We start from the raw sequence: 43,409 nt of genomic DNA, 5'->3' as shown, positions 1-43,409 counted from the left end.
GACGGCCTGCCATTCGGCCGCGTCGAAGACGACATCGCAGGGCAACTCGGGGCAGGCGCGCCCGAGGTGGGTGAGCAACAGAACGCGCCAGGCGATGATCATGTAGAAGGTGATGGCGGGCTCCAGGTGCTTGCGTTCCTCCAACTGCAAGCGCTCGATCTTGCAGCCACTTTTGAGAATCTTGAAGAAGACCTCCACTTGCCAGCGACACAGATACCAGGCGATCTTCTCGAGCGCTTGTTCGGGCCTCTCGACGGGGAGATTGGTCAGCAGCAGCCACTCGAGCGGGTCATCGTTGCTGGGAGGGTCGATCTCCGTGGCCAAGAGCGCGGTGACAGTGACCTTGCTGAGCCGACGGTCGCGACGGTACGGGGCCTTCAAGGTCACACGCACCGCCTTGAGGTGTCAAGTCCCCGAAGATTGTATATACGCTTTTTGAATAGTTCGGGGCGCTTTTCGGCCCAATCCTTGAGGGCTTGAATCGGGGCGATGTGCCCGAGTGCTTTTTGCGGAATGTGTTGGTTGTAGACCTGGACGTAGCGGGTGATGGTTTGCTCCAGACTTTGCGACGAGTCGAAGCGTGTGGTGGCCAGCACCTCGGCGATGCGCCCATTGAAACGCTCGACCATGCCATTGGTCTGTGGAGTTCTGGGTTTGGTCAGGCGATGCTCGATGGTGTGCTGGGCGCAGACCTGATCGAAGCGATGCTGCCCCGTCGGCGAGCGCTCGCCCGTGGCGCAGAAACGGTCGGTGAACTCTTTGCCGTTATCGGTGAGGATCTTGGTGAGGGTGAATGGCGCCTTGGCGATCAGGCGCTCGAGAAAACCACTGGCCGAGGCCGCCGACTTGTCGTCGAGGATCTCGACATAGACCCAGCGGGTGGCACGGTCGATCGCCGCGAAGAGGTATTTTCGGCGGTCTTCATCGGGCATCTGGGGCAGGTACTTGACGTCGACGTGGACGAACCCAGGCGCATAGTCCTTGAAGGTCTTCACCGGACGCTTCGCGGTGTCCGCCTCCTGCGGGATCAGGGACTTGAGGTTGGAGATCCCGTGGCGCCGCAAGCACCGATCGAGTGCCGAACGCGAGGCCTCGGGGTGGATGAATTCGCGGGTAACCGCCAACAGATCGTCGAACGGCAGCAACAGCGTTTCACGCAGGGCCACCACGAGGACTTCCTGCTCGGGCGAGAGCGTCGTTGAGAGCCGGTGTGGGCGGTGCGAAGCATCTTCGACCACCGTGCGTCGCCGCCACTTTCTCACCGTCTGCACCGAGAGGTTGTACTGGGCGGCGAGGACCTTGTTCGGCAACGTGGATGCTTGCAAATCGCGACGAATCGCTGGGGTGGTGCGGGCATTCTTGTGCAGGCGGATTTCCATCGGTAATCAGGCTCCCGGGCTGTGGGCTGTTCCGCGAGCGCTGGCTTTGTGGACCACGTGCTCTAGCACCTCGCGGGCTCGGAACAAAGGATAGCTCCGTCGAGGCAGATAATCACACGGGACGTAACACCGGCTTTTAGCCGGTGGTTGTTTAGTCTTTCAGCGTTTGGTTGTCGTTATTTCTTCCCTTTTTCTTTTCTTTGCAAGCGCTGGTATGGAGTGGTGCGAACTAGGGTGAGGCGTATGTTCTGCAACATCGGTCGCGTTATCGCTCAGTTTTCGAGTGATTACGGCGAGAGCAATGAGATAATAGGGGAAATCCCAGTAAGAGAGCCCTAGAAAGGCTCCACTTGTTCCGTAACCAATCAACGAAACCTGAACCATCTGCGCGAGATTTGCAGCCCATTGTCGTTCGGGATCATCACGGTACTGATTGACGATGGTTGCGCAGCGAAACCATGTGAGTAGTCCGAGCGTCACGAATAGGCCAAAGCCAATCCAACCTTGCTCGCCGAGCATCTCAAAGTAGATGCTGTGGAAGTCGACGCAGACGTTCGGATTATCGGCATACTGAGCACAGGTCAATCCAGTGGCGGCTCGCGCGCCTCCCCCAACAAGGCGATCGTTAGCGATTTTGATTGCCATTCCCCAGGCATTCAATCGGCCTTGCGCCGAGCCATCTTCCTCGTAATTGCCGATCGTATCCATTTTATCCCACCAGGTTTGGGGCATGAAGGTTAGGATCAGCGTGGCGACGACTGCGACAATGAGACTGCTTCCGAGTTTTCCAGGCGACTTCCACCAAGAAAAGAGCCCTATGGCGAGGATGCCGAGGAAGGCGCCGCGTGACTGGCTCCCAAGGACAGCCGCCGCTGTGAGCAGCATTGCCGCGAGCAATCCAAGACGAATCCAGCGGTTGCTTTCCTGGAGGTGAAGGTAACGCATCAAAGGGATAACCATCAGGTTGGCGAGGGCCATGGTGTTGTTGTCGCCGATAAAGGTTCCTGCCGGGCCGAGGACTTGGTGATGGCCGCCTGTCAGGATTGTGAAGAGGCCGCCCTTGGCGCCGTAGAAGCCGATTGAGAGCACGATGACCCACACGAGCCCGTACAGCTTTTGGCGGTCTGACATCGCGGCGATGGTGATGAAGATGAAGAGCTGTATCTTGATGAATCGCTCGAGTTCCTCCTGAGCGCCAAGGGGATTCAACGCAAAGATGGTGGTGATGCAGGTCCAGATGACGAGCAGCAAGAGAAGGGTCGTCTCGGGCGACATCACATTCAGTTTGCGCTGCTTCCCCAGGAGCAGGGAGACCAGTCCCACCACGGCGGTGAGTTGAGAGAAAGGAATGGAGGTGGCAAATGACCAGACTTGGCGCTGAGGGCTCATGAGACCGAGCCACGCCCAGATGTAGGCGGCGAGATAGGGGCGCGTCAAGGCGGGGATGATGGCTGCGCCGAAGATGGCGACAAGGAGCAGATCACGCATTGTCGGCCTTGCTGTAGTTGCTGACAGGACTACAAATACGGCGGTCCGTGCGCGGGACGGTGCGTGAATTCATCCTGAGATTATCGGGCGGATTTAGGTATCGACGAAAAAGGGATCTACAACTGCACACTGGGGCGGTTGTCTCGCTGCTTGGATGGGGTTTAACCCGGTGCGTGCGATCACGTCAAGCGCGGCTGCGATCCGCAGGCCGGCCTTCCCGTCCCATTTCTCCGGGATCTGGCCGGGTGGCCAGTCGCTGGAGAAGACGTTTGTCAGCGCTTGAGCAAGCCTGGCGGGGTCTCTTCCGATGAGGCGAGTGGTGCCTAGGCTGACCGTTTCTGGGCGCTCGGTGGTTTCACGCAGATTGAGGCAAGGGATGCCAAGCACTGTGGCTTCTTCGGTGATGCCGCCGGAGTCGGTGATGATGGCCTTTGCATGCTTGACGAGGTAGTTGAATTCTAGGTACGGCTGTGGGGGGATGGGATGCAGACCCTCGGGGAGGGCGCCTGCATGTGCAAGCCGACGTGCGGTGCGAGGGTGTACGGGAAAGACAAGGGGTAGGCCGCGGGTGCCTTCGAGAATCGCGTGGAGGGTGCCCGCCAGCACACCGGTGTCATCGACGCTCGCGGGGCGGTGCATTGTGAGAATGAAGTAGTGTCCAGGCTGCAGTCCAAGCTCACGCCAACAGTTCGGTGGGCGGAGGCGCGCTTGGTTGGCGAGCAGGGTGTCGATCATGGTATTGCCGACGAAGAAGATGCGCTCCTCTGGCACACCGGAGCGGCGGAGGTTGGCATTGGCAAACGCGCTGGTCGTGAAATGCCAGTTGGTGATGGCATCGGTTGCCAGGCGGTTGATCTCCTCGGGCATCCGCCAGTCTGCGGAGCGGAGTCCGGATTCGACGTGGCCGACAGGGATGCCGCATTTTTGGGCCGTGATGGCGCAGGCGAGCGTGGAGTTGACATCGCCCACGACCAGGCAGAGGTCGGTTGGCGCCTGTTGCAGGAGTTGCTCGTAGCGGATCATGATGGCGCCGGTCTGCTCGGCGTGGGTGCCGGAGCCGACGGCAAGATTCACATGGGGCGCGGGGATATCCAGCTGCTCGAAGAAGGTGCTGGAGAGGCTGTCGGAGTAATGCTGGCCGGTGTGTACCAGACGATAGCTAAGGTCGGAGCCAGCGGATTGTCGAGCCTCTATGGCGTGAATAATGGGGGCGATCTTCACGAAATTGGGCCGAGCCCCGGCGATGATGTCGATGCGCATGGTTGTGATCGTTCGTTTGGGATATCCAGGGCTGGAGGAATTCGGTGGACTTCGCGCTCGCTCGTCCACCTTCAGGCAAAGCGACGTGGGAGCGGCGCCCCGCCGCGATCGCGCGACCGTTGCGGCGGGGCGCCGCTCCCACCGGTCGTGCGCTTGGACCAGAGGATGATCGAGGCAGGGTTATTGCCTTGAGTCGGTACAGCGTCGCGTTATGTTAGCCTATGGAAAATGTCGATTCGAGGAGTCGGAACTCATGATGAACGACAGGTGGCTTTCGGCCAAAATCTTGACCCTCATGGTTGCTCTCCCGCTGGTGGCCGCGCCTGCTTGGGCGGTGGACGCGGCGTCGATCATCCCCGCATACGATGCGCACTTGGATGCGGTGCAGGCACCTGAGGGCTTCGGCACCGGGCAGGTCTGGAGGGTGGGGCCGAGCCAGCGCTATAAGAAACCGAGCGAGGTGGCGAGTCTCGTTCAGGACGGCGACGTCGTCGAGATCGAGGCCGCCACCTATGCCTGCGATACGGGCGTGAAATGGAGCGCGAATTTCCTGACGCTCGTTGGGGTCGGCGGCCGTCCGGTCTTGGACGCGACCGATTGCAGTATTCCCGGTGGCAAGGGCATTTGGAATCCGACTAAGGCCGCGCAGAACCTGATCGTGGATAACATCGCCTTTGTCGGCGCTTCAGTCTCGGATCGGAATGGCGCCGGTATCCGGTTCGACGGCGGCGGATACCTCTATATCACCAATTCGTATTTTTCAGACAACGAGAACGGCGTTCTCATCACCCCTGCGTCGCCGAACATGGCCGACGTTGTTATCGACCGCAGTGAGTTCTCGCATAACGGTGTGTCAGGTGGTCGCACCCATAATATGTACATCTCCGGGAATGTGAGTAGTTTTGTACTGCGCTTTAGCTACTCTCATGACAGTCACATCGGGCACCTGGTGAAGACTCGCGCGCTTAAGAGCTACATCCTCTATAACCGCCTTGCCGACGAGGTGGACGGAGACTCTAGCTACAATATCGACGTTCCACAGGGTGGCCTGACCTACATCATCGGAAACATCATTCAGCAGGGACCGAATTCCCCGAACTACGGGATGGTCTCGTATTCCGCTGAATCGAATCCGCATCCCGAGCAGCGCCTTTTCGTCTCTGGCAACACCTTCGTCAACGACGGCAAGGCGACAGCCACGGCGCTAAAACTTTACGACAAGGGTCTGTCCGACGCCTTGCTGGTGAATAATCTTTTTGTCGATATTGCAGCGGATCGTGTTGTTTCTGGAGCCTTTTCTCTCGCGACGCTCGATAACAACCTAGTGACGGATGCGCCGGGATTCTTCGATCGGAGCAACCGGGTTTACGTGCTGACGGCGTCTTCCGGCGCTATGGATGCCGGCGTTGACGCCGGCGATTATGGTGGATTCTCCTTGAGTCCGGTCTACCAGTACCAGTTCCCCCGGTCGGGGCGAGCGCGCCCAGTCTTGGGTGCGCTGGACATCGGGGCAAAGGAATATGATCCCTCAGAAATCCCTCCGCTTGTGCCGACGCTCTCCTTTTACGCAGACTCGGAGCTGATCGACTACGAGACTTCGGCCGTGCTGAATTGGTCGGCGGCCTATGTCGACGAATGCCAGGCGTCCGCAGGCTGGTCAGGGGCGCTTGAGGCGTCCGGGACCTTTACCTCGGAGCCATTGACCTCTAATGACCGCTTTGAGATCACCTGCATCGGCCCGGGGGGCAGTGTCAGCCAATCCATCTCCATCACCGTGAACGACTCGGACGCTGCCGAGGCGCTCGGCCTTTACATCTGGGAGGCCGTTCCGGATTCGCGAATCAATGATGTGTGCGCTGCAAGGCTCAAAGGGGCGGATGGCTCCTACGTCTATAAAGACAATTTCGGCACGGGACCCTATTGTGAATCCAAAGGAGGGTATGCGTCGGGCGTTTACGTGCCGGAACTTGGGAAGTGGTATCTGATGGGCGGCGGCGGTGGGCGCAACTATTATGGAAACGAAGTCTATGCATTCGACTTCGAAACGCAACAGGCCGAGCGTATCACGGATCCCACGCATATCAGCGAGACGAAGGAGTATACCCCGGACGACATCTACGGCAGTAAGATCCATACCGACGGATGTCATGGCATTCTCCACTTGAAGCGTGGCGGGATCGCGCCTGCTCCGCGCGGCATATCCGGTACGGCGAGCTACAATCCTGTGACTAAGACCATTATCGTCGGTCCGTCGGGTATTGTCCGGGGGCATGGGGATTGCTCGTCGAAGCCCGCGCACTCGCAGTACGGTCAGAACGTAACCGATATCTGGAGCTTCGATCCCTTTACAAAGCGCTGGACGCTGTTGGCAGGTGAAAACGACCAGTACGGCAGTGTGACGATTGCCACCTGGCTCTTGGACCCTGCGACCGGCATTGGATACACCGCGAGCAATCGAAACGGTTCGAGCCGCGGCGGCTATCTGATCGATTTCAGCCATTCGAGCCCGCGAAATGCGCTCGTCGACAATGTCTGGCCCTTTCAGGTTTCAAGAGGGCCGGTGTCGATCGACACTGTGAACGGCTTCGCGCTTCAACTCGGCGTGTCTGGCGCTCGTACGGCTGTTTTTGACTTGAACGGGCTTTCGCTGGAGGCGTATGGAACCTCTGGAGCAAAGGGGTCGACGGGTGTCGTTGGCGGAGCGGGTCCCCTGTTCGAGCCCGATACGTCCTGGACGTTCACCGGGAACACATCGCTTCTTTCGGTTAGCGATCTAGCCTTGACCTACAACCCGAATCTCAACAAATTCGTCGCCTGGACCGGCGATGACGCGCTCTATTTCATTACGCCGGATTATTCGAGCAAAGTGCTGGAGATTGTGTCGAAGCACGTTTCGGGCAATCCGCCAAAGCCTGGAAACCTGAGGGGTAAGTTCACCTATATCCCAGACCGCGATCTCTACATCGCCTTCAGCGGTACCGACAAGGATTTCTATTATCTCAGGCCCACTTCGAAGATACCTGTACCAGAGTCTGGCTCATCGGTTGTTCCAAGAGCGAGATCGCTGAACAGATAGGGCGATTTTTGTTTCTCGAAGTCAGCGCTTTGCTTGGTCGGCCGAAGTTGCATCGCGGCAGGTGGACCGAACGATGATCAATGCCCCTGTTGGCCTCGATCATCGTGTGTTCCGGCCTAAGCCATCTCATTACACACATCTTCATAAGTCATGAGATTCTTTGGCGTATTTGATCCCGGCTGCCACGTCTCTGATGCGCTGCAGTCCGAGCCAAATGGTCTTCACACCAGGCTCGCCATCGCCCTTGCGTCCGAGAAATCCGCCCTGGCGGGCGATCAAGCGCAACACCTCGTTGAGTCGCGGAGACTGCTTGGGCACGGGCTTCTTGGCCAGAATGTAGGCCGCTTGCCACTCCTCAGGTTCGAGCAGCAGCGAGGCATCCAGGTCTGGCACGGTGCGTCCCAGTCGCATCAGTCGGGCGATGCGCCATCCCACCACCAGAAACAGCGCGAAGGCGCGCTGCAGGCGCTCGACAGTGCCCAGTTGCAGGGCCTCGACACGACAGGCTTCCTTGAGGACCAAGAACAGCAGCTCGATTTCCCAGCGCGCCCGATACCATTCGATCAGTTCGACAGCGGCCTCGAGCGTCTCGGCGCTGCGGTTGGTCAACAGACGCCATTCAATCGGTTTGACGCACTTGGGCGCGTCCACTTCACGGGCGATCACGCAGGTGACCTCAAGGAAACCTTGGCGCCGATCCGAAAGGCTCACCCGCTGGGCATAGAGTTCCTGACGCACCGTTCGGGCGGTGCGCCCGCGTCCTGGCGGCAGGTTGAAGCGCACCTCCCCGAGTGGTTCGCTCTCCAGCACACTCCCCCACAGCTTCTTGCCCTCGCCACCGGGCAACGCACGGTTATGCTTAGCGCGCAACAGCCAATCGGCCGGGGTGCCCAAATCACGGGCGCGCACCATCAGCTCCAGCATGTCGGCCTCACGATCCGCCACATAGACCAGGCGGGTGTCGGGCAACTCTCCGGCCAGGTCCGCGACCCGTTCATAGCCCTCTTTCCAGCGCAGACTCTCGGGGGCACCTGGGCGGTGCCCGTCGGCGTCTTTTGGCTCGCGCGCCCACATCCAGGCATCCAGCACACCCAGCGGTTCGCGCTCGGGCGTCACCGCGTAGGTTGGGTGCAGATACATCCCGCGCTGGGCCTCATAGCTCAAGGGACCAAGTCCTTTGATCGTCTGGCCGTTGAAGTCCAGCTCCGTGGTGTCCTGCAGACACAGCACCACCGGATGGGCCGCCATGCGCGTCTGCGTGCACTGACGATGCGGCTCAAGGATGTCGAGCCAGTCGTAGGTTTCACTGCCGAGAAACCGATAGCCCGCCTGCGTCTCCGACCAGCCGTTGCAGGCCCCCGGAATACTCGCCGTCGGATGCTCAGCCAAGCGCTCGATCAACTGAATCGCGCGCCGGTTGCGGCGCGTGTCGCCCAGATCAATCGAGGCCAATTCTTCCGACGCCCAGCCCATCGTGTGCTCCAACATGTCTCAGAAAAAATAGTTCGCTATCGTACACTCAGAGTTCTGTGTAATGGGATGGGGTCAAGGCACATTGGCGGATCACCGCCACCTCACCCGCACGCTCGATCCATCCGCGACGGGTGCTCACAGGCTCAACCCGGACTTTTTTTCAACCAGTCCAGTTCCATCTTCAGGCGCCCGATCTCGCTGTAGAGGCGCTCCGGCGCACTCTGATCATCCGCAGGTTTGCGCCCCCGTTTGGTCTCGAACAGCGTGCCGGCGTGCTCCAAGATCTCCTTCTTCCATTGCCCAACTTGAACCGGGTGCACACCGTGCTCCTGGCCAATCTCGTTGACGGTTTTCACCCCACGGATGGCCTCCAAGGCCACTTTGGCTTTGAACGCGGCGGCGTAGGTTTTGCGCTTTGCTTCACCCATTGTGATCAACCCTTTCGTGCCGGCCTGACAACTTAAATGACTGTCCGATTTTTAGGGTCCACTTTACCCACCGGGCAGCATCGCTTCGATCAGGTCTGCTCCAAACATGCCATCGAGCATCGCCTGACCAAACCCCGAACCCCACAGACCAATGGCATGGTCGAGCGTTTCAATGGGCGCATCGCCGAGGTGCTGGCCACCACACGCTTCGACTCTTCTCAGAGTCTGGAGCAGACCATCACCCGCTACGTCCAGGTCTACAACCAACACATTCCGCAAAAAGCACTCGGGCACATCGCTCCGATTCAAGCCCTCAAGGATTGGGCTGAGAAGCGCCCCGAACTATTCAAAAAGCGCGTATATAATCTTAGGGGACTTGACACCCCGGCAAAGCCGGGGGATTACTCATTTTATTTAAAAGACTGTTCTTATTATATTTTAGTGGGGGATACATCAGGCACTGACCCCATTTTCCCTCATAACAGGGAATGCTTGGCAATGAACCAGACGCGCGACGGGGATGCCGCCGCGCGTGTGCTCAAACCATTAGTGCAGTTGCTCCGGCGCGACGAACACTGGATTCAGGTGCCTGTAGAGTACCTCAGGCTGTCCGGGGGTCCATTCGGTGGGCATCCACCAGAGTTCGCGTCCACCCTCGCGGAATTCGAGTCGAACCGCTTCAAGGTTGGAGCTGACACTAGCCGGCCAGTCCATGAGTGCGTCACGCCAACTAGCCTGATCTAGCAGGCGTAGCCTCATGACACCTAGCGCATCAGTCTCATGCCAAGCGAGATAACGGCCGTCCGTGCTAATGCGTGCGCAGCAGGCTGTTACAGTCGCGTCATTGAGCGGAGTTTCTTGACGTTCAATGCCGGTGGCGAGATCCAGGGTATGAATCTGGCGCTGGCCCTCGGTGTCCAGACGATCGTAGACGAGTAGATTGGCCCCGGCATCGACCGCTGGACGCTCGGCAACCCTGGCGATGTGGTCAATCTCCTCCGCTTTGACAAGAAGCTCGCGTACCCCTGTATCGAGCGACTGGCTGTAAAGTCCCGGTCCGGACTCGAAATTGGTCGCCTCGGAACGAAACACGACCTGGCCAGCCTCGGACGCTAGTTCAAGCTGGCTGATGTCGCCGTTAGCGGGTTGACCATCCAGGGTCTCGGATAGGCGGCGGATCAAGCCGGTGTCGAGATCAACCTGATAGAGCTGCTGTGCAGCGTTTTGCTCGCCGAGCACTAGATTGGTGGCGCGGGAGAGGAAGAGTACGCGGTTGTTGGTTACGTCAAAGCGCGGGCTGTGGCTGTCGGCATTGCTGGCGACGTAGTCAGGTGAGCAGGTTAGGAGTGTGGGGCGAGTGGTGAAGACATTGTAATAGTAGAGATCGCGGTGCGCATTGGTGTCTTCAAAGACTAAGGCATTATCGGTGGCAACAACATATTGCCGAGCTACAGACGTCGAATCGTAGATATTATTAAATTCAACGCCCATATTTTCTCTTATTCCAATTTGATTCGCATTAGCAACTACCATTTCTTCCTTAGAGCTGCTTTCCGCAGCTACGCCACCACGTACAAATAGTAAAAGATTTTCAGTTTCTGTTACTGAGTCGAATGTAGTGGGCTGCTGAACGTCACACCCAAACGAGCTAAACAAGCAATTCCAAAAACTAGCGTAAACCGCAGTCTCTATATCGAACACATCCACACCAAGATAGTCTGCTGTCCATATATAATATGGATATTGGAAAGATGGAAAAACAATAGGGTCAATCGCTGGTTCATATCTGATATCAAATAGGCCAATAACTTCGCTTGAAGTGGGAAGTCTCCAGTCTGAATAGCCAGCGTAATTTATTCTCATTGCATTAGCTGCGTGCCATGAATATAGATTCACGAACATCCCATCAGAATTAATCTGAGCGTCTTCGCAGGTATTTCCAGTCCAAGTACTTCCGTATACGCATCTCATCCACGTCAGCCCAGTGCGCGTATCTGTCACTGTCCCATTACCGTTATCCATAAAATGACCAAGATCAGTCGGATCAGTCGGATCAGTCGGCAACGTCCCGGCGGTTATCGTCGCATTTTCAGTGACGCAATAACTGCTGCCATTGCATACCCTCACCGCAATGACATAAGTGCCAGCGGCTGGCAAACTCAAGCGAACCGTCTTCGTGGTATTGCCGCTAACGGAGGTGGGAGCGGCTGGACCCTGGATCTTATTCCAGGTGATTGAGGTGTAGTCGCCGCTGATGGTCGCTGTCAGGGAAATGGGGGTACTGAGTTCAGTCTGCAAACTTGCCGGCGAGACCGCTACATCGATCCGGGTCATCCCCGCTGGAACAACCTGGACTTCAGGCGCGCTGGCAGTACTTTCAACGCCATTGATACTGACCTTGAGCGCGGGCTTAAAGACGCCACCAACAGGATAGTTAACCGAATATGTATAAATGCCCGCTTGGGTGCTTGAGGCGGAAACGGTCGCCTCGGGTTTGCTGCCAAAAGCACCATCACCATTGAGATCATAGGCAAGAATGGTGCTGCCCGGCGGCAGGTAAAAAACATAACTAATCGTGTCGCCGGTACTGGCCTCCTGCTCCTGGCGCAACTTGGCTACCTTGACGCCACCGACCTTATAGATCCCCATAACGGCACGATCAGTCGGCACCTCAGTGGCATTGGCGATTTGGAGTGCTGCTTTGAGATCCAACTTAAAAGTCGACTCCAGTATTTCATCTTCATCGCTGTCCGTGCCAACGCCAACGACTTTGACCGTGCAATTAGACAATGCGGATTGTCCGGCTTCGCTGGCGGGGACGACTAAAGCGCTATTCGAGCCGACCTGATAGTGGTAGCTGCCACAGGTCAGGTAGAGACTGTAGTCGGCTTTCGGCCAGACGACTGTGCTCAAAGATGCAGCCACAAATTGATTTTCGGTGACCGCGCGGACAGCGTTTATCTGCGCAGTATCTTTCACGGTGAAACTTGGAACGATACAGCTTTTTATCTGTTTGCCGCTTGCGTCAAGAGTTGGCGTACAAGTGCCGCCACCATTGGCACTGAATTGCTTTTTCGTGGAAGCGGATTTTCTATAAATTTTAAATTTTCTTTCTGATTTTTTTGTTATAACCTGCGCCTCTCCTTGATTATCATATTCTTTATATTGAACATTGGCCCTGATGCGAAAATAATTATAACCTGGCTTCAAATATTTGGTTCCGCTCTCGAAATCAGAGAACGCACCTAAAACAGCAACTCCATCAGCATCTAATATTTCATACCCAATCGATTCTAGGTAAATATTTGATCCAGAACCTGATGTTAAAAGCTCAGCTTTAATATCAATCTTGTCAACTTCGCTATTTACGGCAAAAAAGAAATCGCTTAAAGGATCAAGATCAACGCTTAATTTGTCAGCATATGGCGACGGCAAAACAAACCTGTAATTAGCCGTTACGATCACATCTTGAGATGCAGACAAAATAACTTTTTTTAATGCTTTTTCAGCATTATAACCATCTTCCCCAACAGCCTTTGATGCTTCATAATTTGCTATAAGCTGCCAAAAGTTGTAGAGAGGCTCCCAGTAAGAATTCAGCATGGTTTCCCGAGTTATACTTGTAGGATCCTGTGTTAGACTGCACTCTTGTACTCCTGAGGCACCCGGGCGATAAAATTCGTCAAAAATACCTGCGTCTTCAAGAGTTTTTTCTAGCGCCTTATTATCAAGAGCGCCATTTTTTACTTTAAGCATACTGTTGCCAACGCATGTATCCTCAAATCCTTGCATCGTTCTTGCCAATAGATCCGTATTTGCGGATAAAAATTTAATCATGCTACCAACATAGCTTTTATTAATCGCTCCCTGAAAAACTTTTTTTGCCAAGAAGGCTATTGCAAAATTTTCGGCAAATGCACTTCCACCGACAAAATGCCTGAGTGATTCATAAATATTAAGCGTTGCACTATAAGCGTTGAATCCGGGGTAATGCTGACGAAATAATCTGCCTAAACCCCTGGGGTTGTAAGACATCGCTTTGTCATAAACACCATCAAAACGTTCTTTGTTGTTTTTGAAATCATTGTATAGAGTATAAGGAGTAAGCGTCGAATCGAGCCAGCGATAGCTATCGAAAGATAAATCGCGATTGAGAATTTGAGCAATTTCATCTGTTGTCAACTGATCATTCCAGGTAACTGGTTTAATAACTGGTTTGTTGGATTCCCATAATATTAAATTATCGGTATAACCACGCATAAATAACTGAATTTCCTGAATAAAATCTTCGCTTTCTGTCTCTTGAAAATAAGGAAGTCCTTTATGCAAGCGAAAACGCGAAAAATGATCAGTTTCAAAAATAACCTCCTTGTTTTCATAATCAATACGGGTTGGCGTCAGATAGTCGAGTTCACCGTCCGAAAGCCGCGCAATCCGCAACTCATCGCCTATCGACAACTGCGCGGGATCGAATGGAATCCGGATCTGCACCGGTTGCTCGAAGGTCAATCCTGTCGGCTGCATTTCAAGCACCGGCGAGAGCGCCACCGCCCCCGTCACGGGCAATACATCCAAGGTCGAGCGGGCCAGCGTGATTTGAGTATTCGTCGAGACCGCTCCCGCCGGAACCACGATCCGCGCACCATCGAGTCCGCTGTCGCTGTCAAGCACGATCACACTAGCGCCGTCAGGACCAGCTTGTAGGGTGGTGAGTTCGGTGGAGCTATCGACGATTAGCAGCCGGCTGCTGCGGGCAATGACGGCCCCTGTCGCGTCATGGACGTCAGCGGCCAGTTGGTACTGACCCACCTGATCAGGTACCCAACTTTCACCCTCGAACGCTTTCCCGTCAATCGACCACGTCACGGGATAGGCATCGCTGGCAACAGCCAGGCGCCAATTGAGTGTATCCCCAAGCGTGAAATAATCGGCGTCCTCTGCAAGCAAGATATGCGGTGGAATTAATGTAAAAAGCGCCGTATCCAGGTCGGGTCTGAGGGCTGCATCCTGGATGAAGAAAGCACTCAAGTAACCGTGGTGCGCTTGCGTAAAGTCGAAGGTCAACTGGAAGCGATGGTCGGCTAACATCTCATCAAAATGAGCGACGTCGCCGAGGTCGACGATTTCATCGCCATTGAGATCGCGCAAAATGTTTGGCAGCAATTCAGCAATGGATGTGCTAAGTATCTCTGGTGTTTTAGTGGCCCATTGCGGACCCAGCAAGCGAACGAGCATGTCGCTGACCAGATTGATCGTGACATCCTCAGTATCCAGGAGCTGCCTCCCCGTGTAAATAGCGCGAACCGTCCCTATGAGCGCCGTAGGTGTCTCATCCAGTTCATCATTGAAATCAGCGTCGAACAACGCACCGCCGCTGACAGTAAGCTGATAATAGTCGTTTGGATCCAGAGAAGAGCTGTCAATGGTAAAGTGGCCCACACTCTCCAGCGAATCACCGCGAGTGGTCTTGCCAGAGCCGAGCAGGCGACCCGCACGGTCGTAGAGTTTGACCGTGCCGTCACCGATACGGCCAACTTGTACCAATCCATTGATTTTAATCGCTTGGCCCGCCAGCCGATCCAGCAGTCCCGGAATCCGCTCAACGCCAACGAGATAGTCATCCGTGGCAGATCCAATATCGACCAGCACATCGCGCCCCGCTTGATGCAGATAGACTTGATCCTCAGCTGAGAGCCGGCTGTAGACGATGCCATGATCCGTCTGGTAACGCGCAAACGCCAGTGCAACATTGACGCGATTACCAAAACGGGCCATATCCGTGGCGGCCTCGGGATTATCCCAGCCGCCATTGATCAGAGCGATGATCATCTGGTTGCGCAACACTCGACCGGCTTCCAACTCACCCAGCCAGTAGTTGTAGCCCTCAGTGTCGGCAGCACGGCCAAAGATGTTTTGGTACAGGGCCTCGATCAGCGGACCATAGCCCATTGAGTCAGGATATTGCGCCTGAACCAGCGGCTGATCGAAGAAGCTCTGTGCAACAGTGGTTGGGGTCCATTGAGAATCGGTTTGAATATTGCCGACCCAGTAATTGAAGCCCTCGGCATCCGGGGCATAGCCCATGGTCGCCAGATAGATCTCCACCACCTGCCATTCGGTATCCCGATCCCAAGCCCGTGCTACATGGCCGTATGCCAACAGCCCGACCATCACGACCAGCCACACAAAGCTGGGCAGACTCCACAACGAACATTTGGGTGCGAGGACTCGGGAGGCGAACATGGGCGGCTTTCCTTGGTTTGGACAGAAGACTCCCCCGCACGGCGGGGATTGGCACTCACATCCCGACGAATACGATTGCTCTGCGCCTGGACCGACTGCAAGGGTTCAACTACCACACAAATAGTATGGCTGTATAGTGCTCGCGAAAGCTGCCGATCGCCCCTGAACGCGGCAAGGCAGGATTTCCGTGATCTATGCCACAGTTTGAACGGCTGAGAGCAGGGCTTTGAAGGTCACAGATCGTGATCATGAGCGTCTTCTCCGATCGATCCCCTCAGGTTCGCAGGGTCTTTCGACGTTTCTCAAGAAGGCGCGCGACGGAGACATGCTGTTTGGTCGGATCATGGGTCCGCGCCGGAACCGGGTTCTTGGGGCCGCGTGAATGCTTGCGGTACTTGCGCAGCTGTACGTGCTGGGCGGTGGCGAGCAGCCAAGCCGCCATTGCTGCTGGGGTGAGGGTATGAAACGCGGCCCATTCCTCGGGCGTCACCAGCGTCTCGAGGCTGTCGCTGACCCGGGCCATTTCGTTGACCAGATAGTCGCCCGAGATCTGCGTGTCGATGGTCTCGGCGCCGTGGACCTGACGCAACGCGGTCTTGATCACGGCCAAGGCATTGTAGGCGACGATGGCCATGGTCAACCCGAACAGGGCCGCGGGCGGATAGGCCAGGGTGTCGATCTCGCAGCGCAACTGCGTGGTGAGGTGCAGGAAGGCCTTTTCCAGGGTCCAGCGCTCGCGATAGAGCGCGGCGATCTGTGCGGCATCGGCATGTGTTTCGGGCACGCTCGTCAACAGATACAGTCGGGTTTCGCCGTCACGTGTCGGCGTCTCCAGTTCGAGCCGGATGCGACGCAGCTCGAGCGTCTGCTGGCCGTCAGGGGCGGTGATCGTCACGCGCTGCTCGCTCCGCACGCCCTGGTCGCTGCGCCCCACTTGGCGCATCGGCTCGAGCGGGTGCAGTGGGATCTGCTGGTGCTCGCGCACCAGCACGCACGCTCCGCGCTGATGCAGGGTCCAGATCCAGGAGGCGACACAGAAGTTGCGGTCGGCGATCCACAGATCCCCCGCCTCGATCCTGCGCTCGAGTTGCGGCAGCAAGGCGTGCTCCTGGGTATAGGCGTCCACCTCGGGAATCAGCTGCGTGATCACCTCCAGCGCCGGCTCGAAGACCACCAGCGCCTTGCCCGGCAAGGGGGCGGCGCTCCGCGTCCGGGTGTCGGCCAGACGGTGCTCGCGTCCGGCCAAGGCATTGCCATCGAGGATCTTGACCCGGTAGTTGGCCAACAACGAGGCTCTGGCACCCTCGAGAGCGCCGACGACCTCGCTGACTTGCTCGGCGCTGTAATCGACCAACGCCGCCAAGACCTCGGGCTCGAGCCCGCTGAGCGTGTCGTAGACCGCCTTCAGGGAGACCGGGATCGGCTCACGGGCGCTTTGATAGGCCGCATGCACCGAGGGTTGCTGGCGGGTGACGACCTGTCGCATCAGATCGAACAAACAGCAGCTGGCGGGTGTACTGGTCTTGAGCCGTGGTTTCGAACCAGCGATCGAGCTGCTGCGGATGGAAGCTGCGCTCGAGCACCGCGCGGACCATGGTCGGGATGGGGCAGTGCGCCGCGAAGCGCTCAAGCAGTGGGGTCAGCAAAACGATCGGTGTCCCGTCATCGGAAAAGGGCGCCGATTGTACCGGGCTGGCCAACCGTGCAGACGGACGATTCGACAGCGTGGCAAGCCCGAAGACGGCAGGGGCCAGAATGTTCACCTTACGTGACCTTCAAAGCCCTGGACTTGGAGTGTTACACTATCCGGCTCCCAGTTTGAGTCTTCCACGGTGGAATAGGATAGAGGTCATGGACAATGCGCGGGCGCGGTAGCAACGATCCAGTGATGGCTCGAAAGCGCTCCCAGTTGAGCGAGCGCTTTTGACTGCGCCGGTTCAGCCATTTGAACAGCAGCCCTATCGCCTGGTAGTGATACCCAGCCACAGCGCGGGTATTACCGCTGACGCCGTAGTACTGGATCAGGTGTCGGATGAGATAGGCCAGCATGGCCGCAACGCCTTGAGTGCGCAGGGCACGCAGTCGCTCATTGAGCTGCTTGAGCTTCTTGCTCATGCGTTTGCCGTCGGTTTTGCGTCCGATGACGAACCGCCCTCGACGGCTCCGGCCCACGTAGTGGGTGAAGCCGAGGAAGCTGAAGGTGCGCGGTTCGTCACCCCGGTCGTGTGGTTGACCGAGCGCCTGCGAGCCAAACCGCAACAGGGCGGTCTTACTCGGCTCGACTTCCAGGTCGAACTGCGCCAGCCGCTCAGGCATGGCCTCCATGAAGGCGCGCGCATCCGCTTCTTGCTCGAAGCAGGCCACATAGTCGTCGGCGTAGCGGATCAGAAAGGCTTTGCCCGCACAGTGCTTGGCAAAACGCTGCTCGAACCAGAGGTCGAGGACGTAGTGCAGGTAGATGTTGCTGAGCACGGGCGAGACCAATCCGCCTTGCGGTGTCCCCTCAATGCTGGATGTGAAGATGCCGTCTTCCATGATGCCGGCCTTCAGGAACCGCTGGATGATCCGCAGCAGCCTGGGGTCGCCGATGCGGTGCTCCAGAAAGCGCAGCACGTGGGCATGGGACACGTGATCGAAGAAGCCCTTGATGTCGGCTTCGACGACCCATTGCGTCCGCTCGTTGGTGATGACCTCCGCCAGGCGGCGCAGCGCATCGTGCGCGCTGCGTCCCGGACGGAAGCCATAGGAGCCGTCTCGGAACTCCGGCTCCCAAATGGCTTGCAGGATCACGCTGAGGCGATCTTGCACCAGCCGGTCTTCGAACGCGGGCACCCCCAGAGGCCGATAACGGCCGTCCCCTTTCGGGATGTAGGTGCGCCGCACCGGCTGTGGCCGATAGCCCAGTCGGCGCAACCGTGCCGACAACTCCTCCAGGTGCTGATCCAGATCGACGCCATAGTCGTCTTTCCTCATCCCATCGACTCCGGGCGCCTTGCGTCCGTCCTGACGCTCGAAGCTTTCACGCAACCCTTCAGGATCGCTGAGCAGACCCATCAGGGCATTGAACCGCATCGGCGGCTCTTCACGTGCCATTCGTGTGAAACGCTCGAGTTTGGTTGTCACGGTCAGAGTCCTCTCGGCGTAGGGCCGTGTATCGCTCTCGCGTTGTCTCAAACCGCCACCCCTTTGCTCGGCCCGCGTTACCGGGCGTCATCGCTCGTATGGATGGCTCCGACTTCCCAGCATCGCCGCCCGCGTCCTCGTTGCTTACACTTGTTCGCGGGTGCCCGCTTCCGGCGGACCGATGCTCGGATCTCCCTGGTGACCACGTGTTCTCGATGTCAGGCTCGACACGGCCTCGGACCCCGGGGAGTACCCATGCCGCTCGCCAGAGCGCGGCATGGATTGTGGCCTGCCGGGGGACAAACCCGTCGGCACTCCCAACGCAAAAATTTTCGGGGCTCAACACCTTCAAGGGCGGCTTCACCCGCTTCCTTTGCACCTCGCCTGCTTTCGTGCCTACGCATCGACACGGCTGTTACCAGCCACGCCGCAAGGCTCGATACTGGGCTCGCGGCTCACGATTACCCAGGCGGGATTCCCACCCGCTAGATCACGCGGCCTTGCCAGGCCGCACTGGCCCCTTTTCCTCCCATTTGGCATCTCCACAGGTCGTCAGACAGGGCGAAAGCAACAACTCTTTCCCCTTATGCCAGGATGAGGAACGCCCCCGCCAATAGAACCACACCCCCTTGGATGCCCCGTTCAATCACCAGAGCTACAAGGCAAATCGCTCCAGACATGTTTTCATAATACGAAAATCATTCTGGAAAATTCCTCATGACTCAAAACAGCCCCTCCGGCATCCAAGTCATCGATCGCGCGGCTGCTCTACTCGATGCCATCGCCCGTTACCCCGATCCGGTCAGCCTCAAGATCCTCGCCGCCGAGACCGGCCTGAACGTCTCGACCGCGCACCGTATCCTCGCCTCGCTGATCCACAACCGCTTCGTCGAGAAGGATTCGGCCGGACACTACCGGCTCGGTCTGCGTCTGCTGCAGCTCGGCGTGCGGTTGCACGGCAATGTCGACGTGCGCGCCATCGCTCGACCGATCATGGAGGATCTGCGCGACCGCTTCGGTGAAACGGTCAACCTGACCATCCGCGAGGGGGACGCCGTGGTCTATATCGAAAAGGCGACCCCGAACCGCATGATCCATGTCCAGCAGCTGATCGGCTCGCGCGCACCGCTGCATGTCACCGCCGTCGGCAAGCTGATGCTGGGCGCAGCCGGCGAGGCCGCCATCCGCGCCTATGCCGAGCGCACCAACCTGCCCGCCTATACCCGCAACAGCATCACCGACCTCCCGCGCCTGATCGCCGCCTGCGCCCAGTCGCTCGCGCTCGGCTACGCCCTGGACGACGAGGAGGCCGAGATGGACGTCGGCTGCATCGGGGTTCTGGTCTACGACGGCACCGGGAATGTCAGCGCTGGACTCTCGGTTTCGGCGCCGATCCTGCGGCGACGGGCGGAATGGATCGAGGATCTGATGGAGGCTGGAAAGCGGCTTTCGCTCGATCTGGGGTACCGACCCCACCCCGGACCGAGCGCGACCTGACGCCGGTTTCGGGACGGGGCGAACATCGGAGACGCGGTTAGAGACGACTCAGCAGCTCGGCCTTTTTCTGGGAGAACTCGTCGTCGGAGAGGATGCCCCTGGAGCGCAGATCGGCCAGCCGCTCGATCGCGGAAAAGATGTCCGACTCGGCGCCGGAGGCGGCCCCCGCAGCCGGTGCAGAGGAGCCAACCGGCTCGGCCTGGGGCGGCGCGGCTGGACGTCCGTCGATGGATACGACCGGCAGGCTGGCCAGATTCACGGTGCCGTACTGGCTGGAGAAGAGGATCGAGCCGCCCATGCCCTGCTGCTGGGAAAAACCGCCGATCTGATGATCGAGGGTGTCATAGACCCAAACCTGCCCACAGGATTGAACTGCGAGCCTGCGTGCGTTGGCAAAATAGGCATAACGCATCTCGTTCTGTGAGCCGGTCGCGTTGGGTGCGCCGAGTTCGCTCGGCCACCAATTGGCCGATGGATCGGGCACGAACAGGCTGGACTCGCCCATGGGCGCACCCGAACCCTGATGCTGCTGACCACTGCCGCTCTGACTCTGGGACTGGAAGCTGCCGCTACGCAAGAGACCGGGCTGATTGGCGAGAATCGCAGAAAGCTCGCCGCACAAGGCATCGACGCGCCCCTTGAGCGAATGGTTGAACATATCGCCCAGCATCAGCATGCCACCCTGCATCCACTGACCGGAACCACCGAACTCGGGATGGCTGAACTGCGCCATGGAGCCGTTGCCATTGACCACGGCGAACAGCATGTGGGTGACCGCGTCGGGGCTGAAGCCGTAGCGCTGGGACAGGCCGGCGACGATTACCTGACCTTCTGGAGTGAGTTGTTGCATGGAAATGGCGCTCTAAATGAAAGGATGTGCCGCACAGAGGCGCTGGCGGATCGAATTCCCTCGATCGGGGCGGGACACAACGAAGAAACCCCGGCGCCCCGTGGTCGGGATGAATGGCGAAACGAGACGATCGAAACGATCTGAGCGACCCCCGTCATCGTCGGCGAATGCGGCGACCGACGAGGCCGAAGCCGGCTAAGTTAGCTCTAAACCGGACGCTGGACAACGGCAAACCGAACGTTTGACAACAGGTCCGCAACCAGGGCGTAGCGACACCGAACGGCCGCAAAATTAGTAATCGATGAATTACTGACAATTGCCGTTCGCCTCGTCGCGATACCGGCGTAAACTCAAAGACTCAAGTATTCCGTACGAAGCTCACACCGGGGGATCCGATGCTGCTCCGCCATTCACACACCTCACCCTACGTCCGCAAGGTGATGGTCCTGTTACAGGAAACGGGACTGATCGATCAGGTTACGATCGAAACGATCGACGGCTGGTCCGAGCCCGACGCACTGACTGCCGAGAATCCGCTTTCGATGGTCCCGACGCTCGTCCTGTACGACGGCCAAACGCTGTTCGACAGCCCGGTGATCTGCGAATACCTGGACCGCCAGCATGTGGGCCGCCCCATGATTCCCCCGACCGGCGAGATGCACTGGCAGGTGCTGCGCGAACAGGCCCTGGCCGACGGCATCCTGGACGCCGCCATCCTCATTTTCATGGAACTGGGCAAACGTCCCGAGGAAAAACGCTGGGACTGGTGGCTGGACCTCAAGCGACGCGCAATCGAGCGCGCGCTCGACCGACTCGAAACCGACCTGGACACCCTTGGCGACCGGATCGATTTGGGCGTCATCTCAATCGCGGTGGCACTCGGCTATCTGGATCTGCGCGGCGCCGTCGGGGACTGGCGAACCGGCCATCCCGGACTCGCGGATTGGTTCGATGCCTTCGAGCAACGGCCATCCATGATCGCGACTCGACCACCCGTCTGAGCACCGATTCGCGCGCGCCGCGAAGGCGCGGCTCAGACTCCGCTCAAAACGCCTGATCTCGGTCAAAAGGGTCGCCATGCGTACCGTGTAATCCCAGATGACCGCCATGTTAAGGTTGCGCCGCTCTCCAATAACGACAAAAAAGGCGCAACCATGCGAATCTCCAGCTCGTACGTCTTGGCCGCAGCATTGGGACTGGCCGCGACCCAATCTGCGCTCGCCTATGACCTTCCCGCCGTCAATCTGGGTTTCACTAGCTTTCTCGACGGAGCCCCGCCGGCCGGTCCAGGCTGGTACGTCCAGCAATACGTCCAGATCTACCGCGACGGTCGGCTCAAGGATGTGGACGGCGACGACATGCGGGTCCCCACGCCGCGCGGACTGGAGAAGGCAGAGGTCGATGCCAACATCAGCATCACCCAGATCGCCTACCAGTCGGACCAGGAGCTGTTATGGGGCGGCAAATGGGGCATGAACCTGATGCAGCCGATCGCTGGCTTCGACTTGGATCCCGAGGACAATTTCGCCCTCTCGGACAACAGCGCCAACCTCGGCGACCTGCTGATCGGTCCCTTCCTGCAGTGGGACCCCATCATGGGTCCCAACGGTCCGCGCTTCATGCACCGCGTCGAGTTCCAAATGATCTTCCCGACTGGCGCCTATGACGCCGACCATGCGCTCAATCCAGGCAGCAACACCTTCTCCTTCAATCCCTATTGGGCAGCCACCGCCTTCATCAGCCCCAAGTGGACGGTTTCATGGCGTCTGCATTACCTCTGGAACGCCGAGAACTCGGACCCCCACACCTGGCTCGGCGCCGATGACAGCCAGGCTGGACAGGCGATCCATCTGAACTTCGCGAGTGCCTACGAGGTGCTGCCGAACCGGCTGCGCATCGGCATCAACGGCTACTATCTCAAGCAGATCACCGAGAACAAGCTCGACGGGCACGATCTCTCCGACACCAAGGAACAGGTGCTCGGCATCGGTCCGGGCATGGTTTACCACGTCTCCCAGCACGACCATGTCTTCATCAACGCCTATTGGGAGACTGCGGCGGAGAACCGCACCGAAGGGTCGCGACTGAACCTGCGCTACGTCCACCATTTCCAGTAGCCGAACCCGATCGCTCAGACGCCCTCATGGATGAGCGGCACGCGCCGACCGATCCCGGTGAAGAGCTCGTAGGCAATGGTCCCGGCGGCCTGGGCGACTTCGGCGGCCGGGACCCGATCGCCCCAAAGCTGCACCGGCGCCCCCAACCCCACATCCTCCATCCCCGTCAAATCCAGCATGATCATGTCCATGGAGACACGACCGATGAGACGGGTCGGACGTCCCGCGACCGCGAGCGGTGTACCGTCCGGAGCGTGACGCGGATAGCCGTCGGCATAGCCGACCGCCGCGACCCCGACCCGCGTCGGTCGATCGCAGACGAAACGACCGCCGTATCCCAGCGGCTCCCCCGGCGCGAGATCGCGCACCGCGATGATGGCGGATTCCAGCGTCATGGCGGGCCGCAGTTCGGCCGCCGCCGGATGGGACGCCACGAATGGAGAGATGCCGTAGAGCATGATGCCGGGCCGCGTCCAATCCCGGTGCGCTCTGGGCAGCGACAGCACCGCCGCCGAGTTGGACAGACTCGACATGACCGCCTTACCGCCGAGCGCCCGGTCGAAATCGGCGAGCTGGCGCTGGATGAATGGATGGCCCGGCTCATCGGCGCGGGCGAAATGGGTGATGGCGCCCAACTCGCCGACGTGGGCGCAGGCGCCAAGCGCGGCATGGATCGCGCCGAAGTCTCCCGGCGCGAAACCGACCCGATGCATCCCCGAATCCACCTTGATCCAGCAGCGCAGCGGACGCTCGGGGCGGGCCGCGAGCACCCAGTCCAGCTGCTCGCGGCAATGCACCACCATGGTCAGTTCGGCCGCGTCGACCTGGGCGAGCTCATCCGGTGCGAAGACCCCCTCCAACAGCAGGATTCGATCGCGAATGCCGGATTCACGTAGCTCCAAGGCCTCCTCCAGACAGGCCACCGCGAAGCCGTCCGCCTCCGGTGCCAAGGCGCGCGCCACCTCAATCGCCCCATGACCATAGGCGTTCGCCTTCACCACGGCGAGCGCGCGGCTCGACGGCGCGCTCGCCTTGGCGATGCGATAGTTGTGACGGATCGCATCCAGATGGATGCGTGCATGCAAGGGGCGGGATGAGGCGTTCATGCGCACAACTTTGCCACGCCGACCGTTTTTTGTCGCGCCCATCCTCCAGCCTGTCCCACATGACAGAGGGGCTCCAGCCCCACCGAGTTCAGAATTTAATGTAATGATTAAATTGAACTTTTACCCACGAAACTTGCTCGAAACCGTTCTTTCCTGTTTATATTGCGGTGCATCATCCAACGACGGCCGAATCGCCGAGCGAGAATGGCCATCGACATCCGGTCCGAATCGAATCGACGCTTGATCATCGGATCCGATCAGAGAGCCCTCGCGCACACCCCGATAAACAACCGCATCCCATCGCATTGGTAGCCTTCGCATGTCACGGATCAAAATCGAATTCCCGAACGCCGAGGGGCATACGCTCGTCGGTCTCCTGGAGATGCCGCCGGACCGCACCCCCGTCGCCCGCTACGCGCTCTTCGCCCACTGCTTCACCTGTAGCAAGGACGTGGCGGCGGCCAGCCGTATCAGTCGCGCCCTGGCGACGCGCGGAATCGCCGCACTACGTTTCGACTTCACCGGACTGGGCAACAGCGACGGGGACTTCGCCAACACCAATTTCTCATCGAACGTTCAGGATCTGCTCGCGGCTGCACGCAAGCTGGAGCAGGATTTCGAGGCCCCTGCCCTGCTGATCGGGCACAGCCTGGGCGGCGCGGCGGTGCTCGCGGCCGCCCCGCAGCTACCCTCGGTCGAGGCCGTGGTGACCATAGGCGCCCCGGCGACCGCCTCCCATGTCCAGCATCTCTTCAGCGGCGCGCGCGGTCAGTTGGAGGAAGAAGGCGAGGCGGAGGTCAAGATCGGTCTGCGCCGATTCCGCATCCGCAAGCAGTTGCTCAATGACCTGGAGCAATACGGCTCGGCCGAGCACATCCGGCACCTGGATCGACCATTGCTGGTCTTCCATTCGCCGCTCGACACCATCGTCGACATCAAGGAAGCGGCCAAGATCTACCAGGCGGCCCGCCACCCCAAGAGCTTCATCTCGCTCGACAACGCCGACCACATGCTGAGCAACCGCGAAGATGCCGAGTATGTCGCCGAAACGCTGGTCGCCTGGGCCAGCCGCTACCTGGGGATCGGTCGACACAGCTTCGAGCCCAGCACCGGAACCGCGCCCAAGGTCGAGCCGAAAGAGGTGCTGGTCACCGAAATCGACACCAACTTCCTGCACGGGCTCTACACCGCACACCATCAATGGCTGGCGGACGCGCCCAAGCCGAACGGCGGATCGGACCTCGGCCCGGAGCCCTACGACTTGCTGCTGATGGCGCTCGGCGCCTGCACCTCAATGACCCTGCGGATGTACGCCAAACGTCACGGTATCCCGCTCGACGACATCGAGGTGAGCCTCCGGCACGAGCGTGTCTATGCCGAGGACCGCGAGAGCTGCGAGATCAAGAACGGCCGTCTCGACCGCATCGTCCAGCGCCTCAACATCCACGGCTCGCTCGACGCCACCCAGCGCAGACGCCTACTGGAAATCACCGAGCGTGGCCCCGTCCACCGCACCCTCGACGCCAGCCCAGTCATCGAAACCCGCTACGTCGAGGACGACCGAACATGACCGCCACAGACCAGATTCCGAACAGCCCCATTCGGGCTAAGGGTTCGGTCGATAACGGTACAGATGCCAGGTATGCAGCGGCCGTCGACAAGGCTTGGTCTCGGCCTCTCGAAGCGGCTCACCGGCACAATCGTAGAATGTGCGATCACGCTCGACGCCAAATCCCTCGATCGCCGGCGGTGCCCCGAAACGGGTAACCAGCCAGAAGGGGCCAGACCGCGCCAAGGGCTCATCCATCCGTCGACGCACGAACTCGGACGGCCGGGTCAGCCCCGGCCACTGATCGGCCCCCAAGTCCGGGCGATAGAAACGCAGCATGGCCGTGGTCTGATAACGATCCACATAAACGGGCGCGTCCAGCTCGGCCGCCCGCTGGGCCAGCTCGGCGAACCCATGGGTCTCGCGCAGGATGCGGTTCTGACTGTCCGGGAGCGGCAGAGCGGCCGTTGCCGAATGATAGGCATAGAGCGTCACTAGCAGCAGATTGACGCCGACCGCCGCATAGACCCAGACCCGCACCCGACGCAGCCAGATCGCCGCAAGCGGCGCGGCGCTCAGCAGATACATCAGCGGCCAGTTCGCCTGCACCTGACTGAAGGTCGCGATCGCCGCGAAGAAGCCGAGCGGAAAGAGCGTCGCGGCGACCAGCAGCGCGCGCCCATGCGCAGACAGGACCGGCGCCGTGTCCGCCGAATCGACCGATCTCCTCGACCAGCCCGCCCACAGCAAGGGCACCGCGATCAGTCCCCAGAACCCGAGCTGCACCCCGAGATAGCCGAAGAGGCTCCCCAACCGCTCACCGAGCGACTGGAACCCTGTGCGCTCGACCACCTCGGCAGGCACGGAGGCCAACGCACCGACCTCCGTCGAAAAGCCATGACCGAACTGGAAGCGCATGGTCACCCAATCGTGATGGGCATTCCAAAGGATATTGGGCATGAAGACCAGCAGCGCGACGAGCCCGCCCAGATAAGGCCAGGGCGTCCGCAACGCCCGCCAGTCGGCGCGCAGGATGGCCCAGAGCAGGACGGGACCGATGAGCACCATGGTGTACTTACCGAGCAGCCCGAGCCCGACCGCCAATCCCGCCGTAACCCAGCGCCGCCGATCCACCGCCAGCGCCCGCTCCGCCTCGTGCAACGCCAAGGCCCAGGCCAGGGCCAGCGGTGTATCGGGCGTGGTGAGCACACCGCCCGCGAGTCCAGGGAGGGTGCCACCGACGAGTACCAGTGCCAGCGCCAGATCGACCGGATTTGTAAGCCCGCAACGACGATAGAAAACGGCCAGCACGACCAGGGTCGCTGTCCCGGCGAGAAGTCCGCCGAACCGCGCCGCGAACGCCGATCCAGGCTCGAACAAGGCCCCGAGCCCCAGCAATGCGACGCCGGGCGGATGATCGAAATAGCCCCAGGCGAGATGACGCGCCCAATCGAAGTAATAGGCCTCGTCGAGCGTCACCGGCATGAGCGCCGCGATCGCGAAGCGCCATGCGATAAGACCGGCAATCACGCTCGCCAACAAAACCCAGGAACCTGTCGGCGCGAATGGCGCCCGATGATGATGCATGCCGTCTTCCACTCCGACTCGACCTGGGCCGACGCCCGAGATACGCGCGCCAGCCGCCAACAGAAGGAATACTCCAAGGGCATCGGCCCCGAAGACACCGCTCGCCCTATCCGGGTTAGAATGCGCGCCGCAATCGAAGCGAAACCCGCGCCCGAAATGCTACAGGCGGCGGCATTCTAGCCGATCGACCCTTCATTGCCGCGAATCCAGGCCGAGCGCCGATCCTCAGGTTGAATCCATGTCACAACAGACGCCCGCCCAACCGTCTTGCGCCCCACCCATGCTGACCGTCGTCGTGCCCACCTACAAAGAGGCCGAATCGGTCGCCGAACTGGCGCGCCGGGTGAGCCTGGCCCTGGAGGGCATCGACTGGGAACTCATCTTCGTCGACGACGATTCGCCGGACGGAACGCCCGAACGGGTACGCGAACTCGCGCGCCAGGATCCACGCATCCGCCTGATCCAGCGCATCGGACGCCGAGGGCTCTCCTCGGCCTGTATCGAGGGCATGCTCGCCACCAGCGCGCCCTTCCTCGCCGTCATGGACGGCGATCTGCAGCACGACGAGACACTGCTTCCGCGCATGCTACAGACCATCGAGACAGAGAATCTCGACATCGTCATAGGCAGCCGCTACGTCGAGGGCGGCGGTGTCGGTGAATGGAACGCCAAGCGCCACTCGATGAGCCGGCTGGCAACCCGTATCGGCCAGTATCTGATCCATGCCGAGCTGCAGGACCCCATGAGCGGCTTCTTCATGGTGCGCGCCGAGGTGCTGCGATCCTGCGTGCGCCGTCTAAGCGGCGTCGGCTTCAAGATTCTGCTCGACATCTTCTCCGCCGCCGAACCGCCGCTGCGCTTCCGCGAGCTGCCGTTTACCTTCCGCCAGCGCGAAGCGGGCAGCAGCAAGCTCGAACAGGCGGTGCTTTGGGAGTATCTGCTGATGCTGGCGCAGAAGGTGATCGGACCGGTGATTCCGGTCCGTTTCATCGCCTTCTCGCTGATCGGAGGACTGGGCGTGTTCGTGCACATGGCGGTGCTCTGGCCAGTCCTGAATCTGTTCGGAACCGGCGCCTTCCTGTTGGGCCAGAGCGCGGCGACCCTGGTCGCCATGACCAGCAATTTCTTCCTCAACAACCTGCTGACCTACCGCGACATGCGCCTGCGCGGCAAACAACTGCTGTGGGGCTGGTTCACCTTCGTCATGGCCTGCAGCGTCGGCGCGCTGGCCAACGTCGGAATCGCCGACTACCTGTTCAATCAAAGCCACTCGGGCTGGTTCTTCTCGGCTCTGGCCGGCATCCTGGTCGGAGCGGTATGGAATTACGCGGTAACGGCGGTCTATACCTGGAAGCGCCCACGGTCGACTTGATACGGCACCCGCTGCCTGGATGAAGCGCGCAAGCCCTCAGGACAGAACCGATTCGATACAGTTGCGCCCGTGGCGCTTGGCGTCGTACAGCGCCCGGTCGGCGGCGCGTACCAGTTGGAGCGGGTCCTGGATGTGGTGTTCGCCGTCCATGTGCGAGGCGAGCCCGATCGAGGTGGTGATGAAGAAGGACTCGCCAGTTTCGCTCATGTGGCGTGTCGCCTCGACCGCCGTGCGCAGTCGTTCGAAAACCTTGAGTGCGGCCTTCTTGCTGTGGCCAGGCAGCAGTACCACGAACTCCTCGCCGCCGTAGCGCATGATGTAGTCGCGTTCGCGCAGATTGCGCTTGAGCACGGCGGCGATCTTGACCAGCACCGCATCACCGACCACGTGGCCATGGGTGTCGTTGACCTGCTTGAAGCGATCCAGGTCGAGGAATCCCAAGGTCAACGGCCAGCCGTTGTCGGTCGCCTGGGCGAATTCGTTTTCGAGAACCTCGTCGAAATGGCGGCGGTTGTGCAGCCCGGTCAGGGCATCATGAATCGCGGCCTTCTGCAGGATCTCGGCCGCCTGCTCCATCTCCACCACCTTCTGATGGTGGTCGGTGACCTGATGGATGAGACGGAGATTGCGGGTGGCGAGGATGTCGCGCGCCTGGTCGACCAGCCCCTGCGCCATGTTCGGCGAGATGATCTCGATCTCGAACAGCCTTCCCAGCTCCGGCAGCCCCTCGACCACCTCCTCGATCAGCACCTGCAGGATCTGCTCGTCCAGACCCAGCAGCGTCGCGGCACCCGCCGCTGCCGCATCCAGGGCCGGCTGGGGCTGTTCGTCCAAAAGGCCATCGGCGATATGCCCGGCCACGGACACGCAATAGACGAAGGCCCGTGCATCCTCGAGGATATCGGCCTGATTAGGATCGTGCACCGAGGCGGCGGTGACGGCGAGACGCTCCGGCAAGCCCCAATGACGCATCAGCCAGGCACCGACCTCGCCATGATCGAACCCCAGGGTCTCGCGCTCGATCTCGACGAAACGGTCGTGCGTCTGGTAGCCGGCCAAGAGGTCCAGATAACGATTCGGAACCGCAGCGCTCAAGGCAAGTACACCTAGATCCTGAAGCAACCCGGCCAAATAGAGTTCGTCCAGTGCGTTCTGCTTGAGGGTCTCGCCGAGCATCCGGCTCGCCAGACCTGAGATGAGGGCCCGCCGCCAGACCCGATCCACCGCCGCCCGGTTGGTATTGCTGGACCGGTAGACCTCGGAGAGCGAAAAGCTCAGTGCCAGCGTCATGGTCGCATTGAGACCCAGCAACATCACCGCCTGATGGAGATTGGTGGTACTGCGACGCTTTGCGTAGAGCGGTGAGTTGCACACGCGTAAAAGACGGCTTGCGAGCGCGGGATCCTTGGACAGCACACCGGCGAGCGCGCCGATGTTGACGTCGGGATCGCGGCCCATCTCGATGATCCGGATGGCCACGCCCGGCAGGGTCGGCAGGTTGGGACAGAATTGAAGGGCTTCGCGAATCGCAGGGGTCATCGGATTTTTCGAGGTACCTGGAGCCGGTCTGTTAGAGACGACGAGGGCCGGGATCCGCCCATGCCACTCCTATGGCGCACCCCCCGCAGAAATCCATTCACCCAATGAGTTCCAGATGATACCCGCTAAGACCACACCCCGACAGCATTTTACCCCTTGCACACCGAAGCCCGAGACGCAAGGAACGGCCAGTCAGCGCCATTCGGACGAATGCGCCGACCTCAGAGGGTCGGCGCACGATCAAGGGTATGAGATCAGTTGGCCGCTGCCGGCGGGGTCACAAAGGTCATGACGAAGGTCACTGGCACCGCCTCGCTGATACTCTCCAGACCGGCGATCTCACGCAGCTTCTCGACGCCCGCGCCGAGCCCGAATTTGGCGGCGTCCACGATCACCGGCTTGAGGCTGGCCACCATCACCGTGCCCGCATCCACCTTCACCGCCTGCATGCTCAGTGTCATGGGCTGGGTCTCGCCGTGCAGCGAAAGATTGCCCTCGGCCGAAAGCTGTTTGATCTCGCCCACCGCCATGCCGGAGACCAGATCGGGATCCACCTTGGCCTTGAGCACGGCCTCCTTGTAGTCGGTGGTATCGAACAGGAACGTGCGCATCCGCTCGTTACGAATCGGAACCAGGGTGTCCACGCTGTCGAGCATCAGCGTGACGACAACCTGCCCCTGATCGTCGATGACGCCATTGATCTCGTCGAATGTATTGACCTCCGCAACATCCTTGGCCTTGATGGTGACGAAGGAGAGATGCGAGCGGCCTGGATCCAGACTCCAGTCGGCCAGCGCCGGTGACGCGGCCAGGATTCCAGAGAGCATGAAGGGCAGGATGAGCTGACGCATGATGATTCCTCCTGATGCGTTTCGAGAGTCGATCGATTGACAAAAGGTCGGTCCCACAAGACACACTGACCGGCGCATTGAACAACCGGACCGGAACCTTGACCGACTCAACGAACGTGGACTCGAATCTCAGAGAAACAACCGCATCCCAAGCGGGGGCGATCCGCATCGACCTTCCAGACTGGATCCCGCGCTTTCTCGCCAGCGTGACGACACCGCTCGCCGACGACCGCGAGCGCATGGCATGGGTGCTGGACCTGGCCCGCGAGAACATCCGCGCCGGAACCGGCGGTCCATTCGGCGCCGCGCTCTTCGCTGCGGACAGCGGACGGCTCATCGCCGTCGGGGTGAATCGCGTAGTGCCGGCGCATTGCTCGATCGCCCACGCCGAGATGGTCGCCATCGCCACGGCCCAGCAGCGCCTCGGACACTACGACCTACGCCAGGCGCTGCCCGGCGGCAGCATCCTCTACAGCAGCGCCGAGCCCTGCGCCATGTGCCTGGGCGCCCTACCCTGGTCCGGTATCGACCGCCTGGTCTACGCCGCGAGCGACGCCGACGTGCGCGCCATCGGATTCGACGAGGGAGACAAACCGAGCGATTGGATCTCGGGCTATGCCCGCCGAGGCATCCAGGTCACCGCCGAGCTACTGCGCGAGGAAGCGGCCGATCTGCTGCGCGGCTATGCCGCCAACGGCGGCGAGATCTACGATCCGACAGCGACCGACCATGGGGATTCTTGAGGCTACCAGCCGCCAGCCGCCAGCCATCAGCGTCCAGCTAGAAATGACCTTAATCCCCGGGCGATGCGGGCAGGATGATCATCCGCTCGACATCGGCGAGTCGGATCTCGCGCCCGTCGAGCGTGGTGAGACGGCGCCCCTGGATATCGCCCCGATGGGCCTGATAGCGCGCGATCGCGCCGGTGTTGGCGTTGATCACCTGAACCTCGACCCGTTGGCGGTCGTCGAGCCAGCCCTGCACCAGATAGACAGCGCTGCCGATCAGCATGAACGCGATCAGGCCCCAGGCGATCCGGCGCATCAGCCCCGGCGGCACCAGCGGAGGCCCGACCTCCTGCCCGTGCGCGATCAACTCGGCACGACGACGCGAGCGCAAGGAACCGTAGACGGCGGCAATAACGCCGAGCGTGAGCAGGAGTTTCCAGAACATCGGGGGAGCATCGCTTCGCAATAGAATGAGGGGACATGGTATCCCAAGGCATGCGGCGAGTTGCGATGGTCGGAGTGCTCGCCGTACCATCGCGAGGTTCGACGAGGTCTGGAAACCCGAGGCGCCCATCAACGTAACCCCGTGACCGAGGCCCATGCATCCACTGCTGATCCTTTCGCTCTCGACCGCACTGACGCTCGTTGCCTGCGCTGAGCCCGCGCAACCGACGGAGAGTCTCTATCGCGCGGTTCACACCGGCGACCTGGATCAGGTCAAACGGAATCTCTACTGGAACGCAGACGTCAATCAACCGGATGTCGATGGCGAAACGCCACTGCACGAGGCCGCGCGCACCGGCCGGGTCGCAATCGCCGAACTGCTGCTGTCGCACGGCGCGAATCCCGAGGCGCTGGACGCATCCGGACGCACGCCTTTGAAGGTCGCGCTGCGGTTTGGCAAAACCCAGGTTGCGCGGTCGCTGATCGAACAGGGCGCCACGCTGGATGCCCAGGCCATGCTGATCGATCTCGTCAGACAAGGCGTCTCGGATCGGGACACCTTCGCCCTGCTGACGCGAGCCGGGGCAGACGTCGATCACGCCGACGCGCAGAGCCGCACACCGCTGGGGATCGCAGTCGAGGGCGGATACCTCGGGACCGTCAACCGGTTGCTGGACCTGGGCGCGGATATCAACCGACCCGACGGACATGGCCGCATGCCGCTGGCCATCGCACTGGCGCAAGCCAACGGCAGAGACACGGATCGCCAGACCATCGTCGAGATACTGAAACGCAACGGCGCACGCCGCGAACTCGAACCCGCGACGACGCCGAACATCGAAAACCCGGAGAAATAACAATGACCGAAAAGGTCGAGGATCTGACCGTCACTTACACCGAGGACGGCATCGACACCACACACGAGCTGGACAAGGTCATCCTGTCGAAGGGAAGCTGGACGACCATCATCTTCCGCTACCAGGAATGGGACCGTACCAAGGGCGAATACGGCGCGGACAAATACACCATCCGCCGTTACCAGAAACGGGGCGGCGAATACCGTCAGCAGTCCAAGTTCAACATCTCCAGCCGCGCCCAGGCACAGGGCCTGATCGACGCGCTCCAGGGGTGGATTGCGGAGGAATGATTGGTCACCAGCCGCCAGCCGCCAGCCGCCAGCTATCAGCGTCCAGCAAAAGCGACTCGGACATTGGGCGGTCGTGTTCACCAGCCCGCCGCTCACCGAACCGGTGATCGGAACAGGTCCAGGCAGCACGGCTTTAAGCTGGCCGCTGGCGGCTGACAGCTCCGCACTGAAATGACGCACCTCTTCATCTCCGATCTGCATCTGTCGCCGGACCGTCCGGCGACGCTCGACTGTCTCCTTGATTTCCTGGCCGGCCCCGCTCGCGAGGCCGAGCGTCTCTATATCCTCGGCGATCTCTTCGACAGCTGGATCGGCGACGATGACGACACGCCCTTCAACTGCCGGGTGATCGCCGGACTGCGCGCGCTCACCGACGCAGGCGTCGGCTGCGATCTGATGCACGGCAACCGCGACTTTCTGCTCGGGCGACTCTTCCGCCGCGAGACCGGCTGCCGCATGCTGCGCGATCCGACCCTGATCACCCTCGCCGGCGAACCGACACTGCTGATGCACGGCGACCTGCTCTGCACCGACGACCTGGCCTATCAACGCTTCCGTCGCCGTGTCCGCAACCCGCTGGTGCAGCGTCTGTTCCTGTTCAAATCGCTCGACGGCCGACGCGCACTGGCCGCCGACTACCGCCACCGCAGCCGAGCGGCCATGGCGGAGAAGTCCGCCGAGATCATGGACGTCAACCAAGACGCGGTCGCCGACTATCTGCGCCGCTTCGGTGCCCGCCATCTGATCCACGGCCATACCCACCGCCCGCGCGACCACGAGATCACGCTCGGCGATCGCCAGGCACACCGCTCGGTACTCGCCGAATGGACGGAACAGGGTGGAGAGGTCCTGGCACACCGCAACGGCGTCTGGCAGCGCGAACCCATCACGCCAACCTAACACCCGCCCCGTAGATCTCACCGACAGGGTCTGACCAAATCCCGCGTAGGGCGCAATAGCCCCAGCCTGTTGCGCCGCATGACTAATCCACTGCAAGCCCCGCCGGGCGATGCTGGTCGGGACGCAGGTTCGGCGTGAAATAGACATCGGCATCGTCGAGATCGACCGCATTCCCCTGCCCATCGACCAGCGGCTGCTCGTAGTCCTTCCAACCACGCAGACCGGTCTTGAGCGAGGCGACGTTGCGGTAGCCCAGCACCGTCATGGAATGGGCGGCCAAAACGCTGCGATACCCCGAGCGACAGACCACCACCACCTCGCGATCGCGCGCCTGGACCAGCTCGGGCAGGGTCTCCTCGTAGTCCCATTCGCAAGCCGACTCCAGAATGCCGCGCGGAACATGAATAGAGTCGGCGATGTGCATGGCGGCGAACTCGTTCGGCTCACGCACATCGACGATCAACAGGTCTGGATTCTCCTCCAGCCGCTCGGCCAGATCCCAGGGCATGATCTCGCGGATATCGGTGAGGCAATTCTTGATGAGTTCGAGGAAATTCTTCATCGCTTGAGCAGTCTCCATGAAGCAATCTGTCGATTTGGGCGCGACGCTCCCGGCAATCGGAACCTTGGCACCCAACGAGACCCATAGGACCGCGCGCAAAGGATGAAGTGCCAATATGGCCTCCTCCCATCACGCCTTCAACACCTGATGCCGCCCTTCCGAAGCCGCACGCCGATCGGTCTTCAGAGATCGCGCACCGGCGCACGCTCGCACAGACCGCGCTCAACCGCGATCACCGCCGCCTCGACCCGCGAATGGACGTCGAGCTTGCGCAGGATCGCCTTGACGTGCAGCTTCACCGTGCCATCGGAGATGCCCAGACGCCGGGCGATCGCCTTATTGCTCTGACCCTCGGCGAGATGACAGAGAATCTGTTGCTCGCGCGGGGTCAGGTCGGCGACGCCGTTCTGCGCCGATGTCCCCTTGGAATCGCCGCCCTGCACCGCCCTGGCCAGCACGATCGCCAGCTCGGGTGCCACCACCGTGCGTCCAAGCACGATCTCGCCCAAGGCGGCGATGAGCGCCTCCGGCTCCATGTCCTTGAGCAGATAGCCCTGCGCCCCGCTCTGCAACGAGTCGATCACGTCGCGCTCCTCGGCGCTGGTGGTCAGCATAGCGATCGGCATGGTCTGATGGGCGGCGCGCAATTGGCGCAGCAACTCCAAACCCGAGAGCTGCGGCATACGCATGTCGAGCAGCACCACGTCCGGCGAGGTCTCGCCGACCCGGCGCAGTCCGGTGGAGGCGTCACCGACCGCGACCACCTCGATACCACGGCGCTCCAGTAGCTCCTGGAGGCCAAAACGAAACAGGGCATGATCATCGATCAATAGGACACGCATCAGGCAACCCCCAGCGCATGGCGCGCGCCGCGCCGGTTGACTTCAAAGACGACCTCGACCCGGGTCCCCTCACCCGGCTCGCTCTCGATCCGCATCTCGGCGCCGATACGCCGGGCGCGTTCCTCCATGATCGAGAGCCCGATCCGCTCGCCCGGATTGGAACCGTCGGCCGGAGCGCTGAAGCCGACGCCGTCGTCCTCGACCAGCAGCACATAGCGGTCGCCCCCGTCGCGGGTCAACAGCACCCGAACCGTGTGGGCCTGGGCATGCTTGCGGATATTGGCCAGAGATTCCTGGACGATCCGCAGCAGCTGCAGATCCTCGCTCGCCGACAGCTCGAACGGTCGACAATCGTTCTGGAACAGGACGTGGGCCCCCGTCTCCTGACCGAAGCGCTGGGTTAGCTTGGCCAGCGCCGGAACCAGACCACGCCGATCGAGCGGGGCACGGAAGCTGGCCAGCAGCTCGCGCAGCTCGGTGTGCGCCTCGTCGAGACCGTTGCGCAGACGGGCCAGGTCGTTGCGTGCCTCCTCCGAGATGGGCGTGGCGCCCAGCGAGTCGTCGAGCATACGGCATTGGAAACGCAGGCTGGCCAAGGTTTGGGCGAGCGAGTCGTGCAGCTCGTGGGCCAGCGAATTGCGCTCCTCGACGATGGACAACCGCCGAGCCTCGGCGTCCGAGCGCTGCTTGGCGATCGCCACACCCAGATGATGGCCGACGGTGAACAGCAGATCCATGATGTCTTCGCGCGCCTTCACACCCGGACGATCGACGAAGATGCTGTAGACGCCCAACAACTGATCGCGATGCTCCAGCGGCACGGTCACCACCTCCATCTCGGAGCTGTCGAACATGCGCCGTCCGTAGATACGCGAGCAATAGCGCGCGTCGTTGTCGCAGACGATATCGCCCGGAGCGAGCACGCTGCCGCACAGACAGAGATCGACCGGCGCCATGTCCTGTTCGCGCACCAGATCGTCGTCCAGACCGATGGAACCCACCAGGCGTCGGCTGCCGTCCGACATCACCAGACGCACCGTGGCCGCCCGACCGTTGATCATCTCCTTGAGCACACGCAAGAAGCGCAACAGCAGCTCCTCCACGCTATCGGTCTGGTGGATGCCGGCCGCCACGTCGTAGAGAATCTTGAGCGAGGCCGTCTTCTGCGCCAGGCGGCGGGTCTGGCGCGCCACCCGATTGTCCATGTCCTCGTAAAGGTCGGTCAGTTCCTCGTTGAGGCTGCGAATATCCTGAGCGATACCGCGCAGCACCCCCGTCTCGCACAGGCTGTCGCTAGCCCCTGGCTCGCCCTGACAGACCTGGGTCAGCGAGCACTCCAAGCGCACCAGCGGCAGCAGCAACTGATCGCGCAGCCGCATCCAGACGACCACCGCCGCCACGGCACCAACCGACAGCACCCCAAGACACCACCAGCGCAACCAGGCATATCCAGGCGACAGACCATGCAGCACGGCCAAAACCAAGGCCGCGACCATCGCGACCACTAGCGTCCACAGAGGCAACGTCAAACGCGCCGCACGCAAAATCGCCCGCATCCGCGCGATCTGATTGGCGGGAATGCACTCCAACCCGAACCGGTTCAGGGTCATGATTCAGCCCAGAGGTCTCGATGCCAGATGACTCGATGAAGGTTCGCCCCAGCGGCCAAAACGACCGAACCGATGGGAACGAGAAACGATCCGCCCCAGAGGCGGCTTCGAGCCATTCTAACCCGAGCGGCGCCCATTGCAGACTGTCGCCCGATGCTGCGAGGCGGAATCAGTGGGCGCCCGCCAGACTTCAGCGATGTGCCGTCAAGAGCGACAGACTCGGCGCATCGATGATGCGCCGAGTCCGGGTCGCCTATGCGAGGGCGTCAGGCCCAGAGGGGTCGATCTCAGACTGCCCGGTCAGACGCACACCCGCACTGAGCGTGTCATCGGCGGGCAGGAAGCGGTCGTGATATTCCGTGCTGTCGACGAAGTTGCTTAGGTAGGTCAAGGCCGTATCCTCATCGGCCAGTTCATCGACCCAGTAGGCATGTCCGGCGGCATCCGGCGCGCGTCCGAGCAGTCCGACGTAGAAGAGGTCGAGCGCGACCAGATCGGTGCTCGTGGCACGATATTCAGGGCTCTCGGTGAGGGTGAGCAGGAGGTCGGCGCGCGCGTCGGTGTCGGCATCGCCCGCGAGGGCGCTGCCCCATTGACTTGCCTCACTGTCGCTGGGTGCGCGCCCGAGCAGGTCTTGGTAGAGCGTGGCGATGTAGGTCTGGTCGTCGAGTTGGCCGTAGCCTTGGGTGAATTCATCGGACTGGACCATGACGCGACTGACGTCGCTGAGGGTCGTGCCGTCTTTGAGTTGCGCCATCCAGTAGTCCATGCCGCAGGTGTCGGGGGTGCGCCCGAGCCCGCCTTCGTAGAGGCGCGCGAGTGCGCCGGCCTGGTTCTGGAGTTCATCGGTGCCGAGGAAGAAGTCGGTGATCTGGGCGCGGTCCATGTCGCCCTGGGACAGGGCCTGGGTCCAGTAGGCCACACCCGCGTCATCGCCCTCGCGCCATAGCAGGTCGCGATAGAGCTGGCGCACGAACAAGTCGTCGTTGCCGATGACGTCGTTGTCCTTGACTGCCGGGTCATAGCCAAGCGTGTGTTCGACGGCGTCGGGCATACCGTCGTCGTCGGCGTCGGGTTTGAAGGGGGCGTAGGGGCAGGTGTCGCCCTCGTCCTGATCGCTGATCTGGATGGTGAGCGCTTGGGTGTCGCTGGCACCGTCGGGGTCGCTGACCTGCACCAGCACTTTGTAGGTGTTGTCGGGTACGCCATCGCCCACGTCGGAGGTGCCTTCGGGACGCTCGTAGTCGGGGGGAGTGAGGAAGCTGAGCACCCCAGTGTCGGCGTCGATGGTGAAGCGCTCGGCGTCGACGCCGCCGACGATGGCGTAGCTGAGGCTGTCGCCGTCGGCGTCGGCGTCGGCGTCGCTAGCCTGGACTTGGGTGACCTGGGTGCTGTTTTCAGGCCGCGTCAGGGTGGCGGTGAAACCGCCGCCGTCGCTGGTGATGACGGGGGCTCGGTTGTCGGGGGCAAGCGTGAGGTAGACCGGGCCGCCAGGGTCGCTGATGGCACCGGGGGTGGGGTCGCTGTCGAGCGGGCCGTTGTCGGTGAGGACGAAGTCGAGGCGTTGTTTGTCGCCGACCTGGGTGATGGTGACGGGCACGCTGACCCAGTTGCCGGCGCTGTCTTGTTTGAGATAGGCATTGACCGGGAGGTCGGCGTCGATGAAGAGGCTGATGGTCTCTTCACCACCCGCGGGGACGTTGTCAAGGTTGAAGGCGAGCACACCGAGCGGGAATTGGCTGCCCTGCAGCGCCTCAGGCAGGTCGCTGTCGTTGGGTGCAGCAGCCATCGTCACCTGGCTTTGGTGGGCCCCCGCGCTGTTGACGAGGGTGACGTAGCGGGCATGACCCGCCTCATCGGTCAGACCGGTGTCGAGGGAGGTCACGTCGTCCTGTTCGGTATCGGGGATGCCGTCGCCGTTGCCGTCGCCGGCGACCAGGGTACCGTCGGCGCCAGGGAGGACCGGCACCTTGAATTCCTCGCTGGAGTCGATGCCATCGTTGTCGTCGTCGGTGTCGAGGTTGTCGTCGATGCCGTCGCCGTCGCTGTCCTTCCCGGCCTCCTCGGCGTCGTCCTGGCCGTCGTTGTCGGAGTCGCGGTCGAGGCTGTCGCGCACGCCGTCGCCGTCGCTGTCTTTGGTGCCTTCCTCGGCATCGGGGATGCCGTCGTTGTCGGAGTCGGTGTCCTGGTTGTCAGGGATGCCGTCGCCATCAGTGTCGGTATTCCCGTCTCCTTCCTCGGCGTCGGGAATACCGTCGTTATCGGCATCGGGCTCTGGCTCTGGCTCTGGCTCTGGCTCCGGCTCCGGCTCCGGCTCCGGCTCCGGCTCCGGCTCCGGAGTCGGAATCACGCCGCCCTCGCTCACGTCGGTTACCGCGACGGTGAGGGTCTGGGTGTCGCTGGCGCCATACGTGTCGGTGGCGGTGACCTGGACGACGTAGAGGTTGTTGGCGTCGGCATCGCTGGGGCTTTCGTAGTCGGGCGCGGCGAGGAAGCGCAGCACGCCGCTGGTGGCGTCGAGACTGAACGCGGCCTGGTCGGCGCCGCCGCTGAGGCTGTAGGTCAGGCTGTCGCCTGCATCCGGATCCGTGGCCACCACGGTGGTGACGGCGCTGGTGTTCTCGGCGATGCTGACGGCGGCGGTGGTGCCGCCACCGTTGCTGGTGATCACAGGCACGGTGTTGGTGAAGGCGGCACCGCCCGGGTCGCTGATCTGCCCTGGGGTGCGGTTGAGGTCCAGGTCGCCCTGGTCGATCAGGTCGAAGGCGATGATCTTCTTCGTGCCGTCGTCTGAGAGGGTGATGCTGAAGTTGCTTCCGGGGGTGTTCTTGACACTGACCCACTGGCCGTCCTTGTCCTGCTTGATGTAGTCGTTGACCGCCAGGCTGGCGTCGACATAGAGACTGACGCGCTGGGTGCTGGCGGGGGTGACGTCGGCCAGGTCGAAGCTGATCACGCTCTGCAGGAATTGGCTGCCCTGTAGCGCCTCGGGCAGCTCGCTGGGGTCGGGCGCATCGTTGACGACGACATTGGTCTGACGGGTGCCGGAGTCGGTGGCGAGGGTGACGTAGCCGACGTTGCCGGCGGCGTCGCTCACCTGGGCTGAGGTGACGTTGTTCTGCACGCTGTCGACGAGTCCGTCGCCGTTGCCGTCGCCAGCGACGCGGCTGAGCGTAGGCACGGCGTCCTCTTCGTCCGCGCCGATGCCGTCGCCGTCGCCGCTGACCTGGAAGGTGGCGGCGCTGCTGTCGGTGCTGCCGTCGTTGACGCGGACCTGGAAGGTACGGTCGCCGTTGGTGGGTGTGTCAGCGCTGTTGTGGTAACGCAGGGCATCGAGCAGGGTTTCGCCTTGGGTGCGGGTGAGTGCGGCGCTGTTGTCGCCGGTGATGGTGAGGGTGCGGGTGGTAGCGTTGGTGCTGAGGGCGTAGTCGTAGACGACGCCCGCGAGCGTGAAGCTGCCGCTGCTGTCGGCGTTCAAGGCCATCGAGCCGGTTCCTGCAGTGAACCCGGCAATGTCGAGGGTTTCGCTAGCGCCGTCTTGGATGTCGCCGGTCGCGAAGGCCACCTTGAGGGTGGCGAAGGTCTCGCTGTTGCCGAGCGCCAGATTGGTGCCGCCGCTGGTGAAGGCGAGCGGGTCGCCGCTGAGGCTGGCGCCGTGGTTGATGCCGGTGCCGCCGGTGCCGGTGCCGTTGAGGTCGACGACGGGTTTGAGCGCGAGGGGAGCGTTGCTCACGGCGTCGGTGGTGGCGGCGTTGCCGGCCAGATCGCGCGCGAAGCCGGCGCTCACATCGAGGGTGTCGGCGCCGGCGCTGATGCCGTAGCCGGCGCTGGTGGTCAGGGCCAGGGCCTTGGGCTGGGTGAGGACGATGCTGAGGGTGGTGGCGTTGGTGACCTTGGCCGAGCTGATATCGGCGAGCGCGAAACCGACGTTGGCCGTGGTGGCGTCGTCGCCGTTGATGTCCCAGAGGAGCGTGCTCCAGTCGAGCCGGCCCTTGATGTCGGTGTTGGCGCCCTCGCCGGCTTCGAGCAGGTCGTCGAAGTGGGTGCCGGTCAGCGTGAGGGTGCGGCTGTCCTCGGCATAGGCGCCGCTGGCGAGGGTGGTCTGTGGCGCGGTGGTGTCGCTGGTGATCGCGATGGGCGCGTTGCTCACAGCATCGCTGGTGGCGGCGTTGCCGGCACGATCGCGGGCGAAGCCGGCGCTGACGTCGAGGGTGTCGTTGGCGCCGCCATAGCCGCTGGTGGCGGCCAGGGCATCGGCCTTGGCACGAGTCAGCGCAATGGTCAGGCTGGTGTCGCTGGTGGCCTTGGCCGAGACGATGTCGCCAAGGACGAAGCCGACGTCGGTTGCGGTGCTATTGCCGTCGATGTCCCAGCTGAGCTTGCTCCAGTCGAGGCGGCCCTTGAGGTCGGTGCTCGTGCCTTCACCGCTCTCCAACAGGCTGTTGAACTGGGTGCCGGTCAGGGTCAGCAAGCGGGTATCGGCTTCATAGCTGGCACTGGCGATGGTGGTGGTGGGGGCGGTGCTGTCGGCTACGATGCTGAGCGGTGCATCGGCCTTGGCGTCGCTGGTGGCGGCGTTGCCGGCCAGATCGCGGGCGAAGCCGGCGCTGATGTCGAGGGTATCGGCGCTGGGGCTGGTGCCATAGCCAGAGGCGGCGTGGAGCACGGCGGCCTTGGCACTGGTGAGCACGATCGTCAGGTGGCTGGCATCTGTGACTGTGGCCGAGGCGATGTCGGTCACGCTAAAACGAACGTTAGCGGTGGCGGCGTCATCGCCATTGATGTCCCAGACGAGCTTGCTCCAGTCGAGTCGACCCTGGATGTCGGTGTTCGCGTTCTCGCCGGGCTCCAGAAGCGTGTCGAATTGGGTGCCGGTAAGGGTCAAGGTGCGGCTGTCTTGGACGTAGGCGCCGCTGGCAATGGTGGTGGTCGGAAGGGTGTTTTCGTCGACGTCGGTGACGCTGACGGTGAGGGTCTGGGTGTCGGTGCCGCCGTTGCCGTCGCTGGCCTGGACCTCGACGACGTAGCTGTTGTTGCTGTCGCTGTCGGCAGGGGCCTCGTAGTCGGGGGCGCTGATGAAGCTCAGGGCGCCGCTGTTGGCGTCGATCGCAAACAGCGCCTGATCGGCACCGCCGCTGAGGCTGTAGGTCAGGATGTCGCTGTCGGCATCCGTGGCGGTGACCGTGGTCACGGCGGTGGTGTTCTCGGCGACGGACACCGTGCCGGTGGCGCCGCCGCCATCGCTGGTGATGACCGGAGCGGCGTTGTCGGCGGGCGCAGTGGTGAAGTTGAGCGTGGTGGCGTCGCTGATGCCGCTGAAGGCATTGCCGGCCAGGTCGGTGAGCACGCCGCTGGCCATCTGCACCGAGTAGGTGGTGTCTGCGTTGAGATCGGTCGCCGGATTGAGGGTGACGGTGGTGCCGCTGATCGTCACCTGGGTGGTGTCGGTAACGGCGAGGGTGCGGGTGTCCCCGGCGCCATCGCTGATGAGAATGTGACCAGTGCCGGCAACCACAGTTTCACTGAAGGTCAGCACGAGGTTGCTGCCGACCGCGACCGCCGTAGCCTCGTCGGCCGGGGTGCTGCTGGCGAGTGTCGGCGCGATCGTGTCGATCGGATCGGCAAAGTCGATGCTCAGGTCGCTCTTGGCGTAGCCGGTGACGTCCGAGGCCGTGGCGGTGTTGACGAAGGCGCCGTCCTGGAAGGTGAAGCTCAGGTCGGCGATGTCGTCGGCGTTGGCATGCGCGGTGGCGCTGCCGGTCAGGGTGGCGGTGACGACGGTGTCGCTGGTGCGCACGAAGCCGGCGCTCAGGCCCGCCGGGACGTTGGTGGCGACGATCTTGTCGCTCAGGTCGGCGGCGAAGGTGTCGTCGCTCAGCGTGATGGTGATCGCAGTGCTGATGGTGCCGTCATTGGCGGCGGCCTCGACGAAGGTGTCTGTGCTGTAGGTCAAGGCGGGGATCGGCACCGGATCGGCGAAGTCGATGCTCAGGTCGCTCTTGGCGTAGCCGGTGACGTCCGCAGCCGTGGCGGTGTTGACGAAGGCGCCGTCCTGGAAGGTGACGCTCAGGTCGGCGATGTCGTCGGCGTTGGCATGCGCGGTGGCGCTGCCGGTCAGGGTCGCGGTGACGACGGTGTCGCTGGTACGCGCGAAGCTGGCGCTCAGGCCCGCCGGGACGTTGGTGGCGACGATCTTGTCGCTCAGGTCGGCGGCGAAGGTGTCGTCGCTCAGCGTGAT

At 61.5% G+C, this 43,409-nt stretch carries 30 protein-coding genes and 2 pseudogenes; 12 read left to right on the top strand and 20 right to left on the bottom strand.

Annotation, left to right across the window (positions count from 1 at the left end; genetic code table 11):
* From THIDRDRAFT_RS19710 to wecB, 4 genes are all read right to left on the bottom strand, one after another.
* Positions 1 to 381 (bottom strand): transposase (locus THIDRDRAFT_RS19710; RefSeq protein WP_245535898.1); only part of this gene is annotated, 381 nt, incomplete at its 3' end.
* Positions 382 to 383: 2 nt separating this feature from the next.
* On the bottom strand, positions 384 to 1,379 hold the full coding sequence (locus THIDRDRAFT_RS19705; protein WP_007042671.1) for an IS481 family transposase: 996 nt from the start codon (positions 1,377 to 1,379) through the stop codon (positions 384 to 386).
* A 159-nt stretch (positions 1,380 to 1,538) separates the two neighbouring features.
* Positions 1,539 to 2,867, bottom strand: a complete 1,329-nt coding sequence (locus THIDRDRAFT_RS19700) for a putative O-glycosylation ligase, exosortase A system-associated (RefSeq protein WP_007042670.1) — start codon at positions 2,865 to 2,867, stop codon at positions 1,539 to 1,541.
* A 93-nt stretch (positions 2,868 to 2,960) separates the two neighbouring features.
* Positions 2,961 to 4,127, bottom strand: coding sequence for a non-hydrolyzing UDP-N-acetylglucosamine 2-epimerase (gene wecB, locus THIDRDRAFT_RS19695; RefSeq protein ID WP_007042669.1), 1,167 nt, complete (start codon positions 4,125 to 4,127; stop codon positions 2,961 to 2,963).
* A gap of 253 nt (positions 4,128 to 4,380) precedes the next feature.
* Here wecB and THIDRDRAFT_RS24105 point away from each other — a divergent pair, with 253 nt between their 5' ends.
* Positions 4,381 to 7,203, top strand: coding sequence for a right-handed parallel beta-helix repeat-containing protein (locus THIDRDRAFT_RS24105; RefSeq protein ID WP_007042668.1), 2,823 nt, complete (start codon positions 4,381 to 4,383; stop codon positions 7,201 to 7,203).
* Positions 7,204 to 7,344: 141 nt separating this feature from the next.
* On the opposite strand, the gene THIDRDRAFT_RS19685 is transcribed toward THIDRDRAFT_RS24105, so the two are convergent.
* A complete protein-coding gene (locus THIDRDRAFT_RS19685) occupies positions 7,345 to 8,676 on the bottom strand; it encodes an IS4 family transposase (RefSeq protein WP_007042667.1) in 1,332 nt (443 codons plus the stop codon).
* Between the two features lie 73 nt (positions 8,677 to 8,749).
* Positions 8,750 to 9,104 (bottom strand): annotated as a pseudogene (locus THIDRDRAFT_RS19680) (transposase); the annotation flags it as partial.
* A gap of 54 nt (positions 9,105 to 9,158) precedes the next feature.
* Between THIDRDRAFT_RS19680 and THIDRDRAFT_RS24890 the strand changes: the two are divergent.
* A pseudogene (locus tag THIDRDRAFT_RS24890) lies at positions 9,159 to 9,485 on the top strand (integrase core domain-containing protein); the annotation flags it as partial.
* A gap of 165 nt (positions 9,486 to 9,650) precedes the next feature.
* Here the strand turns inward: THIDRDRAFT_RS24890 and THIDRDRAFT_RS24100 are convergent.
* The 4 genes from THIDRDRAFT_RS24100 to ltrA all read right to left on the bottom strand — a co-directional run bounded on the left by THIDRDRAFT_RS24100 (position 9,651) and on the right by ltrA (position 18,470).
* Positions 9,651 to 15,347 (bottom strand): Lcl domain-containing protein, encoded by a 5,697-nt coding sequence (locus tag THIDRDRAFT_RS24100; protein WP_007042664.1) that lies wholly within the window; start codon positions 15,345 to 15,347, stop codon positions 9,651 to 9,653.
* Between the two features lie 274 nt (positions 15,348 to 15,621).
* Entirely contained in the window at positions 15,622 to 16,833 is a 1,212-nt protein-coding gene (locus tag THIDRDRAFT_RS19665; protein WP_007042663.1) for a transposase, read from the bottom strand.
* The gene (locus THIDRDRAFT_RS26890) at positions 16,772 to 17,110 is read right to left on the bottom strand and encodes a hypothetical protein (protein WP_139058829.1); all 339 of its coding nucleotides are present in this window, start codon (positions 17,108 to 17,110) and stop codon (positions 16,772 to 16,774) included. The genes THIDRDRAFT_RS19665 and THIDRDRAFT_RS26890 overlap by 62 nt, the downstream gene beginning before the upstream one ends.
* Before the next feature lie 34 nt (positions 17,111 to 17,144).
* Positions 17,145 to 18,470, bottom strand: coding sequence for a group II intron reverse transcriptase/maturase (ltrA, locus tag THIDRDRAFT_RS19660; protein ID WP_007042662.1), 1,326 nt, complete (start codon positions 18,468 to 18,470; stop codon positions 17,145 to 17,147).
* 717 nt (positions 18,471 to 19,187) lie between these two features.
* Between ltrA and THIDRDRAFT_RS19655 the strand changes: the two genes are divergently transcribed.
* Positions 19,188 to 19,967, top strand: coding sequence for an IclR family transcriptional regulator (locus tag THIDRDRAFT_RS19655; RefSeq protein WP_007042661.1), 780 nt, complete (start codon positions 19,188 to 19,190; stop codon positions 19,965 to 19,967).
* A gap of 37 nt (positions 19,968 to 20,004) precedes the next feature.
* Here the strand turns inward: THIDRDRAFT_RS19655 and THIDRDRAFT_RS19650 are convergent, their stop codons facing one another.
* Positions 20,005 to 20,817 (bottom strand): SHOCT domain-containing protein, encoded by an 813-nt coding sequence (locus THIDRDRAFT_RS19650; RefSeq protein WP_007042660.1) that lies wholly within the window; start codon positions 20,815 to 20,817, stop codon positions 20,005 to 20,007.
* Positions 20,818 to 21,212: 395 nt separating this feature from the next.
* Between THIDRDRAFT_RS19650 and THIDRDRAFT_RS19645 the strand changes: the two genes are divergently transcribed.
* Both THIDRDRAFT_RS19645 and THIDRDRAFT_RS19640 read left to right on the top strand, forming a co-directional pair.
* Positions 21,213 to 21,818 (top strand): glutathione S-transferase, encoded by a 606-nt coding sequence (locus tag THIDRDRAFT_RS19645; protein ID WP_007042659.1) that lies wholly within the window; start codon positions 21,213 to 21,215, stop codon positions 21,816 to 21,818.
* Between the two features lie 153 nt (positions 21,819 to 21,971).
* Complete coding sequence (locus THIDRDRAFT_RS19640) at positions 21,972 to 22,934, top strand: SphA family protein (protein WP_007042658.1); 963 nt, start codon at positions 21,972 to 21,974, stop codon at positions 22,932 to 22,934.
* A 14-nt stretch (positions 22,935 to 22,948) separates the two neighbouring features.
* Here the strand turns inward: THIDRDRAFT_RS19640 and alr are convergent, their stop codons facing one another.
* On the bottom strand, positions 22,949 to 24,040 hold the full coding sequence (gene alr / locus THIDRDRAFT_RS19635; RefSeq protein WP_040845540.1) for an alanine racemase: 1,092 nt from the start codon (positions 24,038 to 24,040) through the stop codon (positions 22,949 to 22,951).
* A 319-nt stretch (positions 24,041 to 24,359) separates the two neighbouring features.
* Between alr and THIDRDRAFT_RS19630 the strand changes: the two genes are divergently transcribed.
* On the top strand, positions 24,360 to 25,610 hold the full coding sequence (locus THIDRDRAFT_RS19630) for a bifunctional alpha/beta hydrolase/OsmC family protein (RefSeq protein WP_007042656.1): 1,251 nt from the start codon (positions 24,360 to 24,362) through the stop codon (positions 25,608 to 25,610).
* A gap of 36 nt (positions 25,611 to 25,646) precedes the next feature.
* Here the strand turns inward: THIDRDRAFT_RS19630 and THIDRDRAFT_RS19625 are convergent, their stop codons facing one another.
* The gene (locus tag THIDRDRAFT_RS19625; protein ID WP_007042655.1) at positions 25,647 to 27,176 is read right to left on the bottom strand and encodes a glycosyltransferase family 39 protein; all 1,530 of its coding nucleotides are present in this window, start codon (positions 27,174 to 27,176) and stop codon (positions 25,647 to 25,649) included.
* Between THIDRDRAFT_RS19625 and THIDRDRAFT_RS19620 the strand changes: the two genes are divergently transcribed.
* Complete coding sequence (locus THIDRDRAFT_RS19620) at positions 27,165 to 27,356, top strand: hypothetical protein (protein ID WP_139058828.1); 192 nt, start codon at positions 27,165 to 27,167, stop codon at positions 27,354 to 27,356. The genes THIDRDRAFT_RS19625 and THIDRDRAFT_RS19620 overlap by 12 nt on opposite strands.
* Before the next feature lie 58 nt (positions 27,357 to 27,414).
* The gene (locus THIDRDRAFT_RS19615; protein WP_007042654.1) at positions 27,415 to 28,548 is read left to right on the top strand and encodes a glycosyltransferase family 2 protein; all 1,134 of its coding nucleotides are present in this window, start codon (positions 27,415 to 27,417) and stop codon (positions 28,546 to 28,548) included.
* Positions 28,549 to 28,584: 36 nt separating this feature from the next.
* On the opposite strand, the gene THIDRDRAFT_RS19610 is transcribed toward THIDRDRAFT_RS19615, so the two are convergent.
* The gene (locus tag THIDRDRAFT_RS19610; protein ID WP_007042653.1) at positions 28,585 to 30,087 is read right to left on the bottom strand and encodes a GGDEF domain-containing protein; all 1,503 of its coding nucleotides are present in this window, start codon (positions 30,085 to 30,087) and stop codon (positions 28,585 to 28,587) included.
* A gap of 254 nt (positions 30,088 to 30,341) precedes the next feature.
* On the bottom strand, positions 30,342 to 30,938 hold the full coding sequence (locus THIDRDRAFT_RS19605) for a YceI family protein (RefSeq protein WP_007042652.1): 597 nt from the start codon (positions 30,936 to 30,938) through the stop codon (positions 30,342 to 30,344).
* Between the two features lie 98 nt (positions 30,939 to 31,036).
* On the opposite strand from THIDRDRAFT_RS19605, the gene THIDRDRAFT_RS19600 reads away from it, so the two are divergent.
* The gene (locus tag THIDRDRAFT_RS19600; protein ID WP_245535897.1) at positions 31,037 to 31,681 is read left to right on the top strand and encodes a nucleoside deaminase; all 645 of its coding nucleotides are present in this window, start codon (positions 31,037 to 31,039) and stop codon (positions 31,679 to 31,681) included.
* A 49-nt stretch (positions 31,682 to 31,730) separates the two neighbouring features.
* On the opposite strand, the gene THIDRDRAFT_RS19595 is transcribed toward THIDRDRAFT_RS19600, so the two are convergent.
* On the bottom strand, positions 31,731 to 32,111 hold the full coding sequence (locus THIDRDRAFT_RS19595) for a hypothetical protein (RefSeq protein ID WP_007042650.1): 381 nt from the start codon (positions 32,109 to 32,111) through the stop codon (positions 31,731 to 31,733).
* Between the two features lie 154 nt (positions 32,112 to 32,265).
* On the opposite strand from THIDRDRAFT_RS19595, the gene THIDRDRAFT_RS19590 reads away from it, so the two are divergent.
* The 3 genes from THIDRDRAFT_RS19590 to THIDRDRAFT_RS19580 all read left to right on the top strand — a co-directional run bounded on the left by THIDRDRAFT_RS19590 (position 32,266) and on the right by THIDRDRAFT_RS19580 (position 34,157).
* Complete coding sequence (locus tag THIDRDRAFT_RS19590; RefSeq protein ID WP_007042649.1) at positions 32,266 to 32,967, top strand: ankyrin repeat domain-containing protein; 702 nt, start codon at positions 32,266 to 32,268, stop codon at positions 32,965 to 32,967.
* A 2-nt stretch (positions 32,968 to 32,969) separates the two neighbouring features.
* Positions 32,970 to 33,257 (top strand): hypothetical protein, encoded by a 288-nt coding sequence (locus THIDRDRAFT_RS19585; RefSeq protein WP_007042648.1) that lies wholly within the window; start codon positions 32,970 to 32,972, stop codon positions 33,255 to 33,257.
* A gap of 171 nt (positions 33,258 to 33,428) precedes the next feature.
* Positions 33,429 to 34,157, top strand: a complete 729-nt coding sequence (locus tag THIDRDRAFT_RS19580) for a UDP-2,3-diacylglucosamine diphosphatase (RefSeq protein WP_007042647.1) — start codon at positions 33,429 to 33,431, stop codon at positions 34,155 to 34,157.
* An 82-nt stretch (positions 34,158 to 34,239) separates the two neighbouring features.
* Here the strand turns inward: THIDRDRAFT_RS19580 and THIDRDRAFT_RS19575 are convergent, their stop codons facing one another.
* The 4 genes from THIDRDRAFT_RS19575 to THIDRDRAFT_RS19560 all read right to left on the bottom strand — a co-directional run.
* Positions 34,240 to 34,719 (bottom strand): rhodanese-like domain-containing protein, encoded by a 480-nt coding sequence (locus THIDRDRAFT_RS19575; RefSeq protein WP_007042646.1) that lies wholly within the window; start codon positions 34,717 to 34,719, stop codon positions 34,240 to 34,242.
* A gap of 182 nt (positions 34,720 to 34,901) precedes the next feature.
* Positions 34,902 to 35,561 carry a response regulator gene (locus THIDRDRAFT_RS19570; protein ID WP_007042645.1) on the bottom strand — a complete coding sequence of 220 codons (660 nt, stop codon included), beginning with the start codon at positions 35,559 to 35,561 and terminating at the stop codon, positions 34,902 to 34,904.
* Positions 35,561 to 37,171, bottom strand: coding sequence for a sensor histidine kinase (locus THIDRDRAFT_RS19565; RefSeq protein WP_007042644.1), 1,611 nt, complete (start codon positions 37,169 to 37,171; stop codon positions 35,561 to 35,563). The genes THIDRDRAFT_RS19570 and THIDRDRAFT_RS19565 overlap by 1 nt, the downstream gene beginning before the upstream one ends.
* Positions 37,172 to 37,424: 253 nt before the next feature.
* Positions 37,425 to 43,409: DUF4214 domain-containing protein (locus THIDRDRAFT_RS19560; RefSeq protein ID WP_007042643.1), on the bottom strand; the 5,985-nt coding region annotated here is incomplete at its 5' end.

This window comes from Thiorhodococcus drewsii AZ1 (assembly GCF_000224065.1).
GTDB classification, from domain to species: domain Bacteria; phylum Pseudomonadota; class Gammaproteobacteria; order Chromatiales; family Chromatiaceae; genus Imhoffiella; species Imhoffiella drewsii.
The sequence above is the reverse complement of the archived record's forward strand: the minus strand, read 5'-3'. Positions and strand labels throughout refer to the sequence as shown.

Bases quoted from the DNA above. Each gene is read 5' to 3' on its own strand.
- THIDRDRAFT_RS19705 (WP_007042671.1), bottom strand. From the start codon at position 1,379: ATGGAAATCCGCCTGCACAAGAATGCCCGCACCACCCCAGCGATTCGT.
- THIDRDRAFT_RS19700 (WP_007042670.1), bottom strand. From the start codon at position 2,867: ATGCGTGATCTGCTCCTTGTCGCCATCTTCGGCGCAGCCATCATCCCC.
- wecB (WP_007042669.1), bottom strand. From the start codon at position 4,127: ATGCGCATCGACATCATCGCCGGGGCTCGGCCCAATTTCGTGAAGATC.
- THIDRDRAFT_RS24105 (WP_007042668.1), top strand. From the start codon at position 4,381: ATGATGAACGACAGGTGGCTTTCGGCCAAAATCTTGACCCTCATGGTT.
- THIDRDRAFT_RS19685 (WP_007042667.1), bottom strand. From the start codon at position 8,676: ATGGGCTGGGCGTCGGAAGAATTGGCCTCGATTGATCTGGGCGACACG.
- THIDRDRAFT_RS24100 (WP_007042664.1), bottom strand. From the start codon at position 15,347: ATGTTCGCCTCCCGAGTCCTCGCACCCAAATGTTCGTTGTGGAGTCTG.
- THIDRDRAFT_RS19665 (WP_007042663.1), bottom strand. From the start codon at position 16,833: ATGCGACAGGTCGTCACCCGCCAGCAACCCTCGGTGCATGCGGCCTAT.
- THIDRDRAFT_RS19655 (WP_007042661.1), top strand. From the start codon at position 19,188: ATGACTCAAAACAGCCCCTCCGGCATCCAAGTCATCGATCGCGCGGCT.
- THIDRDRAFT_RS19650 (WP_007042660.1), bottom strand. From the start codon at position 20,817: ATGCAACAACTCACTCCAGAAGGTCAGGTAATCGTCGCCGGCCTGTCC.
- THIDRDRAFT_RS19645 (WP_007042659.1), top strand. From the start codon at position 21,213: ATGCTGCTCCGCCATTCACACACCTCACCCTACGTCCGCAAGGTGATG.
- THIDRDRAFT_RS19640 (WP_007042658.1), top strand. From the start codon at position 21,972: ATGCGAATCTCCAGCTCGTACGTCTTGGCCGCAGCATTGGGACTGGCC.
- alr (WP_040845540.1), bottom strand. From the start codon at position 24,040: ATGAACGCCTCATCCCGCCCCTTGCATGCACGCATCCATCTGGATGCG.
- THIDRDRAFT_RS19630 (WP_007042656.1), top strand. From the start codon at position 24,360: ATGTCACGGATCAAAATCGAATTCCCGAACGCCGAGGGGCATACGCTC.
- THIDRDRAFT_RS19620 (WP_139058828.1), top strand. From the start codon at position 27,165: ATGATGATGCATGCCGTCTTCCACTCCGACTCGACCTGGGCCGACGCC.
- THIDRDRAFT_RS19625 (WP_007042655.1), bottom strand. From the start codon at position 27,176: ATGCATCATCATCGGGCGCCATTCGCGCCGACAGGTTCCTGGGTTTTG.
- THIDRDRAFT_RS19615 (WP_007042654.1), top strand. From the start codon at position 27,415: ATGTCACAACAGACGCCCGCCCAACCGTCTTGCGCCCCACCCATGCTG.
- THIDRDRAFT_RS19610 (WP_007042653.1), bottom strand. From the start codon at position 30,087: ATGACCCCTGCGATTCGCGAAGCCCTTCAATTCTGTCCCAACCTGCCG.
- THIDRDRAFT_RS19605 (WP_007042652.1), bottom strand. From the start codon at position 30,938: ATGCGTCAGCTCATCCTGCCCTTCATGCTCTCTGGAATCCTGGCCGCG.
- THIDRDRAFT_RS19595 (WP_007042650.1), bottom strand. From the start codon at position 32,111: ATGTTCTGGAAACTCCTGCTCACGCTCGGCGTTATTGCCGCCGTCTAC.
- THIDRDRAFT_RS19590 (WP_007042649.1), top strand. From the start codon at position 32,266: ATGCATCCACTGCTGATCCTTTCGCTCTCGACCGCACTGACGCTCGTT.
- THIDRDRAFT_RS19585 (WP_007042648.1), top strand. From the start codon at position 32,970: ATGACCGAAAAGGTCGAGGATCTGACCGTCACTTACACCGAGGACGGC.
- THIDRDRAFT_RS19580 (WP_007042647.1), top strand. From the start codon at position 33,429: ATGACGCACCTCTTCATCTCCGATCTGCATCTGTCGCCGGACCGTCCG.
- THIDRDRAFT_RS19575 (WP_007042646.1), bottom strand. From the start codon at position 34,719: ATGAAGAATTTCCTCGAACTCATCAAGAATTGCCTCACCGATATCCGC.
- THIDRDRAFT_RS19570 (WP_007042645.1), bottom strand. From the start codon at position 35,561: ATGCGTGTCCTATTGATCGATGATCATGCCCTGTTTCGTTTTGGCCTC.
- THIDRDRAFT_RS19565 (WP_007042644.1), bottom strand. From the start codon at position 37,171: ATGACCCTGAACCGGTTCGGGTTGGAGTGCATTCCCGCCAATCAGATC.